Annotated in this window: 44 protein-coding genes (2 of these 44 running past the window's edge); 26 read left to right on the top strand and 18 right to left on the bottom strand. The window is 71.4% G+C overall.

Annotated features, from left to right (window positions below):
• Nucleotides 1-256, bottom strand: partial view of a hypothetical protein gene (locus WMF33_RS12020; protein ID WP_437337260.1) — the beginning only. 503 nt of this gene lie to the left of the window's left edge; only the first 256 of its 759 coding nucleotides appear in the window; its start codon is at nt 254-256; the stop codon falls past the left edge of the window.
• Nucleotides 253-2,265 carry a hypothetical protein gene (locus WMF33_RS12015; RefSeq protein WP_437337259.1) on the bottom strand — a complete coding sequence of 671 codons (2,013 nt, stop codon included), beginning with the start codon at nt 2,263-2,265 and terminating at the stop codon, nt 253-255. Before WMF33_RS12015 ends, WMF33_RS12020 begins: the two co-directional genes overlap by 4 nt.
• 379 nt (nt 2,266-2,644) lie before the next feature.
• Here WMF33_RS12015 and WMF33_RS12010 point away from each other — a divergent pair, with 379 nt between their 5' ends.
• From WMF33_RS12010 to WMF33_RS11960, 11 genes are all read left to right on the top strand, one after another.
• Nucleotides 2,645-3,406 carry an SDR family NAD(P)-dependent oxidoreductase gene (locus tag WMF33_RS12010; protein WP_437337258.1) on the top strand — a complete coding sequence of 254 codons (762 nt, stop codon included), beginning with the start codon at nt 2,645-2,647 and terminating at the stop codon, nt 3,404-3,406.
• Complete coding sequence (locus tag WMF33_RS12005; RefSeq protein WP_437337257.1) at nt 3,403-3,870, top strand: RidA family protein; 468 nt, start codon at nt 3,403-3,405, stop codon at nt 3,868-3,870. The genes WMF33_RS12010 and WMF33_RS12005 overlap by 4 nt, the downstream gene beginning before the upstream one ends.
• Entirely contained in the window at nt 3,867-4,445 is a 579-nt protein-coding gene (locus WMF33_RS12000; protein ID WP_437337256.1) for a MarR family winged helix-turn-helix transcriptional regulator, read from the top strand. The genes WMF33_RS12005 and WMF33_RS12000 overlap by 4 nt, the downstream gene beginning before the upstream one ends.
• Nucleotides 4,446-4,493: 48 nt before the next feature.
• On the top strand, nt 4,494-5,375 hold the full coding sequence (locus WMF33_RS11995) for an enoyl-CoA hydratase family protein (RefSeq protein ID WP_437337255.1): 882 nt from the start codon (nt 4,494-4,496) through the stop codon (nt 5,373-5,375).
• Complete coding sequence (locus WMF33_RS11990) at nt 5,372-6,595, top strand: acyl-CoA dehydrogenase family protein (RefSeq protein ID WP_437337254.1); 1,224 nt, start codon at nt 5,372-5,374, stop codon at nt 6,593-6,595. Before WMF33_RS11995 ends, WMF33_RS11990 begins: the two co-directional genes overlap by 4 nt.
• A 2-nt stretch (nt 6,596-6,597) precedes the next feature.
• A complete protein-coding gene (locus WMF33_RS11985) occupies nt 6,598-8,082 on the top strand; it encodes an NADH:flavin oxidoreductase (protein WP_437337253.1) in 1,485 nt (494 codons plus the stop codon).
• Nucleotides 8,083-8,084: 2 nt separating this feature from the next.
• Nucleotides 8,085-9,782, top strand: coding sequence for a benzoate-CoA ligase family protein (locus WMF33_RS11980; protein ID WP_437337252.1), 1,698 nt, complete (start codon nt 8,085-8,087; stop codon nt 9,780-9,782).
• Nucleotides 9,783-9,784: 2 nt separating this feature from the next.
• The gene (locus WMF33_RS11975) at nt 9,785-10,582 is read left to right on the top strand and encodes a creatininase family protein (RefSeq protein WP_437337251.1); all 798 of its coding nucleotides are present in this window, start codon (nt 9,785-9,787) and stop codon (nt 10,580-10,582) included.
• 518 nt (nt 10,583-11,100) lie between these two features.
• Nucleotides 11,101-12,969, top strand: a complete 1,869-nt coding sequence (locus WMF33_RS11970) for an SUMF1/EgtB/PvdO family nonheme iron enzyme (RefSeq protein WP_437337250.1) — start codon at nt 11,101-11,103, stop codon at nt 12,967-12,969.
• A 216-nt stretch (nt 12,970-13,185) separates the two neighbouring features.
• On the top strand, nt 13,186-15,039 hold the full coding sequence (locus WMF33_RS11965) for a L,D-transpeptidase family protein (RefSeq protein WP_437337249.1): 1,854 nt from the start codon (nt 13,186-13,188) through the stop codon (nt 15,037-15,039).
• A 71-nt stretch (nt 15,040-15,110) separates the two neighbouring features.
• Complete coding sequence (locus WMF33_RS11960; RefSeq protein WP_437337248.1) at nt 15,111-16,295, top strand: acyl-CoA dehydrogenase family protein; 1,185 nt, start codon at nt 15,111-15,113, stop codon at nt 16,293-16,295.
• A gap of 135 nt (nt 16,296-16,430) precedes the next feature.
• Here the strand turns inward: WMF33_RS11960 and WMF33_RS11955 are convergent, their stop codons facing one another.
• The gene (locus tag WMF33_RS11955) at nt 16,431-17,333 is read right to left on the bottom strand and encodes a LysR substrate-binding domain-containing protein (RefSeq protein WP_437337247.1); all 903 of its coding nucleotides are present in this window, start codon (nt 17,331-17,333) and stop codon (nt 16,431-16,433) included.
• A gap of 110 nt (nt 17,334-17,443) precedes the next feature.
• On the opposite strand from WMF33_RS11955, the gene WMF33_RS11950 reads away from it, so the two are divergent.
• Nucleotides 17,444-18,505, top strand: a complete 1,062-nt coding sequence (locus tag WMF33_RS11950; RefSeq protein WP_437337246.1) for an NAD(P)H-dependent flavin oxidoreductase — start codon at nt 17,444-17,446, stop codon at nt 18,503-18,505.
• A gap of 13 nt (nt 18,506-18,518) precedes the next feature.
• Here the strand turns inward: WMF33_RS11950 and WMF33_RS11945 are convergent, their stop codons facing one another.
• A complete protein-coding gene (locus WMF33_RS11945; RefSeq protein ID WP_061622920.1) occupies nt 18,519-19,136 on the bottom strand; it encodes an SAM-dependent methyltransferase in 618 nt (205 codons plus the stop codon).
• Between the two features lie 85 nt (nt 19,137-19,221).
• Nucleotides 19,222-19,923: a 50S ribosomal protein L3 gene (rplC, locus tag WMF33_RS11940; protein WP_061622921.1), complete on the bottom strand. Its 702-nt coding sequence runs from the start codon at nt 19,921-19,923 to the stop codon at nt 19,222-19,224.
• Nucleotides 19,924-20,398: 475 nt separating this feature from the next.
• On the opposite strand from rplC, the gene WMF33_RS11935 reads away from it, so the two are divergent.
• Nucleotides 20,399-20,902: a hypothetical protein gene (locus WMF33_RS11935; RefSeq protein ID WP_437337245.1), complete on the top strand. Its 504-nt coding sequence runs from the start codon at nt 20,399-20,401 to the stop codon at nt 20,900-20,902.
• Nucleotides 20,903-20,944: 42 nt separating this feature from the next.
• Here WMF33_RS11935 and WMF33_RS11930 read toward each other — a convergent pair whose 3' ends face one another.
• Both WMF33_RS11930 and WMF33_RS11925 read right to left on the bottom strand, forming a co-directional pair.
• Entirely contained in the window at nt 20,945-21,343 is a 399-nt protein-coding gene (locus tag WMF33_RS11930; protein ID WP_061621763.1) for a cupredoxin domain-containing protein, read from the bottom strand.
• 153 nt (nt 21,344-21,496) lie between these two features.
• Nucleotides 21,497-22,243: a Bax inhibitor-1/YccA family protein gene (locus tag WMF33_RS11925; protein ID WP_437337244.1), complete on the bottom strand. Its 747-nt coding sequence runs from the start codon at nt 22,241-22,243 to the stop codon at nt 21,497-21,499.
• Nucleotides 22,244-22,769: 526 nt separating this feature from the next.
• On the opposite strand from WMF33_RS11925, the gene WMF33_RS11920 reads away from it, so the two are divergent.
• The 7 genes from WMF33_RS11920 to WMF33_RS11890 all read left to right on the top strand — a co-directional run bounded on the left by WMF33_RS11920 (nt 22,770) and on the right by WMF33_RS11890 (nt 32,409).
• Nucleotides 22,770-23,891, top strand: a complete 1,122-nt coding sequence (locus WMF33_RS11920; RefSeq protein WP_437337243.1) for a DUF4419 domain-containing protein — start codon at nt 22,770-22,772, stop codon at nt 23,889-23,891.
• Between the two features lie 165 nt (nt 23,892-24,056).
• Complete coding sequence (locus WMF33_RS11915) at nt 24,057-25,310, top strand: hypothetical protein (protein WP_437337242.1); 1,254 nt, start codon at nt 24,057-24,059, stop codon at nt 25,308-25,310.
• Nucleotides 25,311-25,357: 47 nt separating this feature from the next.
• Nucleotides 25,358-26,452, top strand: coding sequence for a hypothetical protein (locus WMF33_RS11910; protein ID WP_437337241.1), 1,095 nt, complete (start codon nt 25,358-25,360; stop codon nt 26,450-26,452).
• Nucleotides 26,453-26,476: 24 nt separating this feature from the next.
• On the top strand, nt 26,477-28,903 hold the full coding sequence (locus tag WMF33_RS11905; protein WP_437337240.1) for a DUF2169 family type VI secretion system accessory protein: 2,427 nt from the start codon (nt 26,477-26,479) through the stop codon (nt 28,901-28,903).
• Nucleotides 28,900-30,636, top strand: coding sequence for a pentapeptide repeat-containing protein (locus tag WMF33_RS11900; RefSeq protein ID WP_437337239.1), 1,737 nt, complete (start codon nt 28,900-28,902; stop codon nt 30,634-30,636). Before WMF33_RS11905 ends, WMF33_RS11900 begins: the two co-directional genes overlap by 4 nt.
• Nucleotides 30,637-30,646: 10 nt before the next feature.
• Entirely contained in the window at nt 30,647-31,327 is a 681-nt protein-coding gene (locus WMF33_RS11895) for a DUF3540 domain-containing protein (protein WP_437337238.1), read from the top strand.
• Nucleotides 31,328-31,338: 11 nt separating this feature from the next.
• Entirely contained in the window at nt 31,339-32,409 is a 1,071-nt protein-coding gene (locus WMF33_RS11890; RefSeq protein WP_437337237.1) for a S41 family peptidase, read from the top strand.
• A gap of 209 nt (nt 32,410-32,618) precedes the next feature.
• Here the strand turns inward: WMF33_RS11890 and yjfF are convergent, their stop codons facing one another.
• From yjfF to WMF33_RS11850, 8 genes are all read right to left on the bottom strand, one after another.
• On the bottom strand, nt 32,619-33,647 hold the full coding sequence (yjfF, locus tag WMF33_RS11885) for a galactofuranose ABC transporter, permease protein YjfF (protein WP_437339472.1): 1,029 nt from the start codon (nt 33,645-33,647) through the stop codon (nt 32,619-32,621).
• Complete coding sequence (locus WMF33_RS11880; RefSeq protein WP_437337236.1) at nt 33,647-34,705, bottom strand: ABC transporter permease; 1,059 nt, start codon at nt 34,703-34,705, stop codon at nt 33,647-33,649. Before WMF33_RS11880 ends, yjfF begins: the two co-directional genes overlap by 1 nt.
• Nucleotides 34,702-36,225, bottom strand: a complete 1,524-nt coding sequence (locus WMF33_RS11875) for a sugar ABC transporter ATP-binding protein (RefSeq protein WP_437337235.1) — start codon at nt 36,223-36,225, stop codon at nt 34,702-34,704. The genes WMF33_RS11880 and WMF33_RS11875 overlap by 4 nt, the downstream gene beginning before the upstream one ends.
• A gap of 43 nt (nt 36,226-36,268) precedes the next feature.
• Complete coding sequence (locus WMF33_RS11870) at nt 36,269-37,210, bottom strand: ABC transporter substrate-binding protein (protein ID WP_437339471.1); 942 nt, start codon at nt 37,208-37,210, stop codon at nt 36,269-36,271.
• Nucleotides 37,211-37,320: 110 nt separating this feature from the next.
• Entirely contained in the window at nt 37,321-38,019 is a 699-nt protein-coding gene (locus WMF33_RS11865) for an L-ribulose-5-phosphate 4-epimerase (protein WP_437337234.1), read from the bottom strand.
• A gap of 10 nt (nt 38,020-38,029) precedes the next feature.
• A complete protein-coding gene (gene araA / locus WMF33_RS11860; protein WP_061628535.1) occupies nt 38,030-39,535 on the bottom strand; it encodes an L-arabinose isomerase in 1,506 nt (501 codons plus the stop codon).
• An 11-nt stretch (nt 39,536-39,546) separates the two neighbouring features.
• Nucleotides 39,547-41,226 carry a ribulokinase gene (locus tag WMF33_RS11855; protein WP_437337233.1) on the bottom strand — a complete coding sequence of 560 codons (1,680 nt, stop codon included), beginning with the start codon at nt 41,224-41,226 and terminating at the stop codon, nt 39,547-39,549.
• A gap of 152 nt (nt 41,227-41,378) precedes the next feature.
• On the bottom strand, nt 41,379-42,956 hold the full coding sequence (locus tag WMF33_RS11850) for a glycoside hydrolase family 43 protein (protein WP_437339470.1): 1,578 nt from the start codon (nt 42,954-42,956) through the stop codon (nt 41,379-41,381).
• A 370-nt stretch (nt 42,957-43,326) separates the two neighbouring features.
• Here WMF33_RS11850 and WMF33_RS11845 point away from each other — a divergent pair, with 370 nt between their 5' ends.
• The 4 genes from WMF33_RS11845 (at nt 43,327) to WMF33_RS11830 (ending at nt 49,278) form a co-directional block, all read left to right on the top strand.
• A complete protein-coding gene (locus WMF33_RS11845; RefSeq protein WP_061628533.1) occupies nt 43,327-44,379 on the top strand; it encodes a LacI family DNA-binding transcriptional regulator in 1,053 nt (350 codons plus the stop codon).
• Between the two features lie 367 nt (nt 44,380-44,746).
• The gene (locus WMF33_RS11840; RefSeq protein ID WP_437337232.1) at nt 44,747-46,435 is read left to right on the top strand and encodes a DUF1592 domain-containing protein; all 1,689 of its coding nucleotides are present in this window, start codon (nt 44,747-44,749) and stop codon (nt 46,433-46,435) included.
• A 58-nt stretch (nt 46,436-46,493) separates the two neighbouring features.
• Nucleotides 46,494-47,828 carry a DUF1552 domain-containing protein gene (locus tag WMF33_RS11835; protein WP_437337231.1) on the top strand — a complete coding sequence of 445 codons (1,335 nt, stop codon included), beginning with the start codon at nt 46,494-46,496 and terminating at the stop codon, nt 47,826-47,828.
• Between the two features lie 115 nt (nt 47,829-47,943).
• The gene (locus tag WMF33_RS11830; protein ID WP_437337230.1) at nt 47,944-49,278 is read left to right on the top strand and encodes a DUF1552 domain-containing protein; all 1,335 of its coding nucleotides are present in this window, start codon (nt 47,944-47,946) and stop codon (nt 49,276-49,278) included.
• Nucleotides 49,279-49,370: 92 nt separating this feature from the next.
• Here WMF33_RS11830 and WMF33_RS11825 read toward each other — a convergent pair whose 3' ends face one another.
• On the bottom strand, nt 49,371-50,696 hold the full coding sequence (locus WMF33_RS11825; RefSeq protein WP_437337229.1) for a PAS domain-containing protein: 1,326 nt from the start codon (nt 50,694-50,696) through the stop codon (nt 49,371-49,373).
• A 677-nt stretch (nt 50,697-51,373) separates the two neighbouring features.
• Between WMF33_RS11825 and WMF33_RS11820 the strand changes: the two genes are divergently transcribed.
• Complete coding sequence (locus WMF33_RS11820; protein WP_437337228.1) at nt 51,374-53,068, top strand: DUF1592 domain-containing protein; 1,695 nt, start codon at nt 51,374-51,376, stop codon at nt 53,066-53,068.
• Nucleotides 53,069-53,082: 14 nt separating this feature from the next.
• Entirely contained in the window at nt 53,083-54,441 is a 1,359-nt protein-coding gene (locus WMF33_RS11815; RefSeq protein WP_437337227.1) for a DUF1552 domain-containing protein, read from the top strand.
• A 335-nt stretch (nt 54,442-54,776) separates the two neighbouring features.
• Here the strand turns inward: WMF33_RS11815 and WMF33_RS11810 are convergent, their stop codons facing one another.
• Both WMF33_RS11810 and WMF33_RS11805 read right to left on the bottom strand, forming a co-directional pair.
• On the bottom strand, nt 54,777-56,312 hold the full coding sequence (locus tag WMF33_RS11810) for a non-reducing end alpha-L-arabinofuranosidase family hydrolase (protein ID WP_437337226.1): 1,536 nt from the start codon (nt 56,310-56,312) through the stop codon (nt 54,777-54,779).
• A gap of 190 nt (nt 56,313-56,502) precedes the next feature.
• Nucleotides 56,503-57,671 carry the 3' portion of an endo-1,4-beta-xylanase gene (locus tag WMF33_RS11805; RefSeq protein WP_437337225.1) on the bottom strand. The gene runs 271 nt beyond the window's last position, so only the last 1,169 of its 1,440 coding nucleotides appear in the window; the start codon falls outside the window, past its right edge — the gene reads right to left on this strand; the stop codon is at nt 56,503-56,505.

Raw genomic sequence — 57,671 nt, 5'->3', positions numbered from 1 at the left:
CCAGGAGGTCGCGCTCCCAGTCGAGCGAGCGCTCCTCCGTGAGCCACGCCGTCGCCCGCGCGAGCTCGCCGCGCGGCAGGATCCGCGTGCCGTCCGGGAGCGCGAGGCCGTCCGCCGCCGCGTAGAGCGCCGCGACGTCCGGCGGCTCGGCCAGATCGAGCGGCCACGCGCCCGCGGCCGCCTGGGGCCGCGCCTCCACGCCGGGGTGCGCGAGCAGCGCGGCGACGCGCGACGCGAGATCCGAGGCCGCGCTCACGGCGCCGGCACCCGCCCGCGCGGCGCGTCCGCGAGGCTCTGGAGGAAGCCGTGCGCCTGGGCGGCCGCCGCGGGCACGTCGAAGACCACGAAGTGACCGTCGCTCCCCTCGGGGACCGGCCACTGCGCGAGCACCCCCGAGGCGCGGCCGCCGGCGAGGTTCCCCGCGAGCCCCTCGGGCGGCACCTCGACCGGCGCGGGGCCGCCGAAGCCGTACTCGCGGATCCAACGCTGCGCGGGCGACTGCAGCGGCAAGCCCATCGCCAGCGCGTGCATCTCGATGCCGCGCGGCGGCGCGTACGTGTCGCCGCTGCCGTCCGGGTTGATGCCTTCCGTCATGTAGATGCTCTTCGGCGCGAAGCCGTCGCGGGGCGCGACGAACAGCCGCGCAGCGTAGTGGATCGGATCGACCACGTCGACGATCGACTGCGCGAGCGAGATCGCGGGGTGGAGCTCGTTCACCTCCGCCTCCTCGTCGCCCATGAGCCCGAGGAAGACCGCCTTGACGAGCGCCGCGATGCTCGGCGGCGGGTTCGTCTTCTCGAGCAGGGTGATCGACATGACCGCCGACGCCCCGGAGAGCACCCCGCCCCGCGCCGAGTCGTCGGCCGCGAGGTAGAGCGGGCCGTTCAGCCCGCCCTGGGAGTGCCCGAAGAACAGGATCTTCGACGGGTCGAACCGGATCTCCTCCCCCGTGCTGGACACGCCGGCGGGCACGGTCATGCGCGACTCGGTGAAGAGGCGCGCCCGCTGCACCTCGTCGAGCGCCGACTGGCGCGCGTTCGTGCGCGCCGCGTACACGTTCTGCACGTTGTAGAACAGCGGCCCGGCCTGCGCCGCGTCCTGGGGCGCCTCCGGGCGCGCGCCGTGGAAGATCTGGTCGACGCCCATGACCGCGAGGCACCGCTCGGCGAGCGCGACGCCGGTGTAGCTGCGGACGTAGGAGCGGTAGTCGCCGCCCGTGCCGTGGGCGTAGAGCACGACGGGGTAGCCGGCCTCCGGCATCGGGCAGCGGCCCGCGGCGGGGACCGTGATCGAGAAGCGCAGGTCGAAATAGCCGGCGATCACCGGCTCGCCGGCCTTGCTCGCGAAGCCGCCGCCGTCGGCGTGGGTCGCGTACGGGGCCCGGCCGATCTGGTAGCTCGGGGACGGCCCGTACACGCCGGCGTACTCGTCCCACGACGGCGCGCGCTTCACGAGCCGCCACAGCGCGGGCCGCGCCTCCGGCGGCGGGACGCTCGCGAGCAGGTGATCGCGCAGCGCGAAGAGCTCCGCCGTCGGGTCGGCGGTGGTGAAGACCGCGAGGTGGGCGATCCGCGCGCGCTCGACGCCGGCCGCCTCGATCTCGTCGACCGCCGGCGCGAGGGCCGCCCGCGCGGCCTCGACGTCGGCGCCGGCCGGGTCGATCCCGAGCGCCTGCCGCAGCTCGGGGCTCGCCTCGACGCGGCCGCCGCCCTCGCCGCGCAGCGCGTCCGTCACGACGAGCGCGTACCGGGTCCGCGACCGCAGCGGGAAGCCCATCACGGGCATGAAGGCGAGGGTGTTCTCCGGCCAGTAGACGCCGGCCTCGCGCCGGAAATGGACCGAGATCGGGCGCCGCTCTCCGCGCGCGGGCGAGCCCGGATCGACGTCGATGAGCTGCACCGACCCGACGGGGCTCATGGCGAACGCGGGCGTCTCGGGGAGCGAGGAGACGTCGATCGGCCCGGCGAAGCGCAGGTACCCCGCCGCCGCCGGCGAGAACCCGTCGAGGACCGAGTCCATCTCGCCGACGTACTCGTCGAGGAGCCTGAGCCGCCGCGGGTTGGGGTAGCCGTCGAGCCGCACCGCGCCGCCCTCGCGGCGCAGATCGCTCGGCCACGGCGCGTCGAAGAACCGCGCCCCGCGGAGCTCGACGAGGTGCGCCGGCGAGACCCAGATCGACGAGACGCCCGGGCGCGCGTCGCCGCAGCCGAGCGCTGCGACGAGCGACGATGCCGCGATCGTCGCCACGGCGGAGGAGGCACGCATCCGGAGATAGTGGCGCACGCGCTCGTCGAGATCGACGGCCGGCGCGCGCGAGCGAGCAGCCGGACAGGCAGAGCGCGACGCGCTGATCGGCTCGCTTCGTCGCGGACGCGCTCGCCGTGCGCCACGGACGCGCTCGCCTGCGCCTCGGACGCGATCGTCGCGGAGCGCACGACACGCCCGCGCCGTCCGCGTTTCAGGCGCTCCGCGCGGCCATGTCGCGGCCGGCGCGCCGGACAAGTCGGGCGATCCGGGCAAGCCGCGCCATCGTGCGACCGGGGCAACGATGCGCCCGAAACGGCACGCCCGAAGCGCCGGCGGCGCGCCGCGGCGAGGGTGACTTCGGCCTGTGCTTCATATATATATGATTTAGGTGCTCCACATGTCCCTGGAAGGTAGGATCGCGCTCGTCACGGGTGGGGGTCGCGGCATCGGCCGCGCGATCGCCGAGCGGCTCGCGCGGGACGGCGCGCGCGTCGCCGTCGCGGGCCGCACGCAGGCCGAGATCGACGAGACGGCCGCGGCCGTCGGCGGCGTCGCCGTCCGGCTCGACGTGGGCGATCGCGAGGGCGCGCTCGCCGCGCTCGCCGCGCTCGAGGCCGAGGTCGGTCGCGTCGACGTGCTCGTCAACAACGCGGGCGCGGCCGAGAGCGCGCCGTTCGACAGGACCACCGACGCGCTCTGGGACCGCATGCTCGCGGTCAACGTGACCGGCGCCTTCGCGCTGTGCCGCGCCCTGATCCCGAAGATGATCGCGCGCGGGTTCGGGCGCGTCGTCAACGTCGCCTCCACCGCGGGGCTCGCCGGCTGCGCCTACTCGACCGCGTACTGCGCGTCGAAGCACGCCATGGTCGGGATGACCCGCGCCATCGCGCTGGAGATCGCCCGGACCCCGGTCACCATCAACTGCGTCTGCCCCGGGTGGGCGAACACGAGGATGGCGGACGAGGCGATCGCCCGCATCGCCGAGAAGACCGGGCGGGGCGAGGACGCGGCGCGACGGGCGCTCGAGGCGATGTCGCCCCAGGGCCGGATGGTCGAGCCCGAGGAGGTCGCGCTCGTCGTGGCGATGCTCTGCAGCGACGAGGCGCGCAGCATCCACGGCCAGGCGATCCCGGTCGACGGCGGGCAGGTGATGCGGTGAAGGGCGGCCTCGAGATCGTGCAGCCGGCCGGGTGGCCCGCGCCGCGCGGGTACGCGAACGGCGTCGTGACGCGCGGCCCGACGCTGCACGTCGCGGGGCAGATCGGGTGGGACGCCGCGTCCGGGCAGATCCCGAGCGACGACCTGGCCGAGCAGTTCGCGCTCGCGCTCGACAACGTGCTCGCCGTCGTCGCGGCCGCCGGCGGCGCGCCGGGCGACGTCGCGCGGATGACCGTCTACGTGACCGACCTGGAGGCGTACCGGCGCTCGCGCGCCGCGATCGGCGCCGCGTGGCGAGCGCGGTTCGGCAAGCACTTCCCGGCGATGGCCCTCGTCGGCGTCGCGGGGCTCGTCGAGCCGCGGGCGCTCGTCGAGATCGAGGCCGTCGCGGGCCTCGTCGAGCCGCGCGCGCGCGGCGAGGCCGCGGCCGCCCCCGCGCCCGGCGGGGGCGAGGGCGGCCCGTGAGGCGCGGGGCGCCGGCGAGGCGCCCGCTCGCCGCGGCGCCCCCGCCCGAGAGCGCGCGCGGCGATCAGGCCGCCGTGCGCGCCTGGGTGCGCATCCTCGCGGTCCACAAGCGCGCGCTCGCGGCCATCCGCGAGGACCTGGAGCACGAGATGACCCTCCCGCGCTTCGACCTCCTCGCGAACCTCGTGCGCAGCGACGGGCAGACGCTCGCGTCGCTCTCCCGCAGCATGCTGGTCACGGCGGGCAACCTCACCGGGCTCGTCGACCGCGCGGCGCGCGACGGCATGGTCGAGCGGCGGGCCGACCCGAGCGACCGCCGCGCCTGGCGGGTGCACCTCACCCCCAAGGGGCAGCGCGCGTTCCGCGACGCCGAGCGGCGCCACGCCGCGCGCGTCGCGAAGGTGTTCTCCGGGCTGAGCCCGGCCGAGCTCTCGACCTTGACGCGGCTGCTCGACAAGCTGCGCACCACGCTCCGCGAGCCGGACCTGCCCGTCCCGTCGCGCCCCGGCAGCGCCCGCGCGCACCCAGAGCGCAGCGCCCGCAGCCCGCCGCGGCGCACGCGGACCAAGCCCTGACCACGAGACCTCGTCCCAGCGCAGCGCACCCGAACCCGAGAGGCCCCGATGACCCTCACCCCCCGCTCCTTCCAGCTCGAGATCGCCCACGGCGTCGCGGAGATCACGCTGAGCCGCCCCGACCGGCTGAACGCCCTCACCTTCGAGATCTACGGCGAGCTCACGGCCACGTTCCGCTCGCTCGAGCGGTCGGCCGCGCGCGCGGTCGTGCTCACCGGCGAGGGGCGCGGCTTCTGCTCGGGCGGCGACGTCGAGGGGATCATCGCCGAGCTGTTCGCGCGCGACGCGCGGGGGCTGCTCGAGTTCACCCGGGTCACCGGCGCGCTCATCCAGAGCATCTGCGAGCTCCGGCGCCCGGTCATCGCGGCGGTGAACGGCGTCGCCGTCGGCGCGGGCGCGGTGATCGCCGCCGCCTGCGACCTGCGCGTCGCCGCGGCGAGCGCCCGCTTCGGGTTCATCTTCCCCAAGGTCGGCCTGTCCGGCGCCGACATGGGCGCCTCCTACCTCCTGCCGCGCATCGTCGGCCACGGGCGCGCCGCCGAGCTGCTCTTCTTCGGCGATCTCATCGGCGCCGACGAGGCGCTCCGCATCGGCCTCGTGAACCGCGTCGTCCCCGACGGCGACGCGCTCCCGCTCTCGCGCGAGTGGGCCGAGCGCCTCGCGCGCGGGCCGGCGTTCGCGCACGCGATCACCAAGCAGATGCTGGAGAGCGAGCGCACGATGCCCCTCGCCGCCGCGATCGAGGCCGAGGCGCAGGCGCAGGCGCTCTGCATGGCGCACCCCGATTTCCGCGAGGCGTACGAGGCGAACAAGGCGAAGCGCCCGCCGCGCTTCGAGGGCGCCGCCCTGGGCGACGCCGCGGCGGCGCCCGCCGAGGACGACGCGGCCCCCACCCCCCGGGCCACCGGCCCGTCGGCGCCCCGCACATGACGAGGCTCGCGCTCTCCTCGGCCGATCTCCCGGTCTTCTTCGAGGAGCGCCACGCGGCCCTCGCCGCGCGGCTCACCCCCGAGGCGCTCGCCCCGCTCGCGGGCGCGCAGGGCCCCGCCGCCGTGGCGCGCTGCATGGGCGAGCCGCTCGGGCTCTACGCGCACCTCGTCCCCGAGGCGCTCGGCGGCGCGCCCGCGGGCGGCGGCCCCGCCGCGGACCCCGCGGCCGTCGACGTGCGCTCGCTCGTGCTCATCCGCGAGGCGCTCGGCCAGGTCTCTCCGCTCGCCGACGCGATCTTCGCGGTGCAGGGGCTCGGCTCGTACCCGATCGTGCTGGCCGGCAGCGACGCGCAGCGCCGCGCGATCCTGCCCGACGTGCTCTCGGGGCGCCGCATCGGCGCCTTCGCCCTGACCGAGCCCGAGGCGGGCAGCGACGTCGCCTCGCTCCGGACCGAGGCCCGGCGCGAGGGCGACGGGTGGGTCCTCGACGGCGAGAAGGTGCTGATCTCGAACGTCCCGCTCGCGCACCACCTGGTCGTCTTCGCGCGCACGGGCGAGGGCCGCGCCGGGATCACGGCGTTCCTCGTCGACAGCGGCGCGCCGGGCGTCGCCGCGGAGCCGCTCCCGATGTCGGTCCCGCACCCGATCGGCCGGCTCCGCTTCGACGGCTGCCGCGTGCCGGACGGCGCGCGCCTCGGCGAGGTGGGCGGCGGCTACAAGCTCGCGATGCAGACGCTCGACGCCTTCCGCATCTCGGTCGGCGCGGCGGCGAACGGCATGGCGGCGCGCGCGCTCCGCGAGGCGATCGCGCACGTCACGCGCCGCCGGCAGTTCGGCGCGCCGCTGTCCGAGCAGCAGATGGTGCGCGCCTACCTCGCCGAGATGGCGACCGAGCTCGACGCGGCGCGCCTCCTCGTGGCCCGCGCCGCCCACAAGCGCGACACCGGCGGCGCGGCGGCGCGCGTCTCGACCGAGGCGGCCATGGCGAAGATGTTCGCCACCGAGGCGGCGCAGCGGATCATCGATCGCGCGGTCCAGCTCCACGGCGGCCTCGGGGTCGTCGAGGGGACCGAGGTCGAGCGGCTGTACCGCGAGATCCGGCCGCTGCGCATCTACGAGGGGACGACCGAGATCCAGAAGCTCATCATCGCGAAGGGGATCCTCGATCGCGCCGCCGCGGAGGTCGCGGCGGGCGAGCCCGCCCGCGGCGAGGCGCGGTAGCGATGTGGAAGCCGCCGGAGCGGATCCGCCACGCCCTGCCCCGCGACGAGCCCCCGACCGCGGGCGAGGCGGCGCGCGCGCGCCTCTTCTCGCCGCTCCGGCTCGCCTCGGGCCTCGAGCTCGCGGAGCGCTCGTGGGTGCCGGCGATGGTCCCCTGGCGGGCGACGGAGGACGGGCTCGTCACGCGGGACGTGCTCGACTGGTACGGCCGCTTCGCCGACGGCCAGCCCGGCGCCCTCGTGGTCGAGGCGACCGGCATCCGCGACGTGCCGAGCGGGCCGCTGCTCCGCGCCGGCCACGATCGGTTCATCCCGGGGCTCGCGGAGCTCGTCCGGACGGTGCGCGCCCGGAGCGCGGGCCGCACGCGCGTGCTCCTCCAGCTCATCGACTTCCTCCGCATCCGCAGGCGCCCGACCAGGGAGAGGTTCCTGCGGCAGTTCCTGGAGATCACCGGCGCGCACCGGCGCGCCCTCGCCGAGGCGCTCGGCGAGCCGGGGCTCGAGGGCGCCCCGGAGCCCGAGGTGCGCGAGCGGCTGCTCGCGCTCGACGACGCGCGGCTCGAGGCCGTGCTCGCGCCGCGCGAGCTCGAGGCGCTGCGCTTCGGCGAGCGGGAGCGCGTGACCGACGTCGCGCTCCCCCACATCCGCGACCTGCCGCGCGCGCTGCCCGGCCTCTTCGCCGCGGCCGCGGCGCGGGCGCGCGAGGCGGGCTTCGACGGGGTGGAGCTCCACTACGCCCACGCCTACACGATGGCCTCGTTCCTCTCCGCGCTGAACACCCGGACGGACGGCTACGGCGGCGACCGCGAGCGCCGCGCGCGCCTCCCGCTCGAGGTCTACGCGGCCGTGCGCGCCGCCGTGTCGTCCCGCTTCGCGGTGGGCTGCCGCTTCCTCTGCGACGACGTCATCGCCGGCGGCAACCGGGTCGACGACGCGGCGTTCTTCGCGATCGCCTTCGCGCGCGCCGGCATGGACTTCCTCTCGCTCTCGACCGGCGGCAAGTTCGAGGACGCGAAGCAGCCCAAGGTCGGCGAGGCCGCGTATCCCTACACCGGCCCGAGCGGGTACGAGTGCATGCCGACGGCGCTCTCGGACGCGGCCGGCCCGTTCGGGCGGCAGGTGCCGAAGCAGGCGCGGGTCCGGCGGGCCGTGCGCGACGCCGGCTTCGGCACGCCGGTCGTCGTCGCGGGCGGGATCTGCACGTTCGCGCAGGCCGAGGCGATCCTCGCGGCCGGCGACGCCGACCTCATCGGCGCCGCCCGGCAGACGCTGGCCGACCCCGACTGGTTCCTGAAGCTGCGCCTCGGCCGCGGCGGCGAGGTGCGCCGCTGCATCTACTCCAACTACTGCGAGGCGCTCGATCAGCGGCACCGGCCCGTCACGTGCCAGCTCTGGGATCGCGAGGGGCTCGACGAGCCCGGCGTCGCGACGACGGACGGGGGGAAGCGGCGGCTCACGGCGCCGCGGTGGAGGCGAGAGGAGGCGTGACCATGAGCGCACCGACATTTCCCGAAGAGTTCAACCTCGCCGACTACTACCTGTTCGACCGGCTGCGCGAGGGGCTCGGCGACAAGGTCGCGCTGCTCTTCGGCGATCAGCGCCACACCTACGCCGACGTCGCCGAGCAGGTCCGCCGGCTCCGCGGGCACCTCGCGGTCGAGGACGTGGCGCGCGAGCAGCGGGTGCTCATCGTCCTGCACGACTCGCCCGCGTTCGTCTGGGCCTTCTTCGCGGCGCTCCACCACGGCGCCGTCGTGGCGATGGGCAACCCCGAGGCGCCGGCCGCCGACCTCGCGTACCTCGTCGAGTACACGCGGGCCGCGGCGGTCGTCACGATCCCGCGCGTCGCCGAGGCGATCCAGGGCGCGCTCGCGGCGGCGGACCCCCGGACGCTCGTCCTCGTGCCGGAGGTCCCGACCGGCGGCGACCTCGAGGCCGACCTCGCCGTCTCGCCGGCCCTCGGTCAGCTGCGGGGCATCTCGCTCCGCGACGCCCTCGCGCAGGGGCGCGCCGCCCTCGTGCCGCGGAGCGCGCCGGTCGTCCCCCGTCCCACGCGGCGCGACGACGTCGCCATCTGGCTGTTCACGTCCGGCTCGACCGGCAGGAGCAAGGCGGCGATCCACACGCACCGCGATTTCGCCTTCAACACCGAGCGCTACGCCAAGGCGACCGTGGGCTACCGCAGCGACGACGTCACCGTCTCGGTGCCGCGCCTCTTCTTCGGCTACGCCACGGGCACCAACCTGTTGTTCCCGTTCGCGGTCGGCGCGACCGCCGGCCTCTTCGTCGAGCGCCCGACGCCCGAGTCGCTCGCCCGGTACATCGAGCGCTACCGCCCCACCGTGGTCACGAACGTCCCGACGATGATGGGCAAGCTGCTCGACCACGACGACGCCCGCGCCGCGCGCGGCGAGCCGCGCCTCGACCTCTCCAGCGTCCGCTTCCACCTCTCCGCGGGCGAGGCGCTGCCGCCCGCGCTCCTCGAGCGCTTCCGCGCGCGGTTCCAGGCCGACGTCTACGACGGCATCGGCTCCGCGGAGATGTTCCACATCTACTGCACGAACCGCCCCGGCGACGTGCGCCCCGGGTCGCTCGGCCGCGCCGTGGAGGGGTACACGATCAAGATCCTCGCCTCGGACGCGGTCGGCCCGGGCGCGCCGGAGCTCCCGCCGGGCGAGACCGGCGTCATGTGGGTGAAGGGCGACTCGGTCGCGCTCGGCTACTTCCAGGATCGCGACAAGAGCTGGAGCACCTTCCACGGCCACTGGTGCCGCACCGGGGATCTCTTCCGCATGGACGCCGAGGGCTACCTCTGGTTCAGCGGCCGCGCCGACGAGCTGCTCAAGGTGGGCGGCGTCTGGGTCGCGCCGACCGAGGTGGAGGAGTGCCTGACCGAGCACCCCGCCGTCAGCCTCGCCGCCGTGATCGGCGCCGAGGAGGCGGGCCTCGTGAAGCCGAAGGCGTTCATCGTGGTCCGCGACGACGCGCGCGGCCGCGTCGCCACCGAGCGGGGGCGGGCCGAGCTCGCCGCGGAGCTCAAGGCGTTCGTGAAGGACCGGCTGAGCAAGCACAAGTACCCGCGGTGGGTCGTCTTCGTCGACGACGTCCCCAGGAACGACCGCGGCAAGGTCGATCGCAAGGCGCTCCGACAGCGCGAGGCCGCCGGCGAGAACCCGGCGGGCCTGTAGGCGTGCAGGCCGCGCCGCGCCTCGCCGAGCTCACGACGGCCGAGCTCGCCGCGCTCCTGTCGGGCGGCGCGCCGTGCGTCGCGCTCGTGCCGGTCGGGTCGGTGGAGCCGCACGGCCCGCACCTGCCGCTCGGGACGGACACGCTCATCGGCGAGGCCGCGGCCGAGCGTGCCGGCCTGCGGCTCTGGGAGCGGGGCGTCGCCGCGCTCCTCGCGCCGCCCGTCGGCTACGGCGTCACCGATTTCGCGGCGGGCTTCGCGGGCGCGATCTCGATCCCGGCGCCCGCGCTCACCGCCTTCCTGCGCGCGGTCGCGGAGGCCTACCTGTCGGCCGGCCTGGCCCACGTCTGCTTCATCAACAACCACCTTGAGCCGGAGCACGACCGCGCCGTGCGCGCCGCCGTGGGCGACTTGCCCCCGGGCCGCGGCTCGGTGGCCTGCCCGCTCGCGCGCCGCTGGGCGCGGACGCTCTCCGCCGAGTTCCGGAGCGGCGCCTGTCACGCCGGCCGTTACGAGACGTCGCTCGTCCTCGCCGCGGCCCCCGCGCTCGTCCGGAGGGACATCGCCCTGGCCCTGCCCGATCTCGACGTGAGCCTGTCGGAGGGCATCAAGGCAGGGGTGAAGCGGTTCAGCGACCTGGGTATGGACGCCGCCTACACCGGCGCTCCGCGCGAGGCCTCGGAGGACGAGGGCCGCGCGCTGCTCGATCTCCTCGCGGCGATGATCGTCACCGAGGTCGAAGAGGGCCTCTCCCGGGCCGCCGGCCCCGACTCCGCGCCTGGACAGGGCAGCAGGCCGTAACCTGCAAATTGGCGGCCTCAGCAGGTAAGTGGCCAGACAGGTACGCGGGTAGGCAGAGGCAACCAGCCCTGCTCCCTCACCCCCGCTCGCACGCAGCCATTCGGTAAAAATCCACCAGCGCACCACTCGCTCCGGCGAGCCCCGGCAGGCCCTGGACGAACCAGGCGCGCGCCGTGAGCGGCATCACCGAAATGAGCGGGCGGGGGCTCGACAAGCGCCAGCGATTGGCGCAATAATGTCTCTTTTTGTCTCAACACGACTCGTGCTCTCACAAGGTTTCTCATCACAAATCTCGATTCGCGATTGACGTATTCCTTTTAAAGACGTACAACGGTATCGTTTTCCTCGCGCGCTGATCGAAACCAAAACGATCCGACCGTTGGCCTGACATAGGTGATCACTCACGGCGCGCAGGCAGAGAATGAGTTTGGCGGGGGCGCTCTCTGGCGCTCCAGCGCGACGGCGTCACTGTTGGCCTCGCTGGCGGGCTCGCCCGGCGATGCGGATCGGAGAGCATCATGAGGAATCGCACGTTCGTGAGCGGGAATCGGCATCTTCTCCTGGCCTACCTCGCCGCGGCATCCGGCGCGGCGGCCGCCGGGTGCGTCGGCGGGCCGGGCGCGGGCGACGAGCTCGTCGACGAAGCGCAGCAGGCGGTGACGACCTGCGTGACGCTCCAGCGCGCCGGGACGACGGGCACGGTCAAGGATGTGACCATCCATGAGTCGTCTCGCAGCTATGCGGACAATGGTCCCAACATGAATGTTGGCATGACCTCCGCGACGACCCCGACGCGTATGTTCGGGCTGATGGCGTTCGACCTCTCGTCCATTCCCTCTGACGCCAGCATCAACTCGGCGAACCTCGCCGTGAACCTCGGCGGTGCGACGGCCGAGGTGGTCCGCGTACACCGGGTCACGCTGCCCTGGGAGGAGACCACCGCGAAGTGGAGCACGCACGCGGAGGCATGGGATCCTGGGGTCCTCGGGACCATCACGACGAGCGGGGGATTCGCCTACGGCTACCAGACGGTCAACATCACGGCGCTCGTGCAGAGCTGGGTGAACGGCACCGTCGCGAACAACGGCGTTCTCTTCGAGCAGACCGCGAATAGCACCGATATCCGGACCAGCGAGAACACGAACACCATCTGGGAGGAGCGGCGTCCGAAGCTCACGGTCTGTTATGACAGCGCGACGGGCTCCGGATCGAGCTCCACGGCCTCCAGCACGTCCGCTTCCAGCACCTCCGCTTCCAGCACGTCGGCCTCCAGCACGTCCGCTTCCAGCACCTCCGCTTCCAGCACCTCCGCTTCCAGCACCTCCGCTTCCAGCTCGGGCTCCGGCGGCGCCGGGGGTGCCGGCGGCGCGGGCGGCGCCGGGGGTGCCGGTGGCGCGGGCGGCGCCGGGGGTGCCGGCGGCGCGGGCGGTGCCGGAGGCGGGGGCGGGGGCGGTGTGCCCGGCCTGCCGATCAGCTGCAGCAGCAACACGCCGGGCGCCGGCGCGAACTGCGGCCTCGCGGGCAGCGACAACTGCTGCTCGACCCTGCCGGTCCCGGGTGGGACGTTCAACCGGCTCAACCACCCGAGCTACCCCGCGACGGTCAGCGACTTCTACCTCGACAAGTACATGGTCACGGTCGGGCGCTTCCGGCAGTACATCGAGCGGACCGGCGGCCCGACGCAGGCCAACCCGCCGCCCGCCGGCGCGGGCGCCCACCCGAAGATCCCGAACAGCGGCTGGGATCCGACGTGGAACTCGAAGCTCACGGCCAGCACGGACGCGCTCCGGACGGCGCTCATCTGCGAGCAGTGGGACTGGCCGTCGTGGAGCAACACCCCAGGAGCCGAGGAGAAGAAGCCGATCGTCTGCGCGACGTGGTACGAGCTGTTCGCGTTCTGCGCGTGGGACGGCGGACGGCTGCCGACGCAGGCGGAGATCAACTACGTGTCTGCGGGCGGCAACGAGCAGCGCATCTATCCCTGGGGCGGCACGAGCGTCGAGGACATCGAGATCGACGACGCCTCGTGGTGCTGCCAGGGCGACGGAAGCGTCGCGGGCGCCTGCAAGACGTCGTATCCCTCGCTCTACCCGTGCAGCGAGAGGGACCTCACCGAGGTCGGCAAATTCCCGAACGGCACCGGGCGCTGGGGCCACATGGACCTGGCCGGCAACGCGTACAAGGCCACCCGCGACGGCTCGGACATCTATCAGCTGCTGGTGCCCTGCAACGACTGCTCGCGGCTCGACAACAACTCTGCCACGCGCTTCATGCACGGTGGCAGCTTCCTGGCCGCCGGGTTCAAGCAAACGACGGATTATCAGGTCTCCTACCGGAACGACGATCGCCGCTACTACGTCACCGCGATGTGCGCGCGCGACCTGTGAGCTGACGTCCGCCGGGCGCGGGCCCGCCGCGCCGGTCTCCGCGCCTCCGCCGGCGGCCCTGCCGCCGACCGTCCCCGAGCTCCAGGCGAGCGCCTCGGCTGGCGAGGCGCCCGCTCCCGAGCCCGCGCTCTCCTGAATCCCTCGAACTTGGCCCTCCCCCGCGCCTCTTGATACGCGCGCTCCATGCGCGTGCGAGGCTTTCTCCTGCTGCCAGCGATGGCGCTCTCGACGCTCAGCGTGAGCTGCCCGCGCCCTGCCTCCGAGCCGACGGCGTCGCCTGCGCCCGCGCCTGCGCCCGCGTCCGCGGTCACCGCGCCGCTCGCCGGGGCGGCCCCCTCGGTCGCTGCCCCGGCGCCCCCGGCCGCCGCGGAGGACCCGGCGCCGGCCGGCGCGGGCATCACGGCGGTGCCGGGCGCTGACGCCGCGGCGCCGAGCGGCGACCCGCTCGCCTTGCCGACGCTGCCGCCGGAGCTCGTCGATGACGGCTCCGACAGGCTGCCTGACCTGGATCCGCCGCCGGTCACCTCGCCGACGGCGGCCGAGGAGGTCCACGAGCTCGCGAGCATCGCCCGGGAGACCTGGATCTTCGCCGAGCCGCGCTGGACCAGCCGGCGCATCGGATACTTGCGCGCCGGCGCCATCGTCGCGCGCCGGCCGGAGCCGTCCGGCAGGGAGTCGTGCGGCGGAGGCTGGTACCGCATCGAGCCGAACGGCTATGTCTGCATCGGCGCAAGCGCGACGCTGAACATCCACGATCTCGCGGTCGAGGCCTCGTCGCGCCGCCCGGTCCGCCGGTTCGCTCTGCCCGCTTTGCCGACCGTCCGCGGCGAGGCCGCGCCGGCCGCGCCGAGCGCCGGCGAGAGCGCGCCGGCCGCCATGCAGGCGGGCGAGGCCGCCCCGAATGCCGTGCAGCCGGGCGAGGCCGCCCCGAATGCCGTGCATGCGGTCGATACCGCGCCCGCCGCGCCGGAGGCGCTCGACGCTGCGGCCCTCCTCGGCGGGCTGCCCTACACGTACGTGATGTCGCGCTCCCCCACCCCGCCGCTGTACGCGCGCCTCCCGAGCGAGGACGAGCAGCGCAGCGCCGAGCCCGACCTCGGCGGGCACCTGCTCCGCGCCGCGGCCGCCGCGCGCGCGCCGGACTTCGTCGCCCCGCCGCCCCCCGACGCGACCCCTTCCGTCCTGCTCTACGGCCGTCCCGCGCCCGGCCTCGCCGGCGACCGCCGTTCGCCCGACGCGCTCGTCCTCGGCCGCGCCCGCACGCGCTCCGGCTTCGCGCTGCTCTCGACCTTCGATCACGACGGGCGCCGCTTCGGCCTGACCACCGACCTCACCGTCCTCCCGCTCGACCGCACCCGCGTCATCCGGCCGAGCGCCTTCTCCGGGCTCCTGCTCCCCGAGGGCGTCGCCCTGCCCGTCGCCTTCGCCCGGCGCCGCCACGCCGCGCGCCTCGTCCCGGGCGAGCGCGGCGGCCTCGCCCGCGCCCCGCTCCGCTTCCGCGAGGCGATCCCGCTGTCCGGCGCCTCCCGGCGCGTCGCCGGCGTCGACTACCTCGAGGCGCGGGACGGCTCGCTCGTCCGCGCCGACGACGTCGTGCGCATCGACCCGCTCCCGAGGACCCCGGCGTGGGCGGTGCGCGGGCGCAAGTGGATCGACGTCTCGATCAACCAGCAGAGCCTGGTCGCCTACGAGGGCGCTCGCCCGGTCTACGTGACCCTGGTCTCGACCGGAGCGGACGGCCTCGGCGACCCCGCGACGACGCGCTCGACCATCCAGGGGCTGTTCCGCATCCACACGAAGCACGTCACGGTCACGATGGATGGCGACGAGGAGGAAGAGGATCCCTTCGATTTCCGCGACGTGCCGTTCGTCCAGTACTTCACCGGGGGCTTCGCGTTCCACGCCGCCTACTGGCACGACGATTTCGGCACCGCGCGCAGCCACGGCTGCGTGAACCTCTCGCCGCTCGACGCCGCCTGGCTGTTCGAGTGGACGACCCCCGAGGTGCCGGCCGACTGGCACGGCGCGCTCTCGCTGCGGAAGGGCACGCTCGTCTCCATCCGCCCCTGATCCGGCGGGCGCGCCGGCGCTCTGCCCTTCCGTCTTCCGCGCCGTCCGAAGGCACGCTACACGCTGGCGTCATGGCCACGCAGGAGCCCGTCTCGCTCGATCAGCTCATGGCGATCGATCCGCTGCTCTCCGACGAGGAGCGCATGGTCCGCGACTCCGTCCGCCGCTTCGTGCGCGAGCGGTACCTCCCGCGCGCCGCGGACCTGTTCGCGCGGGAGGAGTTCGCGACCGACCTGATCCCCGAGATCGCCGCGCTCGGCCTGCTCGGGGGCTCGCTGACCGGCTATGGCTGCGCCGGCATGAACTCGGTCGCTTACGGGCTCGCGCTGCAGGAGCTGGAGTACGGCGACAGCGGCCTGCGCAGCTTCGTCAGCGTCCAGGGCTCGCTGGCGATGTATCCGATCTGGAAATACGGCTCCGAGGAGCAGAAGCAGCGCTGGCTGCCGAGGATGGCCTCGGCCGAGCTGATCGGCTGCTTCGGCCTGACGGAGCCCGACAGCGGCTCGGACCCGAGCTCGATGAAGACGCGCGCCCGGAAGGACGGGAGCTCGTATGTGCTCACGGGCACGAAGATGTGGATCACGAGCGCGCCGATCGCGGACCTCTGCGTGGTGTGGGCCAAGGTGGATGACGGAGGCCCCGAGTCGATCCGCGGCTTCGTGGTGGAGCGGGGGATGAAGGGGCTGGAGACGCCGCTCATCCACGGCAAGATGAGCCTGCGCGCGAGCCCGACCGGGGAGATCGTCCTGAACGAGGTGCGCGTCCCGGAGGAGAACCTGCTGCCGGGCGTGGTCGGCCTGAGGGGCCCGCTCGGCTGCCTGACGCAGGCGCGCTTCGGGATCGCGTGGGGCGCGCTCGGCGCCGCGCGCGCCTGCTACGAGACGGCCGTGTCGTACGCGCGCGAGCGCGTCCAGTTCGGCCAGCCGATCGCGTCGCGGCAGCTCATCCAGGCGGAGCTCGTGGAGATGGCGACGGAGATCGCGAAGGGGCAGATCATGGCGCTGCACTTCGCGCGGCTGAAGGACGCGGGCGGGATCAGCCCGGTGCAGGTGTCGCTGTGCAAGCGGAACAACGTGGGCTGGGCGCTCAAGATCGCGCGGACCGCGCGGAGCGTGCTCGGCGCGAACGGGATCCTGCTCGATTATCCGGTGGTCCGGCACATGCTCAACCTGGAGAGCGTGTACACGTACGAGGGCACCGACGAGGTGCATTGCCTGATCCTCGGCAACGCGATCACGGGGCACAACGCGTTCTGAGGGGGCCTTCGGGCGGTCCGAGAGGGCTGAGCCGACGAGGCGCCGAGGACGCCGGGGGAAGAATAAGGAGAAGAAGGGCGCTGAAGAGCGCTTCTCGCATCTTCTTCTCTCCTTCTCTCCCTTTCGTCGCGGCGGTCACCCCATGTCTCTTTCAAACTCCGCCGAGCGCCGCGCCGGCGCGTGGATCGCGCGTGCGAGCGCGAGGAACGCGCCGAGCGCCGCGGACACGAGCGCGTCGCGCCGGCGGATGAACACGGTCGCCGTACGCCCCTTGTTCGCCGGAAGGGGGTGAATCGAGAGATCGGCGCCGAGCGCGCTGCGCGCGACCACCGCGCGCGGGAGCATCGTGATCCCGATACCGGCCGCCACGCAGCCGAGGATTCCGTCCAGCGTCCCGAACTCGAGCAGGCGCGTCGCCACGAGCCCCTTTCCCGCGAGGAGCGCCTCGAGCCGCTGGCGGTACGAGCACCCCGCCCGGAACACGACGATCCTCGCCCCCCCTTCGCGCGGCACCCACGTGGGCCACGCGGCGGGCGCCACGACGACGAGCTCCTCCTCGATCAGCTTCTCCTCGACGAGCTCCTCGTGGCGTACGGGGCCGACGACGAGCGCCCCTTCCAGCCGGCGCCCCAGCACGTCCGCGGTCAGGCTGGCCGTCGTGCCCGTGCGCAGCGCGATGTCGACCCGCGGATGCGCGCGGTGGTACGCGGAGAGGACGGGCGCGAGGCGCAGCGCCGCCGTCGTCTCCAGCGCGCCGATCGCGAGCGTCCCCACGGGCTCGTCGCCGCGCCGGACCATCTCCTCCGCCTCGGTGAGCAGCCGCCCGACCTGCAGCGCATACGGCAGGAGCTGCTTCCCCGCGCCCGTCAGCATCACGCCGCGCCGGTGCCGCTCGAAGAGCCGGACGCCGAGCTCCTCCTCGAGGTGACGCACCCGCGCCGTCACGTTGGACTGCACGGTGCGCAGCTCGAGCGCGGCCTTGCCGATGCCGCCCGTGCGGGCGACCGCCTCGAAGACGCGCAGATCGGAGGAGTTCATGGCATCGCCTCTGGCATCACCATGAACGATGGCTCGCATCAAATCAAATCACTGCAAGCGATACATGGAAGGCGCTACCCCTGTGCCAGTCAACCCACGGGAGCGTAGTCATGAGCAAACTTGCGAGCCTCCTCGGCATACGTCATCCGATCGTGCAGGCGCCGATGGCGGGCGGGATCACGACCCCCGAGCTCGTCGCCGAAGTGTCGTGCGCCGGCGCGCTCGGCTCCGTCGGCGCGGCGTACATGACGCCGCAGGCGATCGAGGCGATCTGCGCCGATATCCGGGCGCGGACCTCCGCGCCCTTCGCGGTGAACCTGTTCGCGCCCCAGGCCCCGAAGCCGTCATCGCCCGAGGTCGTCGCCGAGACGGCGCCGGTGCTCGACGCGCTCCGCGCGGAGCTCGGGCTGCCGAGCGAGACGGCGCCGCCCCACGTCCAGGGGCGCTTCGAGGCGCAGCTCGACGCGGTGCTCCGGTGCCGCCCGGCGGTGTTCAGCTTCACCTTCGGCCTGCTCGCGCCGGAGCACCTGCGCGCGCTCCGCGCGGCGTCCATCGTCGTCATCGGGACGGCGACCACGGTCGATGAGGCCGTGCTGCTCGAGGAGGCGGGGGTCGACGCGATCTCGGCGCAGGGGGCCGAGGCGGGGGCGCATCGCGGCACCTTCCACGGCTCGTTCGAGGACGGCCTGGTCGGCACGATGGCGCTCGTGCCGCAGGTGGCGGCGCACGTCCGCGTCCCGGTGCTCGCCGCGGGCGGCATCATGGACGGGCGCGGCATCGCGGCGGCGCGCGCCCTCGGCGCCGCGGGGGCGCAGCTCGGGACCGCGTTCCTCGGCTGTCCCGAGGCGGGGATCTCGCCCGCCTACCGCGCCGCGCTCCGCTCGGACGCCGCGCTGCGCACGGTGGTCACGCGCGCCTTCACCGGGCGGCCGGGGCGCGCGATCCGGAACCGCTTCACCGAGGCGCTCGAGGGCCGGCGAACGCCGCCCTTCCCGGAGCAGCACCGGAGGACGCTCGACCTCCGCGCGGCGGCCGCCAAGCAGGGGCGCGCGGATCTGATGCTGCTGTGGGCGGGCCAGGGGGCGCCGCTCGTGCGCCCGATGCCGGCGCGGGAGCTCGTCGAGACGCTGATGCGGGAGATGTGGGAGAGCTGGCCGGGCGCGGCCTGTTGACCTGTCGCCGCCCCTACCCCGCCTTCCCCGCCGCCTTCCTTCGCAGCCCCACCAGGAAGATCTCCACGCTGTTCGCCCGCGTCCCCTCGGGCCGGATGCTCCGGACCTCCTCGCACAGGTTCCGCAGCGCGTCGCGGGCCTTCACGAAATCCTCGCTCATGAAGATCTTCCCGACGAACGCGCCGCCCGGCGCGAGCAGCGCCTCGGCCACGGCCACGGCGCGCATGAACAGCTCAAAGCTCCGCGCCTGGTCGGCGATCTTGCTGCCGCTCGTCGCGGGCGCCATGTCCGACAGCACCACGTCGTACGGCGCGAACTGCGCGAGCGCCTCGTTCGTCAGCGACAGCGCGTCCCCCTGCACCACCGTCGCCTGCGGGCCGAACGCCGCCGTGATCGGCGACAGATCCACCGCGAGCAGCTTCCCCGCCGCGCCGATCCGCTGCGCCGCGTACATCGACCACGAGCCGGGCGCCGCGCCCAGGTCGAGCACACGCTGGCCAGGGCGGAGCAGCCGCACCCGGCGATCGATCTCCTCGAGCTTGAAGACGCTGCGCGCAGGGTAGCCCTGCGCCTTCGCCGCCTTCGTGAAGGCGTCCGGGCGCTTGTACGGGTTCTTGGGCTTCTGCGGCACGGTGCGACCGGAGGGCGCCGCCGGCGGGGCGCGCGCGCTTCCTCAGAGGCGCGCGTTCTCCACCAGCGGCGCGTGGATCAGCCGATCAGCCGCCCTTCTTCTTGGTCGGCTGCTGCGCCGGCACGGGGAGCCCCTTGCCGCCGCGCTTCTTCACGGCGCCACGGATCGTGACCACCTGGTTCTTCGGGCCGGGGACCGGGCCCTCGATGAGGATGAGGTTGTCCTCGGGGAGGAGCTTCGCGATCTTCAGGTTGAGCGCGCTCACCGTCTCGTCGCCGTAGTGGCCGGGCATCTTCAGGCCGGGCAGCGTGCGGCCGGGGGTCATGTTCGTACCGATCGAGCCGCCGTGGCGGAAGTACTCGTGGGTGCCGTGCGAGCTCACCGCGCCGGCGAAGCTCCACCGACGGATGACGCCGCTGAAGCCGCGGCCGCGCGAGCGGCCCTGCGCGTCCACGCGCTGGCCGACCTCGAAGATCTCGTCGACCTTGAGCGCCTGCCCGAGCTCGAACTTCGCCGCGTGCTCGGGGGAGCAGCGCAGCTCGCGCACGACGCGCTTCGGCGTCTGCCCCGCCTTCTTGAACGCGCCCGCGAGCGGCTTCGTCGTGTGCTTCTCCGCCCGCTCGCCGAGGCCGAGGACGAGCGCGCTGTAGCCGTCCTTCTCGAGCGTGCGCTTGCCGACGACGACGCAGCCCGCCTGCACGACCGTGCAGCGTAGGACCTCGCCCGTCTCGCTGAAGATCTGCGTCATGCCGATCTTCTTGCCGATGATGCCGGGATGCTGATTCATGATGCGGTTGCCTCTTCGCTCCGTCTGGGGTGGCTCGGACTGCCTCCGCGCGCGCGGCACGCCGCGGGCGCGATCCCCTCGGCACGCCTCGGTCACGAGCCGGTTCGGAGCGAAGAACCGGGGCGGTCGCCCGCCGGGTGCGTTGGGGGGCGCAGAGCTTACTCACGGCAAGCCCAAAAGGAAGCGAAAGTTTCCGCTTCAGACGTGGTCCGTCTCACTTTTTCACTTTTTGAGCCGCCGCGCGCGCGGCAGCCGCCCATGAGCGCGGCGCGCCGTCCCTGAGGGTGCCGCCGCGCGGTGAGCGCGGGGCGAGGCGCGGTGAGCGCAGGGCGAGGCGCGGTGAGCGCAGGGCGAGGCGCGCGCCGCCGCAGCCGAGGCCGCCCGGACATTGTCTGTCTCCTCTGACATTTCCTGGCTCTCCACGGCGTCGCGGCTCCGAGGCGCAGGCCTCAAATTCTGATGTCGGAGGTCATGGATGACAGACATCATCGCTCACGGGGAGCCGCGCGACGTCGAGCGCCTCATGCATCGCTACTGGTTCCTGCTGAGGCGCGAGGCTCCCGGCGCCGGCGAGGGCGGCGCGGGGGTGGCCGGCACGCAGGTGGTCCGTGACGGCGCGTTCGTCGTGGTGAGCATCGAGGCGACGGCGCTCGGGTGGCCCGAGGGGACGCTGCTCTTCAGGTTCAGGTCGGAGTCGGCGCCCTGCGCCGCGTGCGTCGAGCGCGCGGCCGCGTTCGCGCGCCACCGGACGAACGGCATGCTCGCCGCGAGCGACGTGCGCGAGATGCTGCGCTTCGCCGTGGCCCGCTGCGCCGCCGCGGGCGCCGACCTGGCGCACGCCGCCGCGCCGGCGGCGCGCGACGCCGGCTCCCCCGCCGAGCCGGGCCGCGCCGAGGCGCCCGCCTCGGGGACGCGCCGCGCGGCGCGGGACGCCGGCGGCGCGCGGCGCTACGACGCCGAGCTCTGGCTCATCCTCTGACCGGTCCGCGCGGCGCCGCGCCCCGACGAGGGCGCGGCCGCGTCACGAGCCGACCACGTTGATGGTCGCCTTGACCATCGCCATCCAGCACTGAAGCACCATCTTCCCTTCCTTCTCCGGGGTGATGGCCACCTCGACCGGCGTGTTGAGCGGCAGGTCCTTCTCGACCTTGAGATCGGGAATCGCGATCGCCTTCAGACACTCGCTCTTCGTCGTCCGCGTGAAGCGCAGCACCACCGGCTCTCCCTTCTTGAGCTCGATCGTCGACGGGGAGAAGCCGCTGTCGTTGACGGCGATGTCGATGCGCTTCACGCCCGCCGGCGCGGCGAGCTCGGCGGCCGCCACCGCCTTCGTCTCCTCGACGGGCTTGCTGCAAGCAGCGCCGGCGAGCGGCGACGACAGGAGGAGGGCGAGCGCGGCGGCGAAGAGCGGGCGACGCATGGTCCGCGCGTTCTTACCCGGCGCCCAGGGAACGTCAAGCCGCGCTCCCCCCGGGCGTCCGCCCCGGGCGCGCACGCGGCCGCGGAGCGGCGGAACGCAGGACGGCGGAACGTAGATCGCATCGCGCGCCGGCGCGCGCCGCGAGGGCGGCCGTCAGAAGTGGCGGCCCGAGAGGATCTGCAGAATGGACGAGAAGAGGTTGATGAAGTTGAGGTAGAGGTCGAGCGCGCCGCCCACGGGATCCTGCTCGTCCGAGTGGAGCAGGCGCGAGGTGTTGTAGAGGACGTATCCCCCGAACACGAGCACCGAGACGCTGGCGATCGCGAGCCCGAGGAGCGTGCTCCCGAGCAGGGCGTTGAGGAGCATGGCGCCGAGGACGACCATGGCGCCCATCACGAGCCCGCTGGCCAGGAACGACAGGTCCTCCTTCGAGAGGAGGACACCGAGCGTGAGGCTGCCGAACGTGAGGACCGTCAGGATGAACGTGTCCCGCACCGGGGCCGACGACAGGGTGCCGCCGAGGCCCGCGGCCACCTGGGCCATGTAGAGCGCAGGCGCCGTGGTGACCCCGAGGATCGCCGCCATCCCGAAGAGCGCGAGGACGTTGACGCCGGGGACGCGGCGCACCGCGCGGGCGCCGAACATCACGGCGAACACGATGAGCATCGAGAGGATCGGGTGGCTCGCGAAGAGCTCCACCAGCGGCGGCATCGGGCCCCCCGCGGCCGCCTCCTCCGCGTCCGGCGCCCCGATGTAGAGCGCGCACATGGCGCCCACGGACGACACGACAAGGCTCGCCGTGAAGAGCCCATAGACCTTCTTCAGAAAGTCGATCCGCAGCGCCGCCTTCGCGTTGGGCGGTGCCCCCGCCACGTACGAACCCGCCTGGCGTGAACTCATCTGCTGCGCTCCTCCTTCAAGCCGATCGAAGCGGCTGCGCGAGCGTCTAGTCGTGCACCATTCGCCAAGGACGTGCAACACCGCTGCGACGAGGCCCACCAACGCCCGGCAATCCGCGCGCGATCTACGCGCACGGTACGCCCACGGTACGCCCACGGTACGCCCACAAACATCCGCCATCCGCGAAAAATCACATGCCCACGGCATCGCCCGCGCGCCGTCGCCACGCGCCACGCGCCACTCACCTGGGCGGGCGCCGGCGGCGCCGCGCCGGCCCGAGGCGGCCCACGTCCCCACGTCCGAGGCGCGCCCTGGCCGGTGCGCTCGTCCTGATCGCGAGGCGAGCCGCCGTCGCGCAGCGAGCCTCCGTGACCGCTCCGTTTCATCCCGCGAAGGCGGCGGTTTCATGCCGCGAGGCCGGCGTGGGCCGCGCGAGCCGGCAGGTTGTCGCGCGCGGCACGCTCGTGTACGAAAGAAACGCGCCAGATCACGACGGCGTCGCGCCGGGCCAGGAGGACGAGGGGTCATGAACGTTACGACGATCGCCGTCGCGGAGGTCGAGCCAGCGACGGCGCCCTTGCCGGGGTTCGACAGCCAGGCCGCCGTGCAAAGCCTGCTGGTCGCGCCGATCGAGGCGTCCTACCGGCACCGGCTGCCGCTCGTCGGGCGCACCGACCTGCACCCGCTCGTCCAGGCGGCCTATACCGCCTTCACCCAGCGCTATCCCCTCGTGATCTCGCCCGACGTTGTCTGGTTCTGCCTGGCGCGCGGCTTCACGCTCCACCTCGCCGCGAGCGACGAGCAGCGGCGCCGCTTCCTCGCGGAAGACCGCGATTTCGCGCTCGTCGTCGAGCGGCCCGACTTCAACCTCGGCCAGGTGAACCCGTGGCCCGCGTTGTTTCCGGATTTCTCCAGGCAGGTTTCAGCGCGGGTCGGGACGCTGCGGGATCTCGTGACAGCCAACTTCTCCACCACGGGTCCTGTCGAGCGGGTGTCTTCGGAGCTCACGGTGGCGACCCCGCTCGCGCCGCACTTCGACTGGGAGCCGCCGTTCCCGGGCGATCTCGTGTACCCGCAGCGCGGCATCCCGCGCGTGTACCTGCTCGGCACCTCCGACGACTGGCGCTGGGTGCGCCAGCGCGTGGCGATGCTCGGCGCCGTCGGACAGGAGCGCTGGACGCGCGCCCTCCTGCCCGTGCTCGACCAGATCGCCGCCTCGTCGGAGGGGCGCGCCGACAGGTCGTTCTGGCGCGCGTTCTTCCGCTACGAGAACCCGGCGGACGAGCTCACGGGGTGGATCCACGTGCTGTTTCCTTACCTGCGCGCCTGGCCCAACGACTACTTCGCCCCGAACCCCTATATCGACAGCTGGCACGAGCGGTGGCTGACGGCGGAGTCCCGCAGCGACGCGCTCGGGGGGCTCGGCAACCCGCAAGGGCCCGGGCTCTCCGAGATACCGCCCGGCCTGACGAGCGCCCAGCTTCGCTTCGTCGACGGGGGCCGCCGGCCGCACCCCATGGAGTTCATCAGCGGCCTGATCGGCGTCACGCAGGACCCGCACTCGCTCGCGCTCATCCCCGAGTTCGTGTGGGCCGTGGTGCACCAAGCAGCCGAGTCTGCCGCAGAGCGCCCCGCCGAGGCCTCCTGAGCCGCGCGCCGGCGCATGCGCGGATGCCGACCGACCGCGCGGGGCTCGAGGCGGGAACGCTCCGGGCGGTTCTGCATGGACGGCTGGCTCACCGTGACCTAGGATAGGGAGCCCGCCACGGGGCGACGCCATGCGTCGTCCATCACGCTCGACACGGAGGCTCCAGTGCCCGGAGGCAAGTTCGCGCTACTCGAAGTCCCCGACCTGAACGGCGGGCAGCCGTCGTACCTGCGCCTCGGGGCCGCCGCGCCCCTCGGCGAGAGCGCGGGCGACGACCTCGCGGAGCGGATTCAGACCTTCACCGACGACACGCGCAAGCGCGACGGCTCGCCCGATTTCGTGCCCGAGGGCGAGCGCCAGGCCGAGACGGCGAAGCTGCACACGAAGGGCGGCTGGCGCGATCACTCGGACGGCAACCGGATCTCGACGACCAAGGGCGACAAGGTCGAGGTGATCGGGGGCAATTACCGCCTGCTCATCCTCGGCCGCGGCGAGCACCAGGCCGGCTGGGACATCTCGGGAGGGCACCTCACCGAGGTCAGCGAGACCTTCGGCGGCGGCACCACCATCGAGTGGGTGCAGAACTACGGCGGCACGTGGAAGGTGGTCGAGACGACCGTCAAGGGCGAGGTGCGCACCACCTACCACGGCGACGTCTACGACTATTATTACGGCAAGATCAAGCAGAGCCAGACGGGCACCGACACGTTCCCCACGCTGCAGGTCACCGACGACTACATCGACGACACGAACCCGCCCTCCCCCCAGTCGATCCCCACGGAGAACCCGACGATCATCGATGAGACGTGGGCGAAGAGCATCTCGTCCTACACCGGCTCGGAGAAGCTGCCGGTCCCCACGATCACGAACGAGACCTGGGCGGAGGTGATGGTCTCGAAGACGAACGCCAAGTCGATGACCGACGAGACGACCGTCAAGGAAGCGTCGGTGTCCACGATGAAGGCCGAGTCGATCACGTCCTCCACCACGGTCGACGGGACCATGGAGGACACGACCACGGCGAAGACGATCCGGAACAAGACCACCGCGGACAAGATCATCTCGGAGACGCGCGCCGACACGAAGGACGAGATGTACGGAGACGCGGACTCGTACACGCAGGGCAACAGCAAGACCGTGGTCGACGGGATCGAGACGACGATCAACCTCGGCGTCGTGAACGAGGTCGTCCTCGGGGCGATGATCGAGACGACGCTCGGCGGCGAGGTGACGTTCACGGCCGGGGGCTCCCTCGACGTGACCGTCGGCGCCAAGGTGGAGCTCAGCATGACCGCGAGCGTCGACTTCTCGGTCGGCCCCAAGCTCGAGGTGGGGACGGCCGGCGTGGAGCTCCACGCCAGCAAGACCGAGATCGCGCTCACGCACAAGGTCCTCTCGGCGTTCAATCTCTTCTTCTGAGGGCGGCGAGCACCCCGCTCGACGCGCCCACCGGATACGGAGCTCCCATGGCCGGCGATGGCAAATACGCGATCCTCCACGTCCCCGACTTCAGCGAGGGGATGTCGTCGTACCTGCGCATCGGCGCGACGCCCGAAGACGATTACACGTGGCGGGACGAGACCGACGGCAACCGGATCACGACCACCCGGGGCGACAAGATCGAGATCATCGGGGGCACCTACTCGATGACGGTCTTCGGTCGAAGGGAGTTCAAGGCCAGCTCGGAGGTGGAGGACGGGCGCATCAAGCAGGGCGGCATCACCTTCCAGGGGCGGAGCGATATCGAGATCGTGAAGGGCCCCCGCGGCCAGCGGCGGATCCGCGAGACGACCGTCAAGGGCGAGGTGCACTCGACCTACCACGGCGACTCGTACGAGTACCATTACGGCGGCAAGCTGGTGAGCCGCACCGGCGACCCGGACACGCCGACGCCGATCGAGGACTACCCGTCGGTGATGACCGAGAACCCCACGATCGTCTCCAGGACGTGGGCGAAGAGCATCTCGTCCTATACCGGCTCGGCGAAGCTGCCGGTGCCCTCGATCCACGAGGAGACCTGGGCGGAGGCGATGGTGTCGAAGACCCACGTCACGACGATGACCGACGAGACGACCGTCGAGGGGCCGTCGAAAGATATGATGAAGGCCGGGTCGATCTCGTCCACCACCACGGTCGAAGAGACCATCTCGGACACCACCAAGGCCGGGACCATCAAGAACAAGACCACCGCCGACAAGATCATCTCGGAGACCCGCGCCGACACCGAGGATGAGATGTACGGAGACGCCGACTCCTACACGCAGGGCAACAGCAAGACCGTGGTCGACGGGATCGAGACCACGATCAACCTCGGCGTGGTGAACGAGGTCGTCCTCGGGGCGATGGTCGAGGCGACGCTCGGCGGGGAGGCGACCCTCTCGGTCGGGGCGACGGTCGACGCGACGGTCGGCCTGGAGGCGTCCGTCAGCGTGACCGCGACCCTCGAGGCCAGCATCGGCCCCTCGCTCTCGATGGGGCCCTCGCGCGAGAAGATCTCCCTGGACCGGAGCAAGGCCGCGCCCGTCCGCACGAACATCGCGGCCGTCCACCTCATGGTGTGACGCAGAAGCGCGGCGAACCCACGGATGGCGAACAAGAACCTCACCCCGTTCCTCTTCGGCAGCAAGGTCACCTCGCGCCGGCCGCCCCAGCCGGAGATGACCCTGATCGTCCGAGCGAAGTTCAACCTGAGGCCCGGAGCGCCGCTCTCCCTGCCCGAGGGCCACCCGGTGCTCGCGCAGGAGACGCTGCGCGGCGACGTGTTCCGCGACGACGACCACGACATGACCGGCGAGTGCCTGTATCCGAGCGATCTCGCCGACTTCAAGCCGCACGCGGACGTCCTCTTGCTCGGCACGTGCCACACGCCGGGCAAGGCGCGCATGACCGAGTGTCCGGTGCGGTTCGGCGTCGGATCGTGGTCCAAGATCCTGCGCGTGGTCGGCGATCGGGTGTGGATGGATGGCCTCCTCGGGCCGGCCATGAGCGATCCGGTCCCCTTCGACCGGATGCCCCTCGGCGATCGGTACAGCTTCGGCGGGCCCGAACACCCGCTGAACCCGGTGGGCAAAGGCCACGGGACACGCGAGCTCCCCAACGTCGAGAACGCGGACGATCTCCTGCTGTCGCGCTCGGACCGGCCGGCCCCCGCGGGCTTCGGGCCGCTGTCACCCAACTGGCCCGACCGGCGCGCCAGGGTCGGCAAGCAGTACGGCAAGTCGTACCGCGAGAAGCGGGCGCCCTACTACGCCGAGGACTTCGACTGGACGTTCTTCAACGCCGCTCGGCCCGATCAGTGGCTCCCCTACCTGCGCGGGGACGAGGAGCTCCTGTTCCAGAACCTCCACCCGGACGCCGAGGTGTTCCGGTCGCGGCTCCCGGGGCTCAGGATCCGCGTCTTCGTCAAGGACGCGGAGCGCGGCTTCCGCGAGGTGCCGATGCACCTCGACACGCTGCTCGCCGACCTGGACAAGGAGGCCCTGTACCTCACCTGGCGAGGGCTCACCGAGGTCACCGACGACGATCTCTCGCTCACCACCACGCTCGTCGCCTCCGAGCCGCTCGACGGGCCGTCGCCGCCGCCGGAGCACTACCGGGAGATCCTCGAGCGGTTCGAGGCCGATCCGCTCGAGATCGAGCAGCAGATCGCGCCGGAGCTCAAGGAGGAGTGGAAGGCCCTCCAGGCGCTGGCGAAGAAGGGCGACGAGACGGCGCCGCCGGACGCGTCCGGGCTCGACCCGCTGTCGGCGCTGCTCAAGGCGCGGCTCGGCGACGCCGCCAAGCCGCAGCAGGACAAGATCCGCCGGGCGATGGCGGGGCTCGCGGGCATCGCGGTGCCGGGGGGGAAGGCCCTCGGCGGCCTGATCGCCGACGCGCTGCGCAACCTGCCGCGGTCGTCGCCGGCCCTCCCGCCGCCGAGCGCGGACGCGCCGCCCGTGGTGACCGACGCGCAGCTCCGGACCGCCTTCCGGCGGGTCGCGCGGGCGGTGGAGGAGGCGAAGTCGCTGGCGGCCGCGCGCGGGGCGCAGGTCCCGGCGCTCGCGGCGTGGGACAAGCTCGCGAGCGACCCGAAGCTCGCGTCGTTGGGCCTGTCCGCGGCCCCGCCGCGGCCGCCGGGGCAGCCCGGGCCGGGGAGCGACCTCTCCGACCAGGACCTGAGCGAGCAGGACCTGAGCGGCGTCGACCTGACCGGCGCGAACCTCACCGGCGCCATCCTCACGGGCGCGAACCTCCGCGGCGCGAAGCTCGCCCGCGCGACGCTGAAGCAGGCGGTGTTGTTCGACGCCGACGTGCGCGACGCCGACTTCACGGGCGCGGACCTGAGCCACGCGACGCTCCAGAGCGCGTGGGGCGAGCGCGCCGTCTTCCGCGGCGCCACGCTGGAGGGCGCCTCGTTCGACGGCGCGCGGCTCATGGGCGCCGATCTCTCGGAGAGCCAGGGCGCGCAGATCGTCTTCTCGCGGGCGGACATGACCGGGGCCGTCGCGCGGGGGGCCAGGTGGACCACGGCGTACCTGGAGGGCACCGTGCTGGAGCGCGCGGACCTGTCCCAGGCCTCGCTCACGCGGTGCTTCGTGTCGAAGGTGAGCGCGGCCTCCGCCACGTTCGCGGGCGCGACCCTCGCCGGCTCGAGCTTCTCCGGCTCCGATCTGCGAAAGGCCGTGTTCGCAGGCGCGCGCGGCGAGGGCAGCGTGTGGCTAGGCGCGACCGTCACCGGCGCGGACTTCAGCCTCGCCGTGCTGACGAGCGCCCACTTCACCGAGGCCGTGGCCGACGGGGCGAGCTTCTTCGGCGCCAACGCGCGCGGAGCCCGGTTCGACCGGGCGAACCTCACGCGGGCCGATTTCACGCGCGCGAACCTGTTCGACGCGGACCTGCACAAGTCGCTCGTCCCGGAGGCGAAGTTCGTCGATGCGAACCTCTACGATGCCAAGTTCTACCAGACCTCCGGCTCCGGCTGTGATTTCCGGGGGGCGAACCTGAAGCGCTCGACGCTGGAGCGGGATCGATGACGCCGGACGAGCTGAAGGCGCGGGTCCAGGCGGGCGAGGCGCTCGAGGGCCGGGCGCTCGGGGACATGGACCTGCGGGGCGCCGACCTCCGCAAGGCGCGGCTGCGCGGCGCGAAGCTCGGCCGGCTGCAGCTGGACGGCGCGGACCTGTCGGGCGCCGACCTCCGCGGGGCGCAGATCGCCTGGTGCGGGCTCCGCGGCGCGGACCTGTCGGGCGCCGATCTCGAGGGCGTCGCCGTGGCCCAGAGCGATCTCTCGGGCGCGAACCTGTCCGGCGCGAACCTCGCGGGGGCCCACCTGGTCCGCGGCCAGCTGGCCGGCGCCAACCTGAGCGGCGCGCGGATCCAGGGGGCCAACCTGGCCGAGTCGCGGCTCGCGGGGGCGGAGCTCTCGGGGGCGACCCTGTCGAACGCGCGGCTCGATCTCGCCGACCTCACGGACGCCTCGCTCGACGGCGCGACGCTCGCGCACGCCTCGTTCGCGCGGGCGGACCTCTCGGGCGCCTCGCTGGTGCAGGCGCGGATCGAGGGCTCGTCGTTCGCCGAGGCGAGCCTCCGGCGGGCGGATCTCTCGGGCGCCCAGCTCGACACGGTGGTGTTCCTGAAGGCCGATCTCCGGGAGGCCGTGCTCCCGAAGAAGCTCACGAAGACGGTGTTCGACGGCGCGCGCCTCGGCCGGCTCGACCTCTCCGGCGCGGACCTCGCGGGCGCGGCGCTGGAGGAGATGGACTTCGCCGGGGTGAGCTTCGAGAACGCGAACCTCACGCTGTCGTCGCTCCAGGGCACGAACCTCCGGGGCGCGAGCTTCCGGGGCGCGACGCTCGACCAGACGACGCTCGCGAACTGCGACCTCACCGGCGCGGACTTCCGGGGCGCGACGCTGAGGTCGTGCATGCTGTACCGGGCGCGGCTGCCGGGCGCGGATCTCTCGGGCAAGGACCTCGAGATGGTCGTCTTCACCGAGGCCGACCTCACCGGGGCGAACCTGTCCGCGTCGCGGCTCGTGCGCTGCGTCCTGGAGCGGGCGGACCTCTCGGGCGCGGACCTGACCCGCGCGCTCGTCTCGCAGACCACGCTGCGGCTCGCCCGCGTGGAGGGCATCCGCTTCGAGAAGGCGATCTTCGATTGCGTGGACTTCTCCGGCGTGGACCTGACCCGCACGTCGCTCGCCGGGCTGACCATCTCGCGGTGCTTCTTCGCGCTCGGCAACCTCTCGGGGATGGACCTGTCGGGGTGCGACCTGTCGAACTGCGATTTCACCGCGTGCAACCTGGAGCGCACCCGCCTGGAGGGCGCCATCCTGGCCAACGCGAACTTCAAGGAGGCGAACCTGCGGCACGCCACCCTGTCGGGCGCCATGGCGAAGGCCGCCTTCTTCGGCGAGGGCACCCTCGCCGGCGCCGTGATGACGCAGGCGATGCTCCGCAACGCGATCTTCGTGAAGGCCGATCTCGCGGGGGCGAACCTCGCGGGGTCCGACCTCCGGGAGTCGCTGCTGACCGAGGCCCGCGCGGCCGGGGCGCTGTTCGTGGGCGTCAAGGCGCACTACGCGGATCTCTCGCACGCGGACGTCACCGGCGCCGACTTCACCGGCGCGGACCTGACGTGGGCGAACCTGCACCATATCCGCGACGAGAAGGCGCGTTATCTCGACGCGAACCTCGCCACGGCGAGGCGCACGGACGTGGACCGGCTGGAGGCCGAGGCCTGGATGCCGCCGGAGCGGCGCTCGTAGAGGAGGAGCCATGTCGATGGGAGCCATGAAGGAGAGCGATCGCGCGGCGGCCGTGCGGGTGGACGCGCCGGGGAGCGAGGAGCACGCCGCGCTCGGCCGGAGCGCCGACGTGCCCAGGATCGGCCTGGCGCGGGCCGGCGCCGCGGCGGAGGGCGAGGCGGGCCCCGTCCGGGCCGCGGCGCCCCCGCGGGAGTACCTGGGCCCGGCGCGGGTCACCTCGGCCGAGGCGGGCGCCATCGCCGTGGAGCTGCCGGGCGGCCAGCCGGTCGCGGTCCAGATGGCGCTCGCGCTGCCGTACGAGCCCGCGCTGGACGACACGCTGCTCGTCATCGGGCGGGACGACGCCTATTACGCGATCGGCGTGCTCCACGGGCGGGGGCGGTCGGTCCTGTCGCTCCAGGGCGACGTGGCGGTGCACGCGCGGGAGGGCGCGCTCTCGCTGTGCGGCGACAAGGGCGTCGAGATCCGGGGGCCGGAGCTCGAGGTGCAGGCCGGCAAGATCCGGATGGTGGCCGACGCCGTGGTCCAGAAGTTCACGTCGGTCTACCAGCGGGTGAGCGCGCTCCTGAGCGTCCAGGCCAGCGAGTCGCACACGGTGGTGGAGAAGACCTCGTTCACGAAGGCGAAGAACGCCACGATCCTGACCGAGGAGACGGTCACGGTGAACGGCAAGCAGATCCTCTTGGGCTAGGAGGCCGCGCAATGCTCCCTGCGAACAACAAGGCGGTCGGCCTGAGCGCCGGTTTTCCGGACGTGTGCCTGTCGCCGGTGCTCGGCCTGTTCCCCTTCCCCAACTTCAGCCCGAACGCGATGAAGTTCCCGTTCTCGTTCAACGTGTGGCTCTCGATGGCGGCCGCCGTGCACCAGGGGTCGTTCAGCCCCATGACGGCGGGCGATCAGGCGGGCACGCTGCACCCGACGTTCATGGGGCAAGCGCGGTACACGCTCGGCTATTTCAAGATCCTCATCAACTTCCTTCCGGGGACGATGCTGCTGTGCATGAGGATCGGCAACAACTTCAACTGCATCCTCGGCATCCAGGTGTTGCCGAGCAGGGTGAACGTGTTCTTCGCCTACAAGTCGGAGAGCGCGGGCGGCGCCCGTCCCGCCGGCGCCCCGCTCCTTTCGGACGTCGACGCGACGGTCGCGTCGCTCCACCCCTGCGGGAGCGCGTCGCCCGTGGAGACCGCTTGGCTCGCGCCGGGGGTCGGCTACCTGCGCATCCGCCGGCTCTCGCTGGACGTGCCGGCCCGGGTCCACACGGAGATCGGCGCGCTCGAGGCGGAGGGGCTGGAGACGCTCGTGCTCGATCTGCGCGACAACCCCGGCGGGGAGCTCACGGCGTTCCGCGAGCTCGCGGGCGACTTCCTGGAGCCGGGGAGCGTCCTCGCGCGGGCGATCGACGCGGACGGCGACGAGGTCGTGTACCGGTCGAGCCACCGGAACCCGTGCCGCGCGCCGCTGTGGATCCTGGTGAATCGCGGCACGGCGTCGGCGGCGGAGCTCTTCGCCGGCTGCCTGCAGTGGCACGGGCGGGCGACCGTCGCGGGGGAGCGGACGTACGGCAAGGGGACGGCGCTGAAGGTCGCGGTCGATCCGGCGGGGCGCGCGCCGGTGCTCGCGCCGGCGGCGATGATGGTCCTGCCGGGCGGGGAGGCGATCCACGCGGTCGGCGTCCGGCCGGACGTCGAGCTGGGGAGCGAGGCGATTGCGCCGGACGGGGTGCCGCCGTCGATTGCCCAGCTCTTCGCCGGAGTCACCTCGAATCCGTGAGCCGTCCGAGGCTTTACCCGTTCAAGTCGTAGCTGGCTCCGGCGCAGGTCCGGCCATGAGAGCGATACCGCAGTTCGCCGGTGGTGGCCGGATTTGAACATGAAGGCGGGAAGGCAGGCAGAAAAGATCAACGATCTTCCCGCCTTCCCGCCTTCATGTGAATCACTCCGGGGCCAATTAGGCCATCACCAGTTCGCCGGCATCGATCGTCATGACCTCTTCGGCGTCCCGCCGACCAGCCGCCGCTCGAAGAGCCGCTGCAGCAGGCAGGAGAACAGCAGGAGGAGCCCGACGACGATCTTGGTCCACCAGGAGCTGAGCGTGCCCTCGAACATGATGAGGGTCTGGATGGTGCCGTAGATGAGCACGCCGAACAGGGTCCCGACCACCGTGCCGAAGCCGCCGGTCAGCAGGGTGCCGCCGATGACGACGGCGGCGATGGCGTCCATCTCCATCCCGCCGGCGTGCAGCGCGTAGCCGGACACCATGTAGAACGTGAAGGCGACGCCCGCGAGCGCCGAGCAGAACCCGCTGAAGGTGTAGATGAGCACCTTGGTCCTCCCCACCGGGAGGCCCATGAGCAGGGCGGATTGCTCGTTGCCGCCGATCGCGTAGACGGTGCGGCCGAAGCGCGTGTAGTGCGCGAGGTAGATCGCCGCGGCGAACAGCACGAGCGCGATGATCACGTTCCAGGTGATCGACGTGTCGAACAGGAACGGGATGCGGTGCGACGAGGCGGCGACGTAGAAGCCGTCGTGGATGGTGATCGAGTCGATGCTGATGAGGTAACAGAGCCCGCGGGTCAGGAACATGCCCGCCAGCGTGACGATGAAGGGCTGGACCTCGAAGTAGTGGATGATCACCCCCATCGCGAGGCCGATGCCCGCGCCCATGGCCAGGACGAGCGGGATGACCGCCGCCGGGCTGACGCCGTGCTTCTCGACGAGCGACGCCGAGACCATCGTGGTCAGCGCGATGACCGAGCCGACCGAGAGGTCGATCCCGCCAGAGAGGATGACGAACGTCATCCCGACGGCCGCGATCGCCAGGAACGCGTTGTCGATGAAGAAGTTGAGGAACACCTGCAGCGAGAAGAACCCGTCGAACAGGCAAGATCCGGCGCCGAACATGAGCACGAACAGGCCGATGGTGACGGCGAGGGGCAGGTGCCTCGGGCTCAACCGGAGCGACGGCCTGGTCACGGTTGCGGTGTTGCCCGTCACGGCTGCGGTGTCCATCATGGAACGGCCACTCTCCCGGCCCGCTGCCTCCCAAGGAGGCCCCTGACCTTCTGCGATTGCAGGATGCTGACCACGAAGACGACGAGCGCCTTCACCACGAGGTTGACCTCGGGCGGGACGCCGACGGCGTAGATCGTGGTCGTGAGCGTCTGGATGATGAGGGCGCCGACGACGCTCCCCGCCAGCGTGAACTTGCCCCCGGCGAGCGACGTCCCGCCCAGGACCACCGCCAGGATGGCGTCGAGCTCGAAGAGCAGGCCCGCGTTGTTGCCGTCGGCGCTCTTGACGTTCGAGCTCACGATCAGCCCCGCGATGCCGGCGCACAGGCCGCACACCGCATAACAGGCGAAGGTGATCGAGCGCGCCCGGATCCCGGCGAGCCGCGAGGCGACCGGGCTCATGCCGATCGCCTCGACGAACATGCCGAGCGCGGTCTTGCGGGCCAGGAGCCCGAGGACGGCGCCCACGCCCGCCACGATGAACAGCGACGCCGGGACGCCCAGCAAGAAGCCGTTCCCGATGGCGTGGTAAGGGCTGTAGTAGATCGTGATGATCTGGCCGCCCGTGATGAGCTGGGCGATGCCCCGGCCCGTGACGAGCAGGATCAGGGTCGCGATGATCGGCTGCATGCCGACCATCGACACCAGCGCGCCGTTCCACATGCCGCAGGCCACCGCCGCGCCCAGCGCGCCGGCGAGCACGAGCGGCAGCGGGACCTGGGTCACGTCCGCCATGCCGGCCCCGCCGCTCATCGAGAGCTCGCCGCCGATCAGCGCGGCCGCGACCGCGCCCGAGATGGCGACGACCGCGCCGACGGAGATGTCGATCCCGTGGGTGGCGATCACCAGGGTGAGCCCCATGGCGATGATCATGAGCGGCGACGCGCGGTTCAGGATGTCGATGACGCTGCCGTACAGGTGGCCATCCTTGACCGTGACCGCGAAGAACTGCGGGTTGTTGATGAGGTTGAACAGGAGGAGCAGGCCGAGCATCGCCAGCGGGAAGGAGATGCTCCTCCCGGCGAGCCGGCGCAGGGAAGCCGCCGCCGCGCTCACGCGTGCCCTCCCGCGATGATCTGGTACACCCCCTGCTCGTCCGTCTGGCCCGCGTCGAGCTCCGCCACCTGGCGCCGGTCCCGCAGGACGACGACCCGGTCCGCGTAGCGCAGCGCCTCGGCCATCTCCGAGGAGACGAGCACCACCGCCATGCCCCGATCGCAGAGCTCCATGACCCGGCCCATGATCTCACCCTTGGCCGCCACGTCGATGCCGCGGGTCGGCTCGTCGAGGATGAGCATGCGCGGATCGGTCGCCAGCCATCGGGCGAGGAGCGCCTTCTGCTGGTTCCCGCCGCTCAGCTTGCAGATGGGCACCTCCGCGTCGGCCGCCGCGATGCCGAGCCGCTCGATGTAGCCGCGGGCGATGCTGTCCTGTCGAGCCCGGGACAGATTGCGGAACATGCCGCGCTTCGCCTGGAGGGCGAGGACGATGTTCTCGCGCACCGAGAGGTCGCCGATGATGCCCTCGGCCTTCCGGTCCTCGGGGCAGAACGCGATCCCGTGCGCGATCGCGTCGAGCGGCGAGCGGATGTGCGCCTCGGCGCCGTCGATCTCGATGGTGCCCTGATCCGCCTGGTCGACCCCGAACAGGAGCCGCGCCGTCTCCGTCTTCCCGGCGCCGAGGAGGCCCGCGAGGGCGAGCTCCTCCCCCGCCCTCACCTCGATGTCGATGTCCTGGACCGAGCCCTTCTTGCCCAGCCCGCGCGTCCGCAAGAGCGGCGCGTCTCCGCCCGCCGGCCTCTCCGCCCGGGGGCGCGCGGACCGGCTAGGACCTTCGTCTTTGACCTCGCGCCCCACCATGGCCGTGATGAGCTGCATCCGCGACAGCTCGGCGATCGGGTACTCGCCGACCAGCTGCCCGTTCCTCAGCACCGTGACCCGGTCGGAGATCTCGAACAGCTGATCGAGGAAGTGCGAGATGAACAGGATCGCCATCCCCTGCGCCTTCAGGCGCCGGATGATCGAGAACAGCACCCGGACCTCGTCCTCGGCCAGGCTCGACGTCGGCTCGTCGAGGATGAGGATCTTGGCCCGGGCGGTCAGCGAGCGGGCGATCGCGACGATCTGCTGGACGGCGAGCGAGAAGTCGGAGAGCGGCGCGGTGACGTCGATGTGAACGTTCAGATCCTCGAGCGCGGCGGCGGCCCTCCGGTGCATCTCCCCCCACCGGAGGGCGTAAGGGCTCGAGCCCTCCCGGCCGAGGCAGATGTTCTCGGCGACCGACAGGTTGGTGCAGAGGTTCACCTCCTGGAACACCGCGCTGATGCCGAGCTTCTGCGCCTCGAGCGGGCTCGTCGGCCTGATCTCCCGGCCTTCGAGGAGGATGTGCCCGCTGTCCGCGGTGTGGACGCCGGTGAGGACCTTGACCAGGGTCGACTTGCCGGCGCCGTTCTGCCCCATGAGGGAGTGCACCTCTCCCGGCAGCAGGCGGAAGTCGACCGACTGGAGCGCCTGCACTCCGGAGAACCGCTTGGAGATCGCCTTCATCTCGAGCATGGGCAGGGCGTCGCTCATCATCGCACTCCTCCGTCCGGTCTCCGCGCCGAGCTCTCCGTCGCGCTCAGTACTTGCGCTTCGGGAACTCCGCGGCGGCGGTCTCCATCGGGAAGACGCCCTCCTCGGTCACGATGCGCTTGGGCAACGTCTTGCCGGCCACGAGGTCGTTCACCGCGCTCATGAGCTGCGGCCCGAGCAGGGGGCTGCACTCGACCGTCACGTTGAGCTTGCCGGCCATCATCGCCTCGAACGCGCCCTTCACCGCGTCGATCGAGATGATCAGGATGTCCTTGCCGGGCTTCAGGCCGGCCTCCTCGATGGCCTGGATCGCGCCGATCGCCATGTCGTCGTTGTGGGCGTAGAGGACGTTGATGTTCTTCCCCTCCGCCTTGAGGAACGCCTCCATGACCTCCTTGCCCTTGGCGCGGGTGAAGTCCCCCGTCTGCGAGCGGAGGATCTTGAAGTTCGGCTTGTCCTTGATGATCTCCTCGAACCCCTTCTTGCGATCGATGGCGGGGGCGGAGCCGACCGTGCCCTGCAGCTCGACGATGTTGACGGTGCCCTGCTGGTCCTTCGTCTTCTCGACCAGCCACTTGGCCGCGCGGCGGCCCTCCTCGACGAAGTCCGACCCCATGAAGGTGACCCAGAGGCTGTCGTCCTTCGTGTCCACGGCGCGATCGGTCAAGATGACCGGGATCTTGGCCGCCTTGGCCTCGCGCAGGACGGGCTCCCAGCCGGTCTCGACCACGGGCGAGAACGCGATGACGTCCACCTTCTGGGCGATGAACGACCGGATGGCCTTGATCTGGTTCTCCTGCTTCTGCTGCGCGTCGGAGAACTTGAGCTCGATCCCCGCGGCCTTGGCGGCCTCCTCGATCGACTTCGTGTTCGCCGTCCGCCACTCGCTCTCAGCGCCGATCTGCGAGAACCCCAGCGTGATCTTCTTCTTCTCCGACTGACAACCCAACCCACCCAGGATCACCGATAGTCCAGTCAGGACCATCATCGCGACGGCGACAACACGGCTCCTCTTCATGGCGCAGCTCCTTTCCGCTCCATCCTATGCACATCTCGTCCGCGGGACGCGCGCTCTTCGTCGCCCCGCGGTGTCCGGCCTTACTTCTGGCCGTAATACGCGCCCTTGCCGTGCTTCCGCTCGAAGTGCTTGCGCACGAGCGCGTCCGGGAGGCGCGCGGCGCCCGGGTGGATGGCGCGGGTGATGAACGCCATCCGCGCGATCTCCTCGAGCACCGCCGCGTTGTACACCGCCTTGTCGGCGTCCTCTCCCCACGCGAAGGGGGCGTGTCCCGCCACCAGCACCATCGGCGTGTGGAGCGGGTTCCGCTCCGCGAAGCACTCGAGGATCTGCCTGCCGGTCTCGGTCTCGTAGTCGCCCTGCACGGCGTCCGGCCGCATCACCGCGGTGCACGGCACGTCCTCGGCCAGGTGATCGGCGTGGGTCGTCCCGTAGATCGGGATCGGCATGCCCGTCTGCGCCCAGCCGGTCGCGTAGGTCGAGTGGGTGTGGACGATGCCGCCCACCCCGCGGAAGTTCGCGTAGAGGACGATGTGCGTCCGGGTATCCGAGGAAGGTCGGAGTTGGCCCTCGACCACCTTCCCCTCGAGATCGACGACCACCATGTCGTCGATCGACAGCCGGTCGTACGGCACGCCGCTCGGCTTGATGGCCAGGACGCCCCGGTCGCGGTCGAACGCCGAGACGTTGCCGAACGTGTAGATCGCGAGCCCTCGGCGCGGGATCTCCAGGTTCGCCGCCCAGGCGCGCTCTCGCAGCTCTCGGTAGGTCGCGCTCACGTCACATCCCTCAGCGCGACAGCCGGTAGGCGAGGTCGTTCCAGCGCAGCTCGTTCCTCAGCGCGTGGATCTCGGTCCCGACCCCGATGCGGATCAGCTCCACGCCGGCGATCGACGCGAAGTCCTCCAGGTGCTCCATCGTCACGGCGCGGCTGTGCGCGCAATGATGAGCGCCACCCGCGAGGATCCAGGCCTCGCACGCGCGCTTGAAGTCCGGCTTCGGGATCCACACCGCGCGCGCCACGGGCAGGTTCGGCATCTCCTCCTCGGGCGGCACCGCCTCGAGCTCGTTCGCGACCATCCGCATGCGGCCGCCCAGATCGATCATGGACACGTTCACGGCGGGCCCGGTCCCGGAGTCGAAGACCAGCCGGCACGGGTCCGCTTTGCCGCCGATGGAGAGCGGGTGGATCTCCAGCGACGGCCTCCCCGCGGCGATCGTCGGGCAGATCTCGAGCATGTGGGCGCCGAGGACCCGCTCCTTCCCGTCGACGAGGTGATAGGTGTAGTCCTCCATGAACGAGACGCCGCCGCGCAGCCCGGTCGCCATGACCTTCAGCGCGCGGACGAGGCCGCACGACTTCCAGTCGCCCTCGGCGCCGAAGCCGTAGCCGTCGGCCATGAGCCGCTGCACCGCGAGGCCGGGGAGCTGCTTGAGCCCGTGCAGGTCCTCGAAGGTCGTCGTGAACCCGCCGAAGCCGCCCTCCTTCAGGAAGGAGCGCAGCGCGGCCTCCTGCCTCGCCGCGTAGCGCAGATCGTTGCGGCGCGCGCCGCCCTTCCTCAGGGCGGGAGCGACCGAGTACGCCTCGTCGTACTCCGCCACCAGGCGCTCGACCTCGGCCTCGTCCACGTCCGCGATCCGCCCGACGAGGTCGCCCACGCCGTAGCCGTTCACCGACCACCCCAGCTTGACCTGCGCCTCGACGCGGTCCCCGCCGGTGACGGCCACCTCGCGCATGTTCATGCCGCCGAAGCGCGCGATCTTGAGCCGCCGCGCGTCCAGCATCGCGCAGGCCGCGCGCGCCCAGACGTCGAGCTTGGCGAGCACGTCATCGTCCTGCCAGTGCCCGACCACGACCTTCCGCTCGATGCGCAGGCGCGCGCCGATGTACCCGAACTCGCGATCTCCGTGGGCGGACTGGTGCAGGTTCATGAAGTCCATGTCGATGCTCCCCCAGGGGAGCTCGCGCCCGTGCTGCGTGTGCAGGTGAGCGATCGGCTTCTCGAGCCGCGTGAGCCCCGCGATCCACATCTTCGCGGGCGAGAACGTGTGCATCCACGTGATCACGCCGGCGCACCGCGGCGTCGCGTTCGCCTCGCGACAGACGGCGAGGATCGCCTCGGGGCTCTTCAGCGTCGGCTTCCAGACGACCTTGACCGGGAGCTTGCCCGAGGCGTCGAGAAACCCGGCGATCTCCCGCGCGTGCTCGGCGACCTGCTTCAGCGTGTCCTCGCCGTAGAGGTCCTGGCTGCCGGTCAAGAACCAAACCTCGAAGCTCTCCCGAAGATCCTGCATCGCGACACCGCTCATTGCGTCAGCTCCTCTTCCACGAACGATCCGAGCTCGACATAATCCCTGTACAGCGCGTCATAGAGCCTGGCGCGCGCGGGATCCGGTCGATAACGGGCCTCGGTCCCGGAGGACATCGCGCGCTGCGCGTCCTCGATCGTGGCGTGCAGGCCCGCCGCGGTCGCGGCGAACATCGCCGCTCCCAGGGCGACCGGCTGCTCGCCGGCGCGGACCTCGACGGTCATGTCGAGCACGTCCGCGAGGACCTGCATGGTCAAGGGGCTCTTGCGCGCGACCCCTCCGATACCGATGATGCCGTCGATGCGGATCCCCTGCGCGCGGAAGCGCTCGACGATGGCGCGCGAGCCGAACGCGATCGCCTCGACCAGCGCGCGGTAGATCCGCGGCGCGTCGGTGCCCAGATCCAGGCGGGCGATCGCGCCCTGGAGCCGCTGGTCCGCGTCCGGCGTCCTCCGCCCGTTGAACCAGTCGAGCGCGACGACGGAGCTCCGCGACGGCGGGATCTCCGCGGCGGCCTTGTCCAGCGCGGGGATGATCCGGTCCATGATCGCGTCGGCGAGCGCCGCCCGGCGCGGATCGCCGGCCTCCGGGGCGTCCGGCTGGATCGCGAGGAGCGGCCAGCTGAGCAGCTGCTTGAACCACGCGAAGACGTCGCCGAAGGCGGACTGCCCCGCCTCGTAGCCGATCGCGCCGGGGAGGATCGAGCCGTCCACCTGGCCGCAGATCCCGGCGACCAGGACCTCGGGCGCGTCCGTCTTCGGGGCGACGAGCATGTCGCACGTGCTCGTGCCCATCACCTTGAGCAGGTGGTGAGGCTGGATGTCGCCGCCCACCGCGCCCATGTGCGCGTCGAAGGCGCCGACGCCCACGACGACGTCCGCCGGGATGCCGAGCGTCGCGGCCCACGCGGGCGAGATCGTCCCGAAGGGCGCGTCCGCGGTGAAGGTGCGCGAGCCGAGGGTCTCCCTGAGCGCGGGCAAGCGTGGGCTCAGCCTCGCCAGGAAATCGCTCGACGGATACCCGTCGAACTCCGGGTGCCACATGGCCTTGTGGCCCGCGGCGCAGCGGCTCCGCCGGATCCGCCCGAGATCCTCGGTGCCGGTGAGGACCGCCGGGATCCAGTCGCAGTGCTCGAGGAGGGTGACCGCCGCGCGCGCCACCGCCGGGTTGTTCTCGATGACGTGGAGCGCCTTGGCCCAGAACCACTCGGAGGAGTACACGCCCCCCGAGAACTTCGTGTAATCCGGGCCGCCCCAGGTGCGGGCGAGCTCGTTGATCCGCGCCGCCTCGGCCACGGCGGTGTGGTCCTTCCAGAGGATGAACATCGCGTCCGGATCCTCCTCGAAGCCAGGGAGCAGCGAGAGCGGCCGGCCCTTCGCGTCGGCCAGGACCGGCGTCGAGCCGGTGGTGTCGACCGAGATCCCGCGCACGCGCGCGGCCACGTCGCCCCCCGCCTGCTTCAGGGCCGCTCGGATCGACGACTCCATCGCAGCGAGGTAGTCGAGCGGATGCTGGCGGAACCGGTGCTCGCGCGGGTCGCAATAACGACCTTGCGCCCAGCGCGGGTAGGGCGCGACCGCCGCCCCCGCGAGCGCGCCGTCGCGCGCGTCCACGACGACCGAACGGACGGAGTCGGTGCCGAAATCGATCCCGATGACGAAGGTCCCAGTGCTCATGACGACCTGCTCATGGAGAAGCCGAAGTAACGAGTTTCAATGTGAACGTTAACATCTTCGATGTCAACAACAATCGCCTAGCCGCTGCTGCGGGGCTCGGCTCCCGGCACGGGTGAGCTCGTCTGGTCGCCGCGTCGAGCGCGGCGCCGCGATCACTTGAACTGAAAATAATCCAGGTTGAGCAGAGGATCAGAACCGCTACCGGTGAAGCGTAGACAGATATCGTGGACTCCCGGCGGAACCTGAGCCGCGCACTCGACATCCTTCCACGCCTGCCAGCCTCCCGTGGGGCCGACCGCGCACACGCCGACGCGCTCGCCCGGCGTGTCGGTGAACCCCTCGCAGCCGCCCAGCAGCACCTCGATCGAGCCGCCAGCGGTCGAGCCCGAGGACACGCGCGCCTGGAAGGTCTCCACGCCGCCGCCGAAATCGAGCTGCGAGTACCCGATCCAGTCCTTGTCGTTGATCCAGCCCACGGCGACCCCGGCCCGCGCGCCGCCCTCTTGCACGACGTCGACCTCGATGCCGCGCTGGGCGGCCATGGTCTCCGCCTCCATGCGGGCGCGCGCGTTGACGCTCTTCAGCTGAGCCACCCTGCCCTTCGTGGCGGAGACCTGGACGATCTTGCCCTGCGCGTCGTACATCAGGTTGTCGACCGTGATGCTGCGCTGGTAGTTCGAGAAGCCGTCGCGCTTCGCGAGCACGCGGTTGTGGAAGAAGATGTACCAGTTGCCCTGGTACTCGACGATCGAGTGGTGGTTGTTGTCGCCGTTGTTGTCGGCCGGGCTCGGCAGGATGGTCCCTGCGTAGGTGAACCCGGTCATCGGGTTGTCGCTCATCATGTAATCGATGTACGCCGCGTGGCCCGTGAAGTCGGTCGAGTACGAGAAGTAGTATTTCCCGTCGCGCTTGTGCATGAACGACGCCTCGAAGAAGGCCGGCGCCTTGATGGTCGTCGCCGACGCGTCCGCGAGGCTGATCATGTCCCGGCCGAGGCGGATGACGCGAGCGTTGTCGCCCGTGCCGGTCGGACCTCCGCCGAAATAGAGGTACGCCTGGCCGTCATCGTCGATGAAGCACGTGGGGTCGAAGAGCCAGTCCACGTCCCCGACGCCCGGCGTGCTCTTCGAAATGAGCGGCTTGCCCAGCGCTTCCTTGAACGGGCCTCCCGGCGTGTCGGAGACCGCGACCCCGATCCCGCTCCCCGAATCCGGGAAGTACAGGTAGTATTTTTTGTTAGCCTCGCTGTAGCAGGCGTCCGGAGCGTACAGGTACCTGGCCCACGTGTCCGCCGCGGCCAGCGCGACCCCGTGATCCTGCCAGTTCACGAGGTCGTCCGACGAGAAGACGTGGTAGTCGACCATCGAGTAGCCCGACTGGTCGTCCGGGTCGTGGGACGCGTAGATGTACACGCGCCCTTCGAACACGTGCGCCGACGGATCCGCCGTGAAGATGTGGCTCACGATCGGGTTCCGGGCGTACCCGTTCGCCACGCCGGGGGGAGCGCCGCCGGCGCCGCCGCCGCCGCCGCCGCCGGTCGCGTCGACCCCGCCCGTCGTCGCTCCGCCGCCGGTGCCGCCGGTCGTGGAGACGGCGGCGCTGGTCGTCGAGGCGCCGCCGGTGCTGACGGTCGTGCCCTCGGAGGAGCCGCCCTGGCCTCCTCCCGTCGAGGACCCCGGGGTGTCGAGGGGTCCGGCGCAGCTCGGCGCCGAGAAGGCAGCTGCGAGCATCAACGAAGAACGAGCGAGTCTCCTCATGGTCATCGTGGCTCCTGGTCCCACGCCTCGCCCGCCCCTCCCGCGCTCGGCTGGGCTGCGCCCACGACGGCTGGCGGACGGCGTCCGTGCCGAACGGGCCCGGCAGCGGCGGTTCCGGCGCGCGCAGCGGCCCGCTTCGGGGCAAAGCCGAAGGATGAGACGGCATTGTGAACGTTCACATGGCCGAAGTCAATGCCGATCCTGCCCGCGACGGCTGAGCCTGGGATCCGGCGGCGGCTGGCGCATCGCTCCTGGAGCGGCGCGTCAAGCGGGCGGGCGCCGAGCCCTGGTCATGTTCGATGTGGATTCCAATCCGTCCGTTCACGACTAAGCTCCAGCCCCGATGGCTGAGAACTCCCCTCCAGAGCGGCGCGTCAAGCGAGGCGGGCGCCGCGCCGCGGTCATGGTCGATGTGGCCAAGCTCGCCGGCGTCTCGCACCAGACCGTCTCGCGCGTCCTGCACGACAGCCCCCACGTGCACCGCGAGACGCGCGAGCGCGTGCTCGAAGCGATCCGCCAGCTCGACTACCGCCCGAGCTCCGTGGCGCAGGCGCTCGTCACCGGGCGCTCGCGGACGCTGGGCGTGGTCAGCTTCGACACGACGCTCTACGGCCCCGCGTCGACGCTCCTCGGGCTCGAGGAGGCGGCGCACGACGCCGGGTACGGCGTCAGCATCGCCAGTGTCAAGTCCCTCAGCCGCGCGTCGGTGGTGGACGCGGTGAAGCGGCTGTGCGACCAGGGCGCCGACGGCGTCGTGGTCATCGCCCCGCAGCGGTCGGCGGTGGACGCGCTCCGCCACATCACCTCCGACGTGCCGGTGGTCGCCGTCGAGGGTGGGCCGGACGACTCGATCCCGGTGGTCGCCGTCGACCAGCACGGCGGCGCGGCGGCCGCGACCCGCCACCTCCTCGACCTGGGCCACAAGACGGTGTGGCACGTCGCCGGTCCGCCCGACTGGCTCGAGGCCGACCAGCGCATCGACGGCTGGCGTTCGACGCTCGTCGCCGCCGGCGTCGAGCGGCCCCCTCTCCTGCGCGGCGACTGGAGCGCCCGCTCGGGGTACGAGCTCGGCCCGCAGCTGGTGCGCACGCCGGGCATCACCGGCGTGTTCGTGGCCAACGACCAGATGGCGCTCGGCCTGCTCCGCTTTCTCCACGAGGCCGGGCGCGACGTGCCGAAGGACATCAGCATCGTCGGCTTCGACGACATCCCGGAGGCGGCCTACTTCACGCCGCCTCTCACCACCGTAAACCAGGATTTTTCCGCGCTCGGGCGAAGGTGCCTCCACCTCCTGCTCGGTCAGATCGAGAGCGGCCACCGCTCCTATGCGCACGTCGTGGTCGAGACCAAGCTGGTCGTGCGCAAGAGCACGGCCGCGGCCCCCCGGAATCGCTGAGCGCGTACGGGCCTCCGGCGTAGGCCCGCCGGCCCGGTCCTCCACCGGGTCCGGGCGCGGACGCTCCGTCACATTTGTTTTGACATCGGCCATGTGAACGTTCACATTCTCCCCAGGGGTATTCTTTCGCTTTGCCCCGGAGGAGGCGGCCGTGCGTACCGGGCCCTGCGTCCTCGGGATCGAGATCGATCCGCGCGCCGACACCGCTCGCACGGTCGTCGCGCAAGCGATCGCTGACGGTGATCGACGTTGTGCCCAGGTCACGCCGGGCGATGTGCGGTTCGAGGTGCGACCAGCAGCCCTGAGGCAGGATTGCCCGCCGCGGGCTCCCGTGCGTCGTCACTCCCTTACGTTATCGGAGAGCAAGATGAAGAAGCCGTGGTGGCACGAGCGCCGTACTTCAAGAGAGATCGCCGCTGTGTGCACGCTCGCATTCGCGGCCGCGTGCACGGGCACGCTGGGTGACTCGGAGGACGGCGATGGGCCCCCCTCCGTTGGAAGCGACGGACCGTCGACGGGCTCGGCTCCTCCGCCGTTCCAGCCCGCCGCCGGGATGCTGCGCCGTCTGACGAGAACGCAGTTCCGCAACGCGGTGCGCGACGTGTTCGAGGTCGAGGTCGACGTCAACAAGCTCGACTCCGACAGCTGGAACGGTAACTTTGCAGTCATCGGCGCCGCGACCGTCGTGACCTCGGAACGCGGCGTCGAGCAGTACCACACGGCCATCGAGGACGCCGTGAACACGGTGTTCGCGGATTCCGCGAGGCGGGACCGATTCATCGGTTGCGCGCCCACCGGCGCGCAGGACGACGCTTGCGTGCGCGGCTTCATCGAGACGCAGGGGCTCCGAGCGTGGCGCCGCCCGCTCGAGGCCGCGGAGGTCGACCGGCTCGCGGGGGTCGCCGCGACGGCCGCGACCGAGCTCGGCAGCGCCATCGAGGGTGCCCGCTGGGCGACGGTGGCCCTCTTCACGTCGCCGAACTTCCTGTATCGCCCGGAGCTCGGAGCGCCGAGCGCCAGCGGGTCGCTCCGCCTGACGGGCTACGAGATGGCGTCCCGGCTCGCGTTCCTGGTGTGGAACAGCCTGCCGGACAAGGAGCTGCTCGACCAGGCCAAGAGCGGCGTCCTCGAGACGGTGGAGGGGGTCCGTGAGGCGGCGACGCGGCTGCTCGACGCGCCCGCTGGACGCGAGGCCGTCGGCGCGTTCGCCGAGGAGTACATGCGGCTCGAGCGCATCGGCACGCAGGCCAAGGACACGGAGCTATTTCCGGAGTACGGCCCCGCGCTGCAAGAGGCGATGGTCCGCGACATGCGAGGCACCTGGGAGATCCTCGCGTTCGACGATCATGCGAGCGCGCTCGACCTGTTCTCGACCACGAAGGTCGTCGTCAACACGGAGCTCGCCGAGCTCTACGGCCTCGACACGACCGGCCTCAGCTCGAACAAGTTCGAGGTCCGCTCGTTGCCCGCGGACGGCCCGCGCCTCGGGATCCTCGGCAAGGCGGGCTTCCTCTCGCAGTTCGCGAACCAGAAAGAGGGCTCCCCCACCCTGCGCGGCAGGTTCATGAGCGAGGCCCTTCTGTGCAAGACCATCCCGTTGCCCCCCGGCGACGTCGACATCGTGCTCGACGAGCCGACCGCGGATATGCCCCTCACCAAGCGTCAGCGGCTCGAGCGCCACCGGACCGACCCCACCTGCGCCGGTTGCCATGCGTTCATGGACCCCTTGGCCCTGCCGCTCGAGAACTTCGACGCGATCGGCCGCTACCGCACGACCGACCACGGCCTGCCGATCGACCCGAGCGGGTCGTTCGACAAGCAGCCGGTCGCCGACGCGCGCGAGCTCGGCGAGGCCATCGGCTCGAACGACAAGGTCGCGCAATGCCTCGTCCGCAAATTCTACTCGTATGCGGCGGGGCACGAGGAGCGAGACGTCGACGGCAGCGTCGTCAACGAGCTGAGCGCTTCGTTCGAGGCGTCGGGGTTCCAGCTGCGCGAGCTGGTCCTCGACGTCGTGACGAGCAAGGCCTTTTCGTCCGTCGCCCCCCAACGCTAGTCGCACGGTATTCCCCATGACGCTTAAAGCTTTGAATCGACGCACCGTACTCCGGGGCATGCTGGCGACGGGCGCCGCCGTCACCATCCCGCTCCCCCTGCTGGAGATCATGCTGAACCAGAGCGGCACGGCGTACGCTGCGCCGAACTCGCCGGTCTCGCCGCTCTACGTCACCTGGTTCTTCGGGAACGGCACGCTGCCCGGCCGCTGGAAGCCGGCGCGCACGGGCTCCGGCTCGGCCTGGGAGCTCAGCCCCGAGCTCCAGCCGCTCGCCGACCACAAGTCGCACCTCACCGTGATCAGCGGCCTCGAGAACAAGCTCGTCGTGTCCGGCCTCGAGCACCCCACCGGGTCGGCGGGGGCGACGACCGGCGCGCCGCTCGGCGGCAACGCCGTGCGGGCCGCCTCCATCGACCAGATCGTCGCGGATGTCATCTCGGAGGGGGCGCCGTACCGCTCTCTCGAGGTGGGATTGACGCCGGCGACGCCGGGAGGCCCCCAGGACTCGCTGCACACGGTCTCGCACCGGGGGCCGAACTCGCGCAACAACCCGGAGTTCGACCCGAAGGCCGTGTTCAACCGGTTGTTCATGGGCACATCGCCCGCGCCCAGCGATCCGCAAGCGGAGCAGGCCGCGAAGCTCGCGCGGGTCCGGAAGAGCGTGCTCGACTCCGTCCTGGAAGACGGCGCGAGCCTGCAGCAGCGGCTCGGCGCGGCCGACAGGCAACGCGTGGAGCAGCACCTCGACTCGATCCGCGCCATCGAGCGGCGCCTCGAGACGACGGCCCCCGGCGACGGCACGCCGGCGGCGTGCAGCAGCCCGACGGCCCCCGCCGTCGGCAAGGATGTACAGAGCGAGGCGCCCCCGGCGGTGAACACCGCCATGGTCGAGCTCTCGGCGCTCGCGCTCGCTTGCGAGAGGACCCGCGTGCTCTCGTTCATGTTCTCGCTGCCCGCCGCGCACGTCTACTACCGGCACCTCGCGCAGGACATGAACGACGACTTCCACGACACCATCTGTCACGGCGATCCCGGGGATCAATCCAGCCAGCCCCGCGTCGACAAGGGCGTGATCTACACGATGCGCTGCCTCAACGAGTTCTTGACCAAGCTCAAGAATACGCCGCACGGCAGCTCGAACTTGCTCGACAGCTCGCTCGTCTTCGTCACGTCCGACACCGCCTGGGGAAAGACGCACTCGCGGACGGAATGGCCGGTGCTCTTGGCGGGCAAGGCCGGCGGGCGGCTGCGCGGCGACGAGCACCACAACTTCCCCGGCGACAACCTGAGCAAGGCGCTCCTGACGGTCGCCCAGATCATGGGCTCGAAGGCGACCGAGATCGGCATCGACGCCGGCCGGGTCAACTCACCGCTCCAAGGCATCCAGGTCTGAGCGCGGCGCAGCCCGGAGCGGGCGCGCCGCCCGCGCTCGCGAACACGTCACCCCTCATCGCACGGTGTTCCCCATGGCGATCAAAGCCTTGAATCGACGAACCGTACTCCGGGGCATGCTGGCGACGGGCGCCGCCGTCACCATCCCGCTCCCCCTGCTGGAGATCATGCTGAACCAGAGCGGCACGGCGTACGCTGCGCCGAACTCGCCGGTCTCGCCGCTCTACGTCACCTGGTTCTTCGGGAACGGCACGCTGCCCGGCCGCTGGAAGCCGGCGCGCACGGGCTCCGGTTCGGCCTGGGAGCTCAGCCCCGAGCTCCAGCCGCTCGCCGACCACAAGTCGCACCTCACCGTGATCAGCGGCCTCGAGAACAAGCTCGTCGTGTCCGGCCTCGAGCACCCCACCGGGTCGGCGGGGGCGACGACCGGCGCGCCGCTCGGCGGCAACGCCGTGCGGACCGCATCCATCGATCAGATCGTCGCGGACGCCATCTCGGAGGGGGCGCCGTACCGCTCTCTCGAGGTGGGCGTGACGCCGGCGACGCCGAACGGCCCCCAGGACTCGCTGCACACGATCTCGCACCGGGGGCCGAACTCGCGCAACAACCCGGAGTTCGACCCGAAGGCCGTGTTCAACCGGTTGTTCATGGGCACATCGCCCGCGCCCAGCGATCCGCAAGCGGAGCAGGCCGCGAAGCTCGCGCGGGTCCGGAAGAGCGTGCTCGACTCCATTCTGGAAGACGGCGCGAGCCTGCAGCAGCGGCTCGGCGCGGCCGACAGGCAACGCGTGGAGCAGCACCTCGACTCGATCCGCGCCATCGAGCGGCGCCTCGAGACGACGGCCCCCGGCGACGGCACGCCGACGGCGTGCAGCAGCCCGGCGGCCCCCGCCGTCGGCAAGGACATGCAGAGCGAAGCCCCGCCGGCGGTGAACACCGCCATGGTCGAGCTCTCGGCGCTCGCGCTCGCCTGCGAGAGGACCCGCGTGCTCTCGTTCATGTTCTCGCTGCCCGCCGCGCACGTCTACTACCGGCACCTCGCGCAGGACATGAACGACGACTTCCACGACACCATCTGTCACGGCGATCCCGGGGATCAATCCAGCCAGCCCCGCGTCGACAAGGGCGTGATCTACACGATGCGCTGCCTCAACGAGTTCTTGACCAAGCTCAAGAATACGCCGCACGGCAGCTCGAACTTGCTCGACAGCTCGCTCGTCTTCGTCACGTCCGACACCGCTTGGGGAAAGACGCACTCGCGGACGGAATGGCCGGTGCTCTTGGCGGGCAAGGCCGGCGGGCGGCTGCGCGGCGACGAGCACCACAACTTCCCCGGCGACAACCTGAGCAAGGCGCTCCTGACGGTCGCCCAGATCATGGGCTCGAAGGCGACCGAGATCGGCATCGACGCCGGCCGGGTCAACTCACCGCTCCAAGGCATCCAGGTCTGAGCGCGGCGCAGCCCGGGGCGGGCGCGCCGCTCGCCCGCCCGTGACCGCGGGCCCCAGCGCGGCGCCAGCACCGGCGGCGCCGGCTCGGTCGCTCAACGGGCGGCGCGCGGGCGCTCCGTGGGCCGGAGCGCGTGGGCGATGCCGCTCTGCAAGCTGCTCAGCGTGACGATGCCGGAGAGGTCCGCGCCGAGCTCGATCAGGGCCCTCGCCACCTCGGGGCGGATGCCCGTGAGCACAACGCGCGTGCCGAGCATCCGGGCGGCGCGCGCGGTCCGCGTCAGCGCGTCGGCGACGAGCGCGTCGACGGCGCGCACGCCGGTGATGTCGAGGAGCGCGGTGTGGGCGCGCTGGCTGCTGATCCCGGCGAGCAGCGTCTCCATCACCTGCCCCACCCGCGCGCGGTCGAGCGTTCCGACGAGCGGCATGGCCAGGACGCCGTCGGCGAGCGGGATGAGCGGCGTCGAGAGCTCCCGGAGCGTCTCCCGCTGCGCGGCGATGACCTGCTCCTGCAGCGCGGCGCGCTCGGCCTCCGAGCGCCTCAGGTCGGTGTCCTCTCTCACGACGCCGCCGACGCCGACCAGCTCGCCGCGCGCGCCGTGAACCGGGAATTTGACCGTGGAGAAATAGAAATTCTGGCTGCCGTAGTCCAGCACCTCTTCGTACCGCAACGGCCGGCCGCTCGCGAGGACCTCGCGTTCCTTCGCCACGATCGCGTCGGCGACGTTGGGCGGCGTGGCGCCGAACTCATGCTCGTCCTTGCCGAGGAACTCGATGGCGTGCCGCCCGAGCGCGCGCGCATAATGGCGGTTGACGAACACGTACCGCCCCTCCGCGTCCTTGATGAACATGACGTTCGGCGAGTTGTCCACGAGCTGCAGGAGGAGCTGATAGCGCTCGTGCACCAGGTGCTCTCTCCGCCGCGGATCGTCGCCTTCATCCACGATGGCCGCGATCTCCCGGACGTCGCCTCGCTCGTCGCGCAGCACGGCGTAGGTCCACCGGCAGGTGATCGCGTCTCCCTCTCTCGTCCTGCCCGCGCTCGTGGTGGTGGCGAAGAAGCTCTCGCCAGCGTCGTGCTTGAACGCCTGCACCGCCTGGGGCGACACCGGATCCGCGGCCACGAGGTCGGAGAGACGGCGGCCCACGGCCTCGCCCTCGCTCCAACCGAAGAGGCCCTCGGCGCCGTCGCTCCAGCGCGTCACGGTGCCATCCAGGCGCCAGTGGACCAGCGCCGGCACCTGCGTGGCGCCCCGCGCGAACGGCGCGTCGAGGTACGCCGCTGACGCGCTGACCAGCCCTGTCTCGCGCGCGAGCTCACCGCGCAGCGCGGCCAGCTCGTTCTCCAGCTCTTCGACGCGCGCGCGCAGCGCCGCGCTCTCTGCCTTGGGGTCGATGTCGCCGTCGATGTGCGCGGACACCCCACCCCGCGCGGGGCTCCCGTCGAGCTCGCGATACGCGCCCGCCGAGCCCTCTGCGCCCGAGCCGCGGTCTCCTCCGGATCTCCCGTGCGCGTGTCCGCGTCCGCTCGATCCCGACGTGCCCTCGCTCCTGTCGCGGCTCATCCTCGCCCCTCTGCGCGCTGCTCCGAAAGCGCGTCCGTAGTGTAACGGACTTGCAAGTCGAGATCCCACCAAAAATCCGACCAGCCGCCACTCGCAGGCAGCGGGGGCGTCGGTCGATTGGTGTTGACACTCCAAATGTGAGCGTTCACAATCGACCAAAGCGGTATCCTTTTGCTTCGCCTTGGGTGGGTGTCGTGCGCCCGAGGCCCTCGTCGTCCGCTCGATCCCGGCCTCGACTCCGCACGTCCTGCGGTGCGCGCCGCGAGCGGCGGATCGGCGCACCGCAGGTCGCCCGCGGTCGCGCGCCTCCTGGGATCGCGCGATCCTTCGCGATTTCGCGCACGAGCGAGGTCGCGAGCTCCGGTCGGGCTCGAATTGCTCATCGTCGATCGGCCGCCGGCCAGACGTCGCGGGTCAAACCGAAGCCGCGCTCGATGACGGAGGAGACGACACCGTTTCTGGTCTCTGGTGGTTACGCTGTCAGCCACGCTGAAAGAGCTGCTCATTCGTCAGAGCCTGTTGAGGAGACAATGATGACCTCACCGTCTTTTTCGATCACCGGCCGACCGCGCTGGAGGCGGGCGCTCGGCGCGGGGCTCTGCGCTGCGGCGCTCCTCCTCGCGGGGTGCACCGGTTCCCTGGGCGACCCGGATCAGGGCGACGGCGCCTCGCCGGGCGGCGCGGCGGCGGCGCAGGTCGCCGAGCGCAGCATGTTCCCGCGGCTCAGCCACGCGCAGTGGGAGAACACGGTGCGCGATCTCCTGCGCCTCGACGACAGGCCCGGTCTCTCGGCGTCGTTCACGACCGATCCGCTCGGCGGCGTGTTCGACAACAACGAGGCCGCGCTCCTCGTGACCCCGGGGCTCTGGAGCGATTACCAGCGCGCCGCCGAGGAGCTCGCGGCGATGGTGGCCGAAGACAAGGGCAAGCTCGATCGGATCGCGCCCGCGGACCTGCCGGACGAGCCGGAGGCGCGGGCGCTTGCGTTCGTCGAGCGGTTCGGCGAGCGGGCGTTCCGGCGGCCGCTCACGACCGGCGAGCGGGACGCGTACCTCGCGCTGTTCCACCGCGGCGAGGAGCTCTTCGAGGGCGACGATCCGTTCGCCGCCGGCGCGCGCGCGGCGCTCGAGGCGTTTCTGCAGTCACCCCATTTCGTCTACCGGGTCGAGGTCGGCGTCGGGCCGGCGAAGGGCGGGCTCATCCCGCTGAGCGGCCATGAGATCGCGACGAAGCTCGCGTACCTCTTCTGGAACACGATGCCCTCCGACGACCTCCTCGCGGCGGCGAAGGCAGGCGAGCTCTCGACCCCCGAGGCCGTCCGCGCCTACGCCGAGCGCATGCTCGACGACCCGCGCGCCCGCGAGGTCGTCGGCGCGTTCCACCGGCAGCTCTACGATTACGAGCAGTACCACGATCTCAACAAGGATCGGGCGCTCTACCCCGAGTTCGTCCCCGAGATCGGGGACGACATGCAGCGCGAGGCGGAGCTGTTCGTGGAGCACATCGTCTTCGACAAGGAGGGTGGGCTCACCGACCTGCTCACCTCGCGCACCGCGTTCGTGAACGACCACCTCGCCGCGGTCTACGGCGTCGAGGGCGAGTTCTCGGACAAATTCGAGCAGGTGGAGCTCGCCGAGGCGGAGCGCTCGGGGCTGCTCACGCGCCTCGGCTTCCTCGCGTCGAAGGCGACGGCGCGGCAGCCGGACTCGATCCACCGCGGCGTCTTCGTGAACCTCAGGATCCTCTGCGCCGCGTTGCCGCCGCCGCCGGACAACGCGACGGGGCTGCCGCCGGGCGAGCACGCGACCAATCGCGAGCGCGTCGAGGCGCACACGGGCAAGGGGACGTGCGGCGAGGCGTGCCACGGGACATGGATCAACCCGGCCGGGTTCGCCTTCGAGCATTACGACGCGATCGGCAAGTACCGCACGATCGACAACGGCGTGCCGGTCGACGCCGCGGACGCCTACCGGTTCGGCGGCGAGCTGAAGAGCTACGCGGACGCGATCGAGTTCAGCCGGATCCTCGCCGAGAGCGACGAGGCCCACGCGTGCTACGCGCGGCGCTGGATCGAGTTCGCGCAGGGCCGAAGCACGGGCGCGAAGGACCGGCAGTCCATCAAGGAGCTCGGCGAGGCGTCGCGGGGCGGCGCCTCCACCAAAGAGCTCATCCTTCAGGTCGTCTCGTCCGACACCTTCCTCACCCGTGTTCCCGCGGAGGCGCAATGATCAGCCGACGACGTGTGCTTCGAGGCCTGTTTGGCGTAACGGTCGCGCTCCCGTTCCTGGAGACGTTCGCGCCCCGGCGCGCGGCGGCCGGCACGGGCGACGCGCCGCCCTTCGCGATCTTCATGCGCCAGGCGAACGGCGTGGCGCAGGCGGCCGGCGACGAGCCCGAGATGTTCTGGCCCAGCGAGACGGGCCCGCTGTCGAAGGCGTCCCTGGAGCGGGACAGCGACCGGGCGGTCAGCGAGCTCAAGGACTACGCGAGCCAGCTCATCATGGTGCGCGGCGTGGATTTCGCGTTCAAGGCCAACGGATGCGGCCACTCCGGCGGCGGCAACCAGTGCCTCACGGCCGCGCGCGTGTCGGATCAGCCATCGGGCAACGAGTCGCTCGCGATGGGCGAGTCGATCGACAACCGCATCGCGACCGAGCTCAACCCGCCGGGCGTCGAGCCGCTGACGCTCTACGCCGGCAGGATGGGCGGCTACATCAACGAGGTGCTCTCGTACCGCGGGCCGAAGCAGCTCCGCGCCGCCGAGCGCAACCCGATCAACGCGTACAAGAAGCTCTTCGGGCTCGCCGACGTGGGCGCCGAGGCCCAGCAGGCGCTGACCGAGCGCCGCGCCAGCGTCAACGACCTGGTGCGCGGGGAGATGCGGGCGCTCATGAGCCGGAAGGACCTCAGCAAGAGCGATCGCGAGCGGCTAGCGCTCCATTTCGACAGCATCCGCGATCTCGAGGTCGCGCTCGCGTGCAATCTCCCGGCGGAGGCGGTCGCCGAGATGGAGGCGATCTCGCCGAACGTCGGCAGATCCGAGAACGTGGAGACCGTCACGCGCATGCAGATGGACATCATCGCGCTCGCGATGGCGTGCGGCGTGACGCGCGTGGCGACGCTCCAGGTGGGCGACGGCAACGACGGGACCGAGTACACGATCCATGGCGTCCGGCAGAAGAGCTACCACAAGATCTCCCACCGCATCGACAGCGACGGCACCTCCGGTCCGCCGATCGAGGGCGCGCAGGAGCTGCACCACCAGATCGACCGGATCCACGCGCGGATGTTCAAGCACCTGCTCGACAGGCTCTCGTCCTACGAGCTCGGCTCGGGGACGCTCCTCGACCGCGGCGTGGCGGTGTGGCTCAACGACAATGCCGACAAGTTCCACGGGTACCGGAGGGTCCCGTACATCCTCGCCGGCGGCGCCGCGGGCTACCTGAAGACTGGCCAGTTCGTCGACGTCAAGATCACCAACAACAAGCTGCTCAACACGATCGGCGCGGCGGTCGGCTGCAAGAACGGCCAGGGCGGCCCGCTCGACGATTTCGGCGACGAGAGCCTCGAGGGCGGGCTCGTCGATTCGATCCTCGCCTGAGAAAGCACGACATCCGCACGTCCCGGAGACGCCGCGCCCCGGCTGCAGGACCTGCCGCTCGCAGAGCCCGGCCCCACGGCAGCCAGCCTCGTCTCCTTCCGAGGCGGCCTGCGTCCGACCCATCGAACCACGGAGAAGCGTTGATGTATTCGAGAGCGCTCTCGGCGCAGGACTAGAGCGGTTTTCGCCCGTCCCTGGCACATGCGTTACAGAGCGGCGGTCACCCGCACAGGAGACGGGCCCAGATCGGCGTTTTCGGCGCGGAAGCGCACTCCGGTGCGCTGAGCACCGAAAACGTCGAGGTGGGCCCGTATCCGCGGCGGGTGACCGTCGCTCTAGCGGACCCCTCGCAGCAGGCCGAGGCGATACGGGAGCTGCGAGTATTCGCCGCCCGACCTCGGATCGCGGCCTTGATACAGGAACTGGAGATTGCAGGTGTCGATCGTCGCGGTCTCGTCGTTGCCGTCGCGGAGCAGCTCGCCATGGCTGACGTCATCGCTCCAGTCGGCCACGCCCGACGCGTAGGTGACGTTGTTCTGGCCTGCGAACGGCGCGTTCCAGGTGTGCGCGAGCGGGGTCCACGCGCCGTCGAGGCGATCGGCGGTGAACGAGCGATAGAACCTGGCGCCCGTCGGGCCGATGGCCTCGATGAGCGTCAAGTACTTGTCCATGCCCTTGATCTTGTACGTGGAGCTCCCCTCGAACAGGTTGTTGCGATTCGAGTCCTGAAGGGCGACCGAGACAGGACCGAACCCGCTCGGGAAATTGCGCAGGGCGGTCTGGCTGCGGTACATTTTACCGTCGTCGCCGGTGAAGAAGAGGTAGCAGTTGGCGCTGTCGCAGATCACCCAGTAGTCGATGGGCAGGCTGGGCATGCCAGCCGGCGTGGACGCGAAGAAGTTCTGGGGCCTGCTCCACGTCTCCGGGCGGCTCGGGTCGTCGGTCGTGGAGAACTGCGGCGGCTGCGATTGATAGATGAGGTACCACTTGTTCTGCGGCCTGAAGAAGAAGATCTGCGGCGCGCACCGGTAGCCGCTGAACCCAGGCGTGCGATCCATATAGTAGTGCGACGCGGACGCGGCCTGCGGCCAATCGGTGAAGCTCAGGTGCGTCATCTGCCAGTTGCCGGCGGTGTTCGCCGTGGTGGCATAGATGTTGTAGCGATCGTTATGGAAGACGACCGTCGGGTCTTTGATGGACACGATATTGTGAGTCGCGTCCGACTTCGGGCTCACCAGGATGCCGCTCGACTGCCAGCGGAAGGAGGTGGGCAAGCCGCAGCCCCCGCCGTCAGAGCCCCCCGTCCCTCCGCCCGAGGTCACGGGCGTGACCCGGAATTGCTGGTTGGTCCCGCCGTTCGACGCCCACTGGATCACGGCGGTGCCGTCCGCGGTGCCGCGGCCGTAGACGTCCAGGGACTTGCCGCTGTGGCGCGCCGTGAGGCGCACGGCGCCGCCGGTGACGTCCGTGAACGACCACTGCTGGTTCTCCCCGGTCCAGCAGGAGTATTGCTGGACGCGGGCGCCGTCGCTGGTAGCGGCTCCCGCGACGTCCACGCAGCGGTCGCTGCCCACGTTGCGGATGCGATAGTAGCCGCCGCCCGCCGATTCCATGCGGAACTGTTGCCGCGCAGAGCCGTTGCAGGCGGCGATCTGCACGCCGGCGCCGTCAGCGGTGCTGCCTCCGGCCACCTCGACGCACTTTCCGCTCTGCACGCCGACGATCGTGTAGGTCGCCGCGGTGTCGATGGTGACGCTCTCCGCCAGGTCGCCGAAATCGAAGCCCTCTTCGTCGAGCTGCTCGGCGGGACCGCACGCGGTGGCGGCGGCGAACATCGTGGACAGCAAAGATAGTCGAAGTCCGATTCTCATCATCGTCTCCTGTACTCACCAGGGTATGAAGCTGCAAACAAGACACATAGGGCGCCCGGGATCGGCCGCGCGGGCTCGGGCTCACGGGCAGGCTCCGTCGAACCTGCGCCGTGAGGACGAGCCTGCGCGGCGCTCTCCGGGCGCGCGGCTGTCGGGGACGCGCGCGCGGGGGGCGCGCGCGTCGGCGCGGTCAGCGCCCCAGGTAGCCCATGAGCCAGGACATGGCGGGCCGCATCTGGCCGCCGCTGCTCATGAGCCCCGAGTTGGAGAGCCACGTCTGGCCGCTGACGTAGCCCCACAGCGTGATGCCCTTCACGCTCGGATGGTCGTAGAACATGGGGAACTGGCTCTGCATCACGCTGAGCTGCTGCGCGTCGTTCGCCAGGTTGATGTCGTACTCGGTGATGTAGACCGGCAGACCGGTGGCGGCGAGCCGGTCGAGGAAGGTCTTCACGGTGCTGGTCGGCATCGAGAACGCGGCGTGGGCCTGCGCTCCGATGCCGTCGATGGGCGCCCCTGCCGCCCGGATCCGATTGACGATGTTGATCGTGTTCTGGTTGTCGCCGCTGTACTCGATGTTGTTGTAGTCGTTGAGCAGCAGCTTGGCGTTCGGGCAGTACTGCCGCGCCCACTTGAACGCTTGCACGATCCAGTCGTACCCGCTCGCTCCCGCGCCGCCGAGGGCGTTCATGTACACCGGCGTGGTGTGCGGGGGCGGCTCGTTCACGACGTCGATGATGGCGACGTCCGGGTAGCGCTGGCAGAACGCCCGGATCCACTCCTCCACCTCCGCGCGCTGCTCGCTCTGCGACAGACCGGCGAGCCAGCCCGGCTGCTGGGCGCCCCAGATCAGGGTGTGGCCCTTGTAAGGAATGTTGTTCAGGCGCGCGTAATCCCGGACCCGGTCCATGCCGGACCAGTTCATGACGTTGCGCTGGCCCTCGACGGAGCCCCACTTGCCCTCGTTCTCCGGGGAGAGCTGGTTCCAGTATCGGGCCAGATCCGATCGCACCTGCCCGCCGGTCGTGATGTTGCCGACGAACTTGCCTCCACCGGTGCCGGTCCCCGTTCCGCCCGAGCTCACGGGCGTGAGTCGGAATTGCTGGTTCGTCCCGCCGTTCGACGCCCACTGGATCACGGCGGTGCCGTCCGCGGTGCCGCGGCCGTAGACGTCCAGGGACTTGCCGCTGTGGCGCGCCGTGAGGCGGACGGCGCCGCCGGTGACGTCCGCAAACGACCACTGCTGGTTCTCCCCGGTCCAGCAGGAGTATTGCTGGACGCGGGCGCCGTCGGTGGTCGAGGCGTTCGCGACGTCCATGCAGCGGTCGCTGCCCACGTTGCGGATGCGATAGTAGCCGC

It is taken from the genome of Sorangium sp. So ce394 (assembly GCF_051474665.1).
Lineage (GTDB): Bacteria > Myxococcota_A > Polyangia > Polyangiales > Polyangiaceae > Sorangium > Sorangium cellulosum_D.
This window is presented reverse-complemented; position numbering and strand designations above follow the sequence as displayed.

Coding starts and splice junctions, on each gene's coding strand:
- WMF33_RS11995 (WP_437337255.1), top strand. CDS start 4,494: ATGACCCTCACCCCCCGCTCCTTCCAGCTCGAGATCGCCCACGGCGTC.
- WMF33_RS11960 (WP_437337248.1), top strand. CDS start 15,111: ATGGCCACGCAGGAGCCCGTCTCGCTCGATCAGCTCATGGCGATCGAT.
- yjfF (WP_437339472.1), bottom strand. CDS start 33,647: ATGGACACCGCAGCCGTGACGGGCAACACCGCAACCGTGACCAGGCCG.
- WMF33_RS11830 (WP_437337230.1), top strand. CDS start 47,944: ATGCTGGCGACGGGCGCCGCCGTCACCATCCCGCTCCCCCTGCTGGAG.
- WMF33_RS11930 (WP_061621763.1), bottom strand. CDS start 21,343: ATGCGTCGCCCGCTCTTCGCCGCCGCGCTCGCCCTCCTCCTGTCGTCG.
- araA (WP_061628535.1), bottom strand. CDS start 39,535: ATGCAGGATCTTCGGGAGAGCTTCGAGGTTTGGTTCTTGACCGGCAGC.
- WMF33_RS11870 (WP_437339471.1), bottom strand. CDS start 37,210: ATGATGGTCCTGACTGGACTATCGGTGATCCTGGGTGGGTTGGGTTGT.
- WMF33_RS11890 (WP_437337237.1), top strand. CDS start 31,339: ATGCTCCCTGCGAACAACAAGGCGGTCGGCCTGAGCGCCGGTTTTCCG.
- WMF33_RS11985 (WP_437337253.1), top strand. CDS start 6,598: ATGTGGAAGCCGCCGGAGCGGATCCGCCACGCCCTGCCCCGCGACGAG.
- WMF33_RS12015 (WP_437337259.1), bottom strand. CDS start 2,265: ATGCGTGCCTCCTCCGCCGTGGCGACGATCGCGGCATCGTCGCTCGTC.
- WMF33_RS11840 (WP_437337232.1), top strand. CDS start 44,747: ATGAAGAAGCCGTGGTGGCACGAGCGCCGTACTTCAAGAGAGATCGCC.
- WMF33_RS11820 (WP_437337228.1), top strand. CDS start 51,374: ATGACCTCACCGTCTTTTTCGATCACCGGCCGACCGCGCTGGAGGCGG.
- WMF33_RS11845 (WP_061628533.1), top strand. CDS start 43,327: ATGGCTGAGAACTCCCCTCCAGAGCGGCGCGTCAAGCGAGGCGGGCGC.
- WMF33_RS11835 (WP_437337231.1), top strand. CDS start 46,494: ATGCTGGCGACGGGCGCCGCCGTCACCATCCCGCTCCCCCTGCTGGAG.
- WMF33_RS11855 (WP_437337233.1), bottom strand. CDS start 41,226: ATGAGCACTGGGACCTTCGTCATCGGGATCGATTTCGGCACCGACTCC.
- WMF33_RS11935 (WP_437337245.1), top strand. CDS start 20,399: ATGACAGACATCATCGCTCACGGGGAGCCGCGCGACGTCGAGCGCCTC.
- WMF33_RS11875 (WP_437337235.1), bottom strand. CDS start 36,225: ATGATGAGCGACGCCCTGCCCATGCTCGAGATGAAGGCGATCTCCAAG.
- WMF33_RS11980 (WP_437337252.1), top strand. CDS start 8,085: ATGAGCGCACCGACATTTCCCGAAGAGTTCAACCTCGCCGACTACTAC.
- WMF33_RS11900 (WP_437337239.1), top strand. CDS start 28,900: ATGACGCCGGACGAGCTGAAGGCGCGGGTCCAGGCGGGCGAGGCGCTC.
- WMF33_RS11955 (WP_437337247.1), bottom strand. CDS start 17,333: ATGAACTCCTCCGATCTGCGCGTCTTCGAGGCGGTCGCCCGCACGGGC.
- WMF33_RS11910 (WP_437337241.1), top strand. CDS start 25,358: ATGGCCGGCGATGGCAAATACGCGATCCTCCACGTCCCCGACTTCAGC.
- WMF33_RS11990 (WP_437337254.1), top strand. CDS start 5,372: ATGACGAGGCTCGCGCTCTCCTCGGCCGATCTCCCGGTCTTCTTCGAG.
- WMF33_RS11965 (WP_437337249.1), top strand. CDS start 13,186: ATGGCGCTCTCGACGCTCAGCGTGAGCTGCCCGCGCCCTGCCTCCGAG.
- rplC (WP_061622921.1), bottom strand. CDS start 19,923: ATGAATCAGCATCCCGGCATCATCGGCAAGAAGATCGGCATGACGCAG.
- WMF33_RS11950 (WP_437337246.1), top strand. CDS start 17,444: ATGAGCAAACTTGCGAGCCTCCTCGGCATACGTCATCCGATCGTGCAG.
- WMF33_RS11810 (WP_437337226.1), bottom strand. CDS start 56,312: ATGAGAATCGGACTTCGACTATCTTTGCTGTCCACGATGTTCGCCGCC.
- WMF33_RS11920 (WP_437337243.1), top strand. CDS start 22,770: ATGAACGTTACGACGATCGCCGTCGCGGAGGTCGAGCCAGCGACGGCG.
- WMF33_RS12010 (WP_437337258.1), top strand. CDS start 2,645: ATGTCCCTGGAAGGTAGGATCGCGCTCGTCACGGGTGGGGGTCGCGGC.
- WMF33_RS11970 (WP_437337250.1), top strand. CDS start 11,101: ATGAGGAATCGCACGTTCGTGAGCGGGAATCGGCATCTTCTCCTGGCC.
- WMF33_RS11925 (WP_437337244.1), bottom strand. CDS start 22,243: ATGAGTTCACGCCAGGCGGGTTCGTACGTGGCGGGGGCACCGCCCAAC.
- WMF33_RS11850 (WP_437339470.1), bottom strand. CDS start 42,956: ATGCTCGCAGCTGCCTTCTCGGCGCCGAGCTGCGCCGGACCCCTCGAC.
- WMF33_RS11895 (WP_437337238.1), top strand. CDS start 30,647: ATGTCGATGGGAGCCATGAAGGAGAGCGATCGCGCGGCGGCCGTGCGG.
- WMF33_RS11905 (WP_437337240.1), top strand. CDS start 26,477: ATGGCGAACAAGAACCTCACCCCGTTCCTCTTCGGCAGCAAGGTCACC.